This window comes from Desulfobacula sp. (genome assembly GCF_030611305.1).
Classification (GTDB): domain Bacteria; phylum Desulfobacterota; class Desulfobacteria; order Desulfobacterales; family Desulfobacteraceae; genus Desulfobacula.
Window position 1 is genome coordinate 1 of the sequence record NZ_JAUWQB010000008.1, and the last position, 57,021, is coordinate 57,021.

59 protein-coding genes and 1 riboswitch (1 of these 60 only partly in view) are annotated in these 57,021 nt (G+C 42.4%); of the genes, 26 read left to right on the forward strand and 33 right to left on the reverse strand.

All coding sequences use genetic code 11. The annotated features are described in order from the left end of the window. Positions 1–363 precede the first annotated feature (363 nt). The 3 genes from cysK to QAI40_RS02515 are packed head-to-tail and all read right to left on the reverse strand — an operon-like array spanning position 364 to position 2,661. On the reverse strand, positions 364–1,290 hold the full coding sequence (cysK, locus tag QAI40_RS02505; RefSeq protein ID WP_299976864.1) for a cysteine synthase A: 927 nt from the start codon (positions 1,288–1,290) through the stop codon (positions 364–366). After that, positions 1,274–2,260: a serine O-acetyltransferase gene (locus QAI40_RS02510; RefSeq protein WP_299976867.1), complete on the reverse strand. Its 987-nt coding sequence runs from the start codon at positions 2,258–2,260 to the stop codon at positions 1,274–1,276. Before QAI40_RS02510 ends, cysK begins: the two co-directional genes overlap by 17 nt. A 5-nt stretch (positions 2,261–2,265) precedes the next feature. Beyond that, positions 2,266–2,661, reverse strand: a complete 396-nt coding sequence (locus QAI40_RS02515) for a helix-turn-helix domain-containing protein (protein WP_299976870.1) — start codon at positions 2,659–2,661, stop codon at positions 2,266–2,268. A 203-nt stretch (positions 2,662–2,864) separates the two neighbouring features. On the opposite strand from QAI40_RS02515, the gene clpB reads away from it, so the two are divergent. After that, on the forward strand, positions 2,865–5,456 hold the full coding sequence (gene clpB / locus QAI40_RS02520) for an ATP-dependent chaperone ClpB (RefSeq protein WP_299976873.1): 2,592 nt from the start codon (positions 2,865–2,867) through the stop codon (positions 5,454–5,456). Here the strand turns inward: clpB and QAI40_RS02525 are convergent. The 5 genes from QAI40_RS02525 to QAI40_RS02545 all read right to left on the reverse strand — a co-directional run bounded on the left by QAI40_RS02525 (position 5,453) and on the right by QAI40_RS02545 (position 8,819). Then, positions 5,453–6,838, reverse strand: a complete 1,386-nt coding sequence (locus QAI40_RS02525; RefSeq protein WP_299976876.1) for a sigma-54 interaction domain-containing protein — start codon at positions 6,836–6,838, stop codon at positions 5,453–5,455. The genes clpB and QAI40_RS02525 overlap by 4 nt on opposite strands. A gap of 210 nt (positions 6,839–7,048) precedes the next feature. Continuing rightward, positions 7,049–7,234, reverse strand: coding sequence for a ferredoxin (locus QAI40_RS02530; protein WP_299976879.1), 186 nt, complete (start codon positions 7,232–7,234; stop codon positions 7,049–7,051). A gap of 35 nt (positions 7,235–7,269) precedes the next feature. Continuing rightward, the gene (locus QAI40_RS02535; RefSeq protein ID WP_299976882.1) at positions 7,270–7,812 is read right to left on the reverse strand and encodes a ferritin family protein; all 543 of its coding nucleotides are present in this window, start codon (positions 7,810–7,812) and stop codon (positions 7,270–7,272) included. Next, entirely contained in the window at positions 7,812–8,042 is a 231-nt protein-coding gene (locus tag QAI40_RS02540) for a hypothetical protein (RefSeq protein ID WP_299976885.1), read from the reverse strand. The genes QAI40_RS02535 and QAI40_RS02540 overlap by 1 nt, the downstream gene beginning before the upstream one ends. Positions 8,043–8,126: 84 nt before the next feature. Further along, positions 8,127–8,819, reverse strand: coding sequence for a DVU0298 family protein (locus QAI40_RS02545; RefSeq protein WP_299976888.1), 693 nt, complete (start codon positions 8,817–8,819; stop codon positions 8,127–8,129). A gap of 255 nt (positions 8,820–9,074) precedes the next feature. Between QAI40_RS02545 and QAI40_RS02550 the strand changes: the two genes are divergently transcribed. Next, a complete protein-coding gene (locus QAI40_RS02550; RefSeq protein ID WP_299976891.1) occupies positions 9,075–9,737 on the forward strand; it encodes a transglutaminase-like domain-containing protein in 663 nt (220 codons plus the stop codon). Positions 9,738–9,751: 14 nt separating this feature from the next. On the opposite strand, the gene QAI40_RS02555 is transcribed toward QAI40_RS02550, so the two are convergent. Next, on the reverse strand, positions 9,752–10,819 hold the full coding sequence (locus QAI40_RS02555) for a hypothetical protein (RefSeq protein WP_299976893.1): 1,068 nt from the start codon (positions 10,817–10,819) through the stop codon (positions 9,752–9,754). Between the two features lie 161 nt (positions 10,820–10,980). Continuing rightward, positions 10,981–12,795, reverse strand: a complete 1,815-nt coding sequence (locus QAI40_RS02560) for an acyl-CoA dehydrogenase (protein WP_299976896.1) — start codon at positions 12,793–12,795, stop codon at positions 10,981–10,983. 311 nt (positions 12,796–13,106) lie between these two features. Here QAI40_RS02560 and QAI40_RS02565 point away from each other — a divergent pair, with 311 nt between their 5' ends. The 9 genes from QAI40_RS02565 to QAI40_RS02605 all read left to right on the forward strand — a co-directional run bounded on the left by QAI40_RS02565 (position 13,107) and on the right by QAI40_RS02605 (position 23,519). Beyond that, entirely contained in the window at positions 13,107–13,586 is a 480-nt protein-coding gene (locus QAI40_RS02565; protein WP_299976898.1) for a DUF523 domain-containing protein, read from the forward strand. A gap of 270 nt (positions 13,587–13,856) precedes the next feature. Beyond that, entirely contained in the window at positions 13,857–14,603 is a 747-nt protein-coding gene (locus tag QAI40_RS02570; protein WP_299976901.1) for a YkgJ family cysteine cluster protein, read from the forward strand. A 54-nt stretch (positions 14,604–14,657) separates the two neighbouring features. After that, positions 14,658–15,413, forward strand: a complete 756-nt coding sequence (locus QAI40_RS02575; RefSeq protein ID WP_299976903.1) for a glycyl-radical enzyme activating protein — start codon at positions 14,658–14,660, stop codon at positions 15,411–15,413. A 2-nt stretch (positions 15,414–15,415) separates the two neighbouring features. Then, positions 15,416–17,776, forward strand: coding sequence for a trans-4-hydroxy-L-proline dehydratase (gene hypD, locus QAI40_RS02580; protein WP_299976906.1), 2,361 nt, complete (start codon positions 15,416–15,418; stop codon positions 17,774–17,776). Positions 17,777–17,953: 177 nt separating this feature from the next. Beyond that, a complete protein-coding gene (locus tag QAI40_RS02585) occupies positions 17,954–19,507 on the forward strand; it encodes an ABC transporter substrate-binding protein (protein WP_299976908.1) in 1,554 nt (517 codons plus the stop codon). An 89-nt stretch (positions 19,508–19,596) separates the two neighbouring features. Then, entirely contained in the window at positions 19,597–20,580 is a 984-nt protein-coding gene (locus tag QAI40_RS02590; RefSeq protein ID WP_299976910.1) for an ABC transporter permease, read from the forward strand. After that, complete coding sequence (locus QAI40_RS02595; RefSeq protein ID WP_299976913.1) at positions 20,577–21,497, forward strand: ABC transporter permease; 921 nt, start codon at positions 20,577–20,579, stop codon at positions 21,495–21,497. The genes QAI40_RS02590 and QAI40_RS02595 overlap by 4 nt, the downstream gene beginning before the upstream one ends. Positions 21,498–21,509: 12 nt before the next feature. Beyond that, positions 21,510–22,472, forward strand: a complete 963-nt coding sequence (locus QAI40_RS02600) for an ABC transporter ATP-binding protein (protein WP_299976916.1) — start codon at positions 21,510–21,512, stop codon at positions 22,470–22,472. 24 nt (positions 22,473–22,496) lie between these two features. After that, positions 22,497–23,519, forward strand: a complete 1,023-nt coding sequence (locus QAI40_RS02605) for an ABC transporter ATP-binding protein (RefSeq protein ID WP_299976919.1) — start codon at positions 22,497–22,499, stop codon at positions 23,517–23,519. Positions 23,520–23,536: 17 nt separating this feature from the next. Here QAI40_RS02605 and QAI40_RS02610 read toward each other — a convergent pair whose 3' ends face one another. The 5 genes from QAI40_RS02610 to QAI40_RS02630 form a co-directional block, all read right to left on the reverse strand. After that, entirely contained in the window at positions 23,537–24,511 is a 975-nt protein-coding gene (locus QAI40_RS02610; RefSeq protein WP_299976922.1) for an ABC transporter ATP-binding protein, read from the reverse strand. Beyond that, the gene (locus tag QAI40_RS02615; protein WP_299976925.1) at positions 24,504–25,481 is read right to left on the reverse strand and encodes an ABC transporter ATP-binding protein; all 978 of its coding nucleotides are present in this window, start codon (positions 25,479–25,481) and stop codon (positions 24,504–24,506) included. Before QAI40_RS02615 ends, QAI40_RS02610 begins: the two co-directional genes overlap by 8 nt. A gap of 1 nt (position 25,482) precedes the next feature. Further along, the gene (locus QAI40_RS02620) at positions 25,483–26,376 is read right to left on the reverse strand and encodes an ABC transporter permease (protein ID WP_299976928.1); all 894 of its coding nucleotides are present in this window, start codon (positions 26,374–26,376) and stop codon (positions 25,483–25,485) included. Between the two features lie 16 nt (positions 26,377–26,392). Further along, positions 26,393–27,397, reverse strand: a complete 1,005-nt coding sequence (locus QAI40_RS02625; protein WP_299976931.1) for an ABC transporter permease — start codon at positions 27,395–27,397, stop codon at positions 26,393–26,395. A gap of 66 nt (positions 27,398–27,463) precedes the next feature. Continuing rightward, a complete protein-coding gene (locus QAI40_RS02630; protein ID WP_299976934.1) occupies positions 27,464–29,068 on the reverse strand; it encodes an ABC transporter substrate-binding protein in 1,605 nt (534 codons plus the stop codon). Positions 29,069–29,398: 330 nt separating this feature from the next. Here QAI40_RS02630 and QAI40_RS02635 point away from each other — a divergent pair, with 330 nt between their 5' ends. The 3 genes from QAI40_RS02635 to QAI40_RS02645 are packed head-to-tail and all read left to right on the forward strand — an operon-like array spanning position 29,399 to position 31,035. Next, positions 29,399–30,097 (forward strand): AzlC family ABC transporter permease, encoded by a 699-nt coding sequence (locus QAI40_RS02635; RefSeq protein ID WP_299976938.1) that lies wholly within the window; start codon positions 29,399–29,401, stop codon positions 30,095–30,097. Then, entirely contained in the window at positions 30,090–30,398 is a 309-nt protein-coding gene (locus tag QAI40_RS02640) for an AzlD domain-containing protein (RefSeq protein WP_299976941.1), read from the forward strand. Before QAI40_RS02635 ends, QAI40_RS02640 begins: the two co-directional genes overlap by 8 nt. A 19-nt stretch (positions 30,399–30,417) precedes the next feature. Beyond that, on the forward strand, positions 30,418–31,035 hold the full coding sequence (locus QAI40_RS02645; RefSeq protein WP_304511445.1) for a LysE family translocator: 618 nt from the start codon (positions 30,418–30,420) through the stop codon (positions 31,033–31,035). Between the two features lie 72 nt (positions 31,036–31,107). Here QAI40_RS02645 and pspC read toward each other — a convergent pair whose 3' ends face one another. The 3 genes from pspC to QAI40_RS02660 are packed head-to-tail and all read right to left on the reverse strand — an operon-like array spanning position 31,108 to position 32,516. Further along, a complete protein-coding gene (gene pspC / locus QAI40_RS02650; protein ID WP_299976947.1) occupies positions 31,108–31,548 on the reverse strand; it encodes an envelope stress response membrane protein PspC in 441 nt (146 codons plus the stop codon). Beyond that, complete coding sequence (locus QAI40_RS02655; protein WP_299976949.1) at positions 31,545–31,796, reverse strand: phage-shock protein; 252 nt, start codon at positions 31,794–31,796, stop codon at positions 31,545–31,547. The genes pspC and QAI40_RS02655 overlap by 4 nt, the downstream gene beginning before the upstream one ends. 36 nt (positions 31,797–31,832) lie before the next feature. After that, a complete protein-coding gene (locus QAI40_RS02660; RefSeq protein WP_299976952.1) occupies positions 31,833–32,516 on the reverse strand; it encodes a PspA/IM30 family protein in 684 nt (227 codons plus the stop codon). 220 nt (positions 32,517–32,736) lie between these two features. Between QAI40_RS02660 and pspF the strand changes: the two genes are divergently transcribed. The 4 genes from pspF to QAI40_RS02680 all read left to right on the forward strand — a co-directional run bounded on the left by pspF (position 32,737) and on the right by QAI40_RS02680 (position 35,652). Beyond that, positions 32,737–33,801, forward strand: a complete 1,065-nt coding sequence (pspF, locus tag QAI40_RS02665; RefSeq protein WP_304511446.1) for a phage shock protein operon transcriptional activator — start codon at positions 32,737–32,739, stop codon at positions 33,799–33,801. Positions 33,802–34,054: 253 nt separating this feature from the next. After that, positions 34,055–34,534, forward strand: coding sequence for a 4Fe-4S dicluster domain-containing protein (locus QAI40_RS02670; RefSeq protein ID WP_299976955.1), 480 nt, complete (start codon positions 34,055–34,057; stop codon positions 34,532–34,534). A gap of 34 nt (positions 34,535–34,568) precedes the next feature. Further along, positions 34,569–34,958, forward strand: a complete 390-nt coding sequence (locus tag QAI40_RS02675; RefSeq protein ID WP_299976958.1) for an indolepyruvate ferredoxin oxidoreductase subunit alpha — start codon at positions 34,569–34,571, stop codon at positions 34,956–34,958. Between the two features lie 10 nt (positions 34,959–34,968). Beyond that, positions 34,969–35,652, forward strand: coding sequence for a methylenetetrahydrofolate reductase C-terminal domain-containing protein (locus QAI40_RS02680; protein ID WP_299976961.1), 684 nt, complete (start codon positions 34,969–34,971; stop codon positions 35,650–35,652). A gap of 11 nt (positions 35,653–35,663) precedes the next feature. On the opposite strand, the gene QAI40_RS02685 is transcribed toward QAI40_RS02680, so the two are convergent. The 3 genes from QAI40_RS02685 to QAI40_RS17140 all read right to left on the reverse strand — a co-directional run bounded on the left by QAI40_RS02685 (position 35,664) and on the right by QAI40_RS17140 (position 37,882). Then, positions 35,664–37,310: a lytic transglycosylase domain-containing protein gene (locus QAI40_RS02685; RefSeq protein ID WP_331520614.1), complete on the reverse strand. Its 1,647-nt coding sequence runs from the start codon at positions 37,308–37,310 to the stop codon at positions 35,664–35,666. After that, positions 37,198–37,644: a hypothetical protein gene (locus tag QAI40_RS02690; RefSeq protein ID WP_299976964.1), complete on the reverse strand. Its 447-nt coding sequence runs from the start codon at positions 37,642–37,644 to the stop codon at positions 37,198–37,200. The genes QAI40_RS02685 and QAI40_RS02690 overlap by 113 nt, the downstream gene beginning before the upstream one ends. A 124-nt stretch (positions 37,645–37,768) precedes the next feature. After that, positions 37,769–37,882, reverse strand: coding sequence for a dual CXXC motif small (seleno)protein (locus tag QAI40_RS17140; RefSeq protein WP_367278825.1), 114 nt, complete (start codon positions 37,880–37,882; stop codon positions 37,769–37,771). Between the two features lie 172 nt (positions 37,883–38,054). On the opposite strand from QAI40_RS17140, the gene gpt reads away from it, so the two are divergent. Continuing rightward, positions 38,055–38,537, forward strand: coding sequence for a xanthine phosphoribosyltransferase (gpt, locus tag QAI40_RS02695; RefSeq protein ID WP_299976967.1), 483 nt, complete (start codon positions 38,055–38,057; stop codon positions 38,535–38,537). A gap of 49 nt (positions 38,538–38,586) precedes the next feature. Here the strand turns inward: gpt and QAI40_RS02700 are convergent, their stop codons facing one another. The 3 genes from QAI40_RS02700 to QAI40_RS02710 all read right to left on the reverse strand — a co-directional run bounded on the left by QAI40_RS02700 (position 38,587) and on the right by QAI40_RS02710 (position 41,447). Beyond that, positions 38,587–39,816 (reverse strand): argininosuccinate synthase, encoded by a 1,230-nt coding sequence (locus QAI40_RS02700; RefSeq protein WP_299976970.1) that lies wholly within the window; start codon positions 39,814–39,816, stop codon positions 38,587–38,589. 121 nt (positions 39,817–39,937) lie between these two features. After that, entirely contained in the window at positions 39,938–40,381 is a 444-nt protein-coding gene (locus QAI40_RS02705; protein ID WP_299976973.1) for a hypothetical protein, read from the reverse strand. 121 nt (positions 40,382–40,502) lie between these two features. Beyond that, entirely contained in the window at positions 40,503–41,447 is a 945-nt protein-coding gene (locus QAI40_RS02710; protein WP_299976977.1) for a DMT family transporter, read from the reverse strand. 391 nt (positions 41,448–41,838) lie between these two features. Between QAI40_RS02710 and QAI40_RS02715 the strand changes: the two genes are divergently transcribed. From QAI40_RS02715 to QAI40_RS02725, 3 genes are read left to right on the forward strand one after another with little or no spacing between them, the layout of a single operon-like run. Then, positions 41,839–42,945: a mechanosensitive ion channel family protein gene (locus QAI40_RS02715; RefSeq protein WP_299976979.1), complete on the forward strand. Its 1,107-nt coding sequence runs from the start codon at positions 41,839–41,841 to the stop codon at positions 42,943–42,945. Next, positions 42,929–43,396, forward strand: coding sequence for a dihydropteroate synthase (locus QAI40_RS02720; protein WP_299976982.1), 468 nt, complete (start codon positions 42,929–42,931; stop codon positions 43,394–43,396). Before QAI40_RS02715 ends, QAI40_RS02720 begins: the two co-directional genes overlap by 17 nt. 21 nt (positions 43,397–43,417) lie before the next feature. Further along, a complete protein-coding gene (locus tag QAI40_RS02725) occupies positions 43,418–43,723 on the forward strand; it encodes a hypothetical protein (RefSeq protein WP_299976985.1) in 306 nt (101 codons plus the stop codon). A 5-nt stretch (positions 43,724–43,728) separates the two neighbouring features. Here the strand turns inward: QAI40_RS02725 and cobT are convergent, their stop codons facing one another. The 5 genes from cobT to QAI40_RS02750 all read right to left on the reverse strand — a co-directional run bounded on the left by cobT (position 43,729) and on the right by QAI40_RS02750 (position 49,323). Continuing rightward, on the reverse strand, positions 43,729–45,834 hold the full coding sequence (gene cobT, locus QAI40_RS02730) for a nicotinate-nucleotide--dimethylbenzimidazole phosphoribosyltransferase (protein WP_299976988.1): 2,106 nt from the start codon (positions 45,832–45,834) through the stop codon (positions 43,729–43,731). 2 nt (positions 45,835–45,836) lie between these two features. Then, complete coding sequence (locus QAI40_RS02735; protein WP_299976991.1) at positions 45,837–46,037, reverse strand: hypothetical protein; 201 nt, start codon at positions 46,035–46,037, stop codon at positions 45,837–45,839. A gap of 15 nt (positions 46,038–46,052) precedes the next feature. After that, positions 46,053–47,156 (reverse strand): anthranilate phosphoribosyltransferase, encoded by a 1,104-nt coding sequence (gene trpD, locus QAI40_RS02740; protein WP_299976994.1) that lies wholly within the window; start codon positions 47,154–47,156, stop codon positions 46,053–46,055. 62 nt (positions 47,157–47,218) lie between these two features. Then, positions 47,219–47,420: riboswitch (cobalamin riboswitch) on the reverse strand. Between the two features lie 68 nt (positions 47,421–47,488). After that, complete coding sequence (locus QAI40_RS02745) at positions 47,489–48,376, reverse strand: DMT family transporter (RefSeq protein ID WP_304511447.1); 888 nt, start codon at positions 48,374–48,376, stop codon at positions 47,489–47,491. 5 nt (positions 48,377–48,381) lie between these two features. Further along, positions 48,382–49,323: a MaoC/PaaZ C-terminal domain-containing protein gene (locus tag QAI40_RS02750; protein WP_299976999.1), complete on the reverse strand. Its 942-nt coding sequence runs from the start codon at positions 49,321–49,323 to the stop codon at positions 48,382–48,384. A gap of 239 nt (positions 49,324–49,562) precedes the next feature. Between QAI40_RS02750 and gdhA the strand changes: the two genes are divergently transcribed. Continuing rightward, a complete protein-coding gene (gene gdhA, locus QAI40_RS02755; protein ID WP_299977002.1) occupies positions 49,563–50,912 on the forward strand; it encodes an NADP-specific glutamate dehydrogenase in 1,350 nt (449 codons plus the stop codon). 64 nt (positions 50,913–50,976) lie between these two features. Here the strand turns inward: gdhA and QAI40_RS02760 are convergent, their stop codons facing one another. Genes QAI40_RS02760 through QAI40_RS02770 form a run of 3 tightly spaced genes read right to left on the reverse strand, consistent with a single transcriptional unit; the run spans position 50,977 to position 53,373 of the window. Continuing rightward, on the reverse strand, positions 50,977–51,384 hold the full coding sequence (locus QAI40_RS02760) for a hypothetical protein (protein ID WP_299977005.1): 408 nt from the start codon (positions 51,382–51,384) through the stop codon (positions 50,977–50,979). Positions 51,385–51,394: 10 nt separating this feature from the next. Further along, positions 51,395–53,023, reverse strand: coding sequence for a hypothetical protein (locus tag QAI40_RS02765; RefSeq protein WP_299977008.1), 1,629 nt, complete (start codon positions 53,021–53,023; stop codon positions 51,395–51,397). Then, positions 53,023–53,373: a cupin domain-containing protein gene (locus QAI40_RS02770; RefSeq protein WP_299977011.1), complete on the reverse strand. Its 351-nt coding sequence runs from the start codon at positions 53,371–53,373 to the stop codon at positions 53,023–53,025. The genes QAI40_RS02765 and QAI40_RS02770 overlap by 1 nt, the downstream gene beginning before the upstream one ends. 225 nt (positions 53,374–53,598) lie before the next feature. Between QAI40_RS02770 and QAI40_RS02775 the strand changes: the two genes are divergently transcribed. From QAI40_RS02775 to QAI40_RS02785, 3 genes are all read left to right on the forward strand, one after another. Further along, positions 53,599–53,859 carry a hypothetical protein gene (locus tag QAI40_RS02775; RefSeq protein ID WP_299977014.1) on the forward strand — a complete coding sequence of 87 codons (261 nt, stop codon included), beginning with the start codon at positions 53,599–53,601 and terminating at the stop codon, positions 53,857–53,859. Beyond that, the gene (locus QAI40_RS02780) at positions 53,853–54,206 is read left to right on the forward strand and encodes a type II toxin-antitoxin system PemK/MazF family toxin (protein WP_299977016.1); all 354 of its coding nucleotides are present in this window, start codon (positions 53,853–53,855) and stop codon (positions 54,204–54,206) included. The genes QAI40_RS02775 and QAI40_RS02780 overlap by 7 nt, the downstream gene beginning before the upstream one ends. Positions 54,207–54,786: 580 nt before the next feature. After that, positions 54,787–54,888, forward strand: a complete 102-nt coding sequence (locus tag QAI40_RS02785) for a toxin-antitoxin system HicB family antitoxin (protein ID WP_299977019.1) — start codon at positions 54,787–54,789, stop codon at positions 54,886–54,888. A gap of 1 nt (position 54,889) precedes the next feature. Here QAI40_RS02785 and QAI40_RS02790 read toward each other — a convergent pair whose 3' ends face one another. Continuing rightward, positions 54,890–57,021: the 3' portion of a helix-turn-helix domain-containing protein gene (locus QAI40_RS02790; RefSeq protein ID WP_299977022.1), read on the reverse strand. It continues 352 nt past the right edge of the window; 2,132 of the gene's 2,484 nt are visible here — the last part of the coding sequence; the start codon falls outside the window, past its right edge; the stop codon is at positions 54,890–54,892.

Below are 57,021 nucleotides of genomic sequence, written 5' to 3' on the forward strand. Positions count from 1 at the left end.
AAAAACAATACGAAGATGGTTATAATTAGCTTTGAAAAAAAATTCATAGCAGATAGTACCATATAAAATAAGGATACAAAAGGCATCAGTTAAAGGCAATCAAGAATAATTATCCTAATTGGAATTGTAAGGAGAGGTTCAAAATATCAACAATACAATGTCTAATCTTGATTTTGTTTTGTGACCTCCGGCAAGTCGAAAAGGAAAGCTTAAAAAAACCGGACTACTGGTTATAATCAAGGCTTTTCAGGATTCAAAAAGTACCCAGGACTATTCCCTGAATGGTTTGTCTTTTCTATAATTTTTAAAGCATAATATGTGGATGTTAAAATTTATTACGAAAAATCTGAATCATCCTTCTGTTCAGGATGTTTCAAACAGGTCTGTACTCAAATATCTTTCCCCTGTATCCGGGATAATAAATACAATGGTTTTGCCTTTATTCTCCGGCCTGGATGCAATGGTTTTAGCCGCATGAAAGGCAGCACCCGATGAAATACCACAAAGAATGCCTTCCTGCTGGGCAAGATCCCTTGCACCTTGAAGGGCCTCTTCATTTTCAACGGTTATGATTTCATCGAGGATATTCACATTCAGGTTTTTGGGGATAAAACCGGCACCAATGCCCTGAATTTTGTGGGGGCCGGGGGTTCCGCCGGAAATGACAGGTGAATCGGCAGGTTCTACAGCCACGGATTTGATATCAGGATTTTTCTCTTTTAAAACTTCTGAAACCCCTGTAATAGTTCCGCCGGTGCCCACTCCTGCGATAAAGATATCAATCTTTTCATTTGTATCATTCCAGATTTCCAATGCAGTGGTTTTCCGATGGATTTCAGGGTTGGCTGGATTGGAAAACTGGTCGGGCATAAAGGAATTGGGTGTTTCTTTAACAATTTTTTTTGCCTTTTCAATGGCACCTTTCATCCCCTTTGACCCTTCGGTCAGAACGAGGGTGGCACCCAGGTGTTTTAACAACTGCCGCCGTTCAAGGCTCATGGTTTCCGGCATGGTTAAAATCAGCTTCAATCCTTTGACCCGGGCTACAAATGCAAGGGCAATGCCGGTATTGCCACTGGTCGGTTCAACAATGGTGGATTCCAAATTGATTTTTCCTGTTTCAAGGGCATCCTCAATCATGGCAAGACCGATTCGATCTTTTACACTTGAGGCCGGGTTAAAAAATTCAGGTTTTCCATATAGCTTTGCCCCTGTTTCCCTGCTGGCGGTTTTTAGATAGACCAAAGGGGTGTTGCCGCAGGCTTTTGTTATATCAGACTTGGTATTCATGGTTTTGTTCTTCCTGGGTTTTCTGATATTTGTAAATAAGGTGCGGAGACTCAATAAACACTTTGGTGTCCGCCGGAATAGAACTGGTCAGCCAGACATTACCTCCCACAACGGACCGGGCACCAATGGTCGTTTCTCCTCCCAGGATGGTAGCTCCGGAATAAATGATGACATCGTCCTCAATGGTTGGATGGCGTTTGGCCCCCCGAAGTTTTTCTCCTGCGTCCGGGGGCAGAGACAGAGCACCAATGGTAACATTCTGATAAATTCTGACATTATTGCCGATGATACTGGTTTCACCCACAACAACACCTGTTCCGTGATCAATGACAAATTTTTCTCCTATTTTTGCACCCGGATGAATGTCGATCCCGGTCAGGCTGTGGGCATGTTCTGTCATAATCCTTGGCAGTTGGGGAACCCCCAGATTGGAAAGAATATGGGAGATTCTGTAAACCGTGATGGCATATAATCCGGGATAGGAAAAAATGACCTCATCATGACTTTTCGCAGCCGGATCACCATCGTAGGCCCCTTTTATATCTTCAGCCAGGGATATGCGAAGGTTGGGAATTTCCTGAATCACTTTTAAAGCAACGTCATTGCCGCTGTTCTTACATTCGGAGCATGTCTGACCGTACCGCAGGCAGTCATGCCTCAGTACATGAATGATCTGCTCTGACAGAATATCATAAAGCTGTGATATACCCTGGCCCAAATTGTAGACTATATTTGCCCCGTCGATTTTTTCACTTGAAAAATAGCCAGGGAAAAGAATTTCTCTGAATTTATCAATCATTTCTTTTACAGAAGTTGAAAAATGAATCGGTTCATCCCCGATATGAGCAAAACACCTGTCATCTTCCATGGACGCAAGAATAGTGTTAATAGCCTTTGGCAGTTCTTTGCGATACTCGGAAGCATTCTGTCTTCCGGTCTGGCATATATTATTAATAATAAAATCATCCATTGCTTTTAATTTCCTTGTTCAATTTCGAAAAATTTTTTAAACACCCTACAGGTTTCACACACTTTCATTTTGTCTTTCCATGAATCGTGGGCTTCACCACTGCATTTGGTTCCGTTGATAAACCAGCACAGATCACCGGCTTTAAATTCCCAGGCCGGGCATTTTTTAAGCCTTTTATCCGGACATTTCCGGATGTCCCAGCATTTATCCGAAGGTTTGCCATTGTCCAGAAGTACCCGGGAAAGCAGGAAAAGCAATTGCCGTTCAACATGATGGGGGATTTTGCGCCATTCCTGTTCATAGCTGTGAATTGCTTTGATAGAAATTCCAAGAAGCTGTGCCAGTTCTTTTTGTGTTTTATTCAGTTTTGCTCGGATGTCTTTGAATTTATTGCTTTTCATTATTACACTTTTTAAGTTAAAGGATTATTCATCGTCTTGACTTATTTTTATAAATATATACCACAGAGTGGGAGCTGTCAATGGAAAATCCGTACATCCCAAGGATAGACGGGTACAAAAATAATTGAGATGCGGTTGCTTGACGACATCTTTTTTTGCATTACTTTATGTAATAAATTATAAAAAATAATGAAAGGTGTTTTATGGAACTCGATAAATTAACGCTTAAATCGCAGAAGCTCTTGCAAACAGCCCATGATATGGCCCAAAAATATGGCAACCAGGCCATTGAACCGGTCCATTTTTTAAAGGCCATGATAGAGGATGACCAGGGAGTTGTTCTGTCCATATTTAAAAAAATTGGTGTTCAGGTTGATGTCTTGAAAAAAGATATTCAGACGGGTGTTGAAAAACTCGTCAAGGTATCTGGTGCCGCCAGTATTTATCTCTCGCGGGACAGTAAAAAGGTGTTGGATCATTCGTTTTCGGAAGCTGGGAAAATGAAGGATCAGTACGTGAGCCTTGAGCATATTATTTTGTCCCTTGCCACAATGAAAGGAGGGGCCTTTAATATACTGAAACAAAAGGGTATCACCCGGGAAGCAATTCTGACCGTGTTAAAGGATATCCGGGGAAACCAGAGCGTGACAGACCAGAATCCAGAAGAAAAATACCAGGCCCTTGAAAAATTCGGACGTGATTTAACGATGCTTGCCCGGGAAGGCAAGCTTGATCCGGTTATCGGCAGGGATGAAGAAATCCGGCGGATTGTACAGGTTCTGTCAAGAAGACGGAAAAACAATCCGGTACTCATAGGTGAACCCGGTGTTGGGAAAACTGCTATTGTAGAAGGCCTGGCTCAGAGAATTGTTGAAGGAGACGTATCAGATACCTTGAAAAACAGGCAGGTGATAGCCCTTGATATGGGGGCGTTGCTTGCCGGGGCCAAGTTCCGGGGTGAGTTTGAAGAACGGCTCAAGGCTGTATTAAAAGAGGTGGAAGCAGCCCAGGGTGAAGTAGTTCTTTTTATTGATGAGTTGCATACCGTGGTCGGTGCCGGGGCAGCAGAGGGGTCTGTGGATGCCTCTAACATGCTCAAGCCTGCCTTAGCCCGTGGAACCCTTAGATGTGTTGGTGCTACCACATTGAATGAATATCGAAAATATATTGAAAAGGATGCTGCCCTTGAAAGGCGGTTTCAGCCGGTTTTTGCAAAAGAACCCACTGTGGAAGATACCGTCTCTATTTTAAGGGGATTGAAAGAAAAATATGCGGTCCACCATGGGATACGGATAAAGGACTCTGCCCTTGTGGCCGCCGCCACTCTGTCCAACCGGTATATTGCAGACCGGTTTTTACCGGACAAGGCAGTGGATCTGATTGACGAATGCGCTTCCCGGCTGAGGATAGAGATTGACTCCATGCCGAGAGCCATTGATGAGATTTTAAGAAAAATTACCCAGGCCCAGATCGAACAACAGGCTCTGCTCAAGGAAAAAGACAAGGCTTCCAAAGAGCGGCTTGAAAAACTTGAAATGGAGATTACGGCCATGAAGGAGGAGGTTGGACCCTTAAAACTTCATTGGGACAGTGAAAAACAGTTTATCCAGGCGATCAGCGGTATCAGGGAAGATATTGACCGATTCCAGACCCAGGCTCATGTGGCAGAACGCAATGGAGATCTCGAGACGGTGGCCCAGATCAGATACGGCACCATCGAACAATTGAAAAAGAATCTTGAAGTCAAAAAACAGGCTTTAAATGATCTTCAGCAGGACAAAAGAATGCTTAAAGAGGATGTGGAAGCATCTGATGTGGCAGAGGTTGTTTCAGCCTGGACAGGGATTCCGGTGTCAAAAATGCTCAAGGGTGAGCAGGAAAAACTGGTCCGGATGGAAGATGTAATTAAAAAAAGAGTTATAGGCCAGCAAAAGGCAATTGATGCTGTATCCAATGCGGTAAGACGTGCCAGATCAGGACTTGCGCCGGAAGACCGTCCCATTGGCACCTTTATTTTCATGGGGCCGACAGGAGTTGGAAAGATCGAACTTGCTAAATCCCTTGCCCAATTTATTTTTGACAGTGATGAGAATATGGTCCGGGTGGACATGTCAGAATATATGGAAAGACATTCTGTGGCCCGGCTCATTGGCGCACCTCCGGGATATGTGGGGTATGATGAGGGAGGGTTTTTGACAGAGGCCGTCAGAAGACGTCCTTACTCGGTGATTCTGTTTGATGAGATTGAAAAAGCTCATCAGGATGTATTCAATGTTCTTCTACAGGTCCTGGATGACGGAAGAATGACAGACGGGCATGGCAGGACCGTGGATTTTAGAAACACCATTATCATCATGACATCCAATGTGGGCTCCCGGTTTTTGCAGGAGGCAGGGATAAACAACAGGATTGAGGATGCCGATATTCAGCAGGGCATTGCCCATGCATTAAAAGAAGCTTTCAGACCTGAATTTTTAAACAGGATTGATGAAATCATTACTTTTCATGCTTTAACAATGGAAAATATAAAACAGATTGCCGCCATCCAGATCGAAAAACTCAATCAACGCCTGAAATACCGCAACCTGAAGATCCATCTGGACGACTATGCAATGGAGCACCTGGCACAAAAGGGATATGATCCTGTCTTTGGCGCACGCCCTTTAAAACGGGTTATTCAGCAGGAGATCGAAAACCCCCTGGCTATGGTTATTCTTAAAGGGGAATTTAATCCGAATGAGATTATCGAGTTCAGTTTTGATGAAAATGATAAAATTCTGAAACTTCACAATTAAAACTGATCCGCATAGCTTTTCATTTCTTTATTCCGGGCAATAAACCTGTAAAGCGTTGCTCTTCCCACACCCAATACTCTTGCGGCTTTGGATTTGTTTCCGCCGGTTTGTTTGATGGCAGCCTTAACCGAATCAATGTCAAGTTTGCCCTTGGCAGGAATGATATCCTGTGGGTCAGGCCTGTCTGAGAACCGAAAGCTAACATCTTTGTCACGGATGATTTCCATGGGCAGATCTGATGGCAGTATCTGGCTTCCCCTTGAGCGTACCACGGAAAACTGGATTACGTTTTTTAATTCCCTGACATTTCCAGGCCAATGGTAATCGAGCATGATGTCAAGAGCCTCATCAGCAAGTTGCGGAACTGCATTTGGGCTTTCCTGTTCAGCTTGTTTTAAAAAAAGGGCGGCCAAAAGCGGGATATCACTTTTGCGCTGTCTTAAAGGGGGCAGATGGATGGGGATGACATTGAGCCTGTAAAAAAGGTCTTCTCTGAATCTGCCGGCCGTGACTTCATCTCTAAGATTTTTATTGGATGCACTGATGATCCTGACATCCACACAGACTCTTTTTTCACCGCCGACTTTTTCAAAAGCGCCTTCCTGTAAAAATCTTAAAAGCTTTACCTGGGTTTTTAAGGGCAGTTCAGCCACTTCATCCAGAAATAGTGTTCCCTTATGGGCCAGCTCAAATCTTCCTTTCCTCTCTTTGACGGCGCCTGAAAAGGCCCCTTTGACATGCCCGAATAATTCACTTTCCACAATCCCTTCAGGAATGGCTCCGCAATTTACAGGAACAAAGGCACCGGACCCATATGAGCTGATATCATGAATGGCACAGGCTACCCGCTCTTTCCCCGTGCCGGTGTCACCGGATACATGGACCGGGTAATTGTACAGGGCAACATCCCTGATCTGCCTGAAAATATCCTGCATGGATTTGTGCTTGCCGATGATGCCAGCAAAGTTTGAAAGATTTTCAGCTTTTAAAGAAAGGTTAAAGGATTCGGTCACATCCCTGAAAGATGCAAGCACTCCCTTAAATACATTATCATGACTGATGATGGCAGAGACAGTCATTTCAAGCTGACGGGCAGAACCGTCTTTTGTAACAATGCTCAACGGATATTCTTTTGCTCCAAAAGGAAAATCCGGTGTGCCATCGCAAAAAGAACATTTCCCCCCGCAAAAAGGTGCCTGGAAAACCGTATGGCAATCTTTTCCAATAACTTCTTCTTTTAGATATCCGGTAATTTTTTCTGCTTCTTTATTAAAAACTGTAATAATTCTTTCAGGGGTATGTGCAATTATTCCAAGTTTCAGGTTGTTGAGAACAAGATTAAGATTGTCCTGGTCAAGTATGGATTGGCTCAAATTGGTCATTGTGTCATTTTCCAAATGTAAAAAAATAATTATTTGTTATGGTTATAGACCAGGTAAATGACACATTTGTGTATCAGGTGCAATGTTTTTTTGGGGAAGGACGCAAAATATTATCAAATTTTAATAAAAGAGCGTAAATGGGGGGAGTGAGATTTGAGAGGAGATAGGAAAGCCAAACCCGAAGATTTTGAAAATCTTCGGGTTAAAAATTTATTCCCAGGTGATACAGTCTTTGGGACAATTTTTTATGGCTTCGTGGATATCTCCATCTGAGTAGTCGTCAAGGGGAAGTACTTCAACAAAGCCTGCATCATTGATGGCAAAAGCATGGGGAGCCAGTTCAACACAGATTTCACATAGAATACAGCTACTCAACTCAACAACAGGTGTTTTCATAGACAACAACATTTCCATGATTTAAAAAAATTGATTTATTTAAAAAATCGGTTTAACAGTCCTTGAAATGCTTTTCCGTGGCGGGCCTCATCCTTGCACATTTCATGCACGGTATCATGGATGGCATCATAGCCCAGCTCTTTTGCTTTTACCGCAATTTCTTTTTTTCCGGCACAGGCACCATATTCGGCAAGAACCCTGGCGGTCAGGTTTGCCTTTGTATCGGCTTCAAGCACTTCACCTAAAAGCTCTGCAAATTTTGATGCGTGGTCAGCTTCTTCAAATGCGATTCTTTTATAAGTTTCTGCAACTTCGGGGAATCCTTCACGGTCTGCCTGGCGGCTCATGGCAAGGTACATGCCCACTTCCGTGCATTCTCCCATAAAATTGTTCCTTAATCCCTGAAGGATTTCGGCATCAACATCTTTTGCCACACCGATTGAATGGCCATCAGCCCAGACCAGTTCTCCTTCCTGTATGGAAAATTTTTCTTTTGCTGCATTGCATTGGGGGCATTTTTCAGGGGCCTGGTCACCATTATAGGAATAACCGCATACTGAACAAACATAAGTCTTCATTAAATCGTCTCCTTTTTTATTGAATTGTCCCACCAGCCTTTTTGGACATGCGCATGCTTTTCTTTTTGTGCAAGATCGAGAAGCCGGTATCCGGAATCCAGAAGAATTCCATAAAGGATACCGCATCCCGGGTCTTCCCGCTGCTCGTAACCCGTTTGCGCAAGTTTGATCATTTTATGCGCAAGGTCAATGGTTTGAGCAATATTTATGTCACATTTTTTTTTAAGCATAAATCCATCATCATTATTTGTTTCACACATATCCGGCTAACTTCGTTTTTAAGGTTTACTTCAATAAGCATGCCACAAAATAATTTATGCAAATATTTCCTGGTTTTCACAGGAAAGGGCCATGTCTGAAATGCGTATCGCAGTAAAATTCCAATTGTTAAATACATCAATGTAATGATTATCTGTCATAATGTTTTCAGGCACAAGGCTGCAATCAAAACATCTGGCATTCATCAGGGCTCTTACGGCATATCCTCTTTTCACGGGATCAGAAGAATGTAAATATCCAAAAAGGAGCCCTTTCGTCTTTTCATTCAGATCGCGGGGATTTGATCCAAGGTATGTCCCGATCCCCCATAAGACACCCCTTTGAAGCGCTTTATGTTCGATATAATTGCCGTCCGGATCAAGGTATGAGAAAAGAATGGATTTAAATTCCAGGGCGAGTTCCGGGCTATGGTAGAGAATTTCTCCCATGGCCTCAGGTGATCCCCATCCAATCCCTCCGGATTCGTCATTCAGATTCCACATGATCCGCCGCAGAATAATCCTGGCTTTTTCCATATTCTTTTGCCCCACTCGTGATCCAAGGACTCCCATTGCTGCGATACTCCGGAATTTTATCAGTTCATCTTTATGATAAAAATGAGAAAAAAGATGCCCAACCAGCTGCTCATCAGGAATTTGCCTTAACATTTCCATGGCAGTTTCCCGATGGGGTTCCAGAAGAATTTTCCCCACCTTTTGTTTTGTTTTTCTTCCATAGGGTTTTTTCATGGGATACCTTCTTTTTTATTTAAAGTTTAACAACTTACTTAAAAACTTATTAAGAGTAAAAAGCATAAAGTATGCCAGATACTGGAATGCCGGTCGCCCCGAAGAAAAGGCAGTGCTGTAGAGCGCGATTGGCATGATTATGTCTCAAATTATGGGACATTTTTGTTTCGAGATACAATAAAACCTTCCTTTTTTTAATAAGGTGCTATACAAAAGACACTTGCTTATAATAAGAATTAGGATCAGGTCTAAATTATGGAAGAATATCTTAACCCCACATACTATATTGACAGTGATCATCCAAAAGTGGTTGAGTTTGCCAGGCAGAATAGTGAATCAGGTGTTAGTAAGACTGAAAAAGCGATTCAGCTTTATTATGCTGTCAGAGACAGCATCAGATACAACCCATACAGCATAGAGCCTTTAAAAGAATCCATGAAGGCAAGTTCAGTCCTGAATAAAGGATATGGATATTGCGTGGCCAAAGCGGTGCTACTGGCCGCCTGTGCCAGGAGTCAGCAAATTCCCGCAAGACTTGGATTTGCCGATGTTAAAAATCATCTGAACACTAAACGGTTAGAGGAATTGATGGGAACAGATGTTTTTGTTTATCATGGATACACAGAATTGTTTTTAAATAACAAATGGGTTAAGGCAACACCTGCGTTTAACCTTACGCTTTGTAATAATTTTAATGTAAGGCCTTTGGAGTTTGACGGGACAAAGGATTCCATATTTCATCCTTTTGATAAATCAGGGAACAAGCATATGGAATACGTTAAAGATCATGGAACATTTGCAGATCTGCCATGGGATAAAGCTCTTGCTGAAATGATAAAATGCTACCCTGTTTATTTTGAAGATCTCGAAAGGCGCTCCAAGGATTTTTCAACTGAAGCCCTAAAAGAGAATCAATAGTATTTTTGATGGCATTAGTCTCGTCTGAATGCCGCTGACACCTCTTTGGTCAGTCTTAATACCTTTTTGGCAGACTCAAGATCAAGAGAGCCTGTACCGCAACTGGGTGTAATAAAGGATTGTGATATGACAGTTTCTTTATCAATCTGGATTTTTTCCGACAATTCATCCATCTGGTCATGGAGCAGTTGAACAAGACCCTGGGTGGTTTGTGCCTCAATCACTTCTGCTTTGTGGGTTGGGACAATTCCCCAGGCAAGAATTTTTCCCTGCTTGAAATACGTTTTAATCATTTCAGGATAAAGGATAAATTTATCAAAAAAGGAAAATGTATCAAAGCTGATAATATCAATATTTGAGCCTAAAAGCATATCCCATTCTGTGTTGGCGCACACATGGACACCTGCCAGACCGTTTTCAGCATGGATTTCCTGAACGATTTCTTCAATGCTTTGAATGACATCCTCTTTGGTAATAGTAATATACGTGGAGGTTCCAAACCCGGCCAATGCCGGCTCATCAAGAAAAATTATGGGAATTGCTCCTCTTTTTGAAAACTCTTTGGCCTGCCACCTGGCATTCATGGCAAGTTTTTTTATAGCCGCATCTTTTAACTGGTCATTGTAAAAAATATCTTTATCATTTTCATCTTTTACCGCAGTCCCAAAAGTGATGGGACCTGTCACCTGACCTTTCAGGGCAGTAAATGGCGCGCCTCTTTTATCCACCTGTTTTAAAAATTCAAAAAAGCCTTTTCCTCTTGTGCCTGACAGGGCAAATCTTGAAGCCCCAACATCTGATCCAGATTCAGTTACGGATAGATATTCTTCAAAAAAGGCAATAAATTCTTCATTAAATTCAGGCTTTGATGTATCAATAAAGCTTTTTTCAATTTCCTCGGTAAATCCGGGGAGTCCGGGAAGAAACTGGTTGATCATGCCTTCTTCTTTATAAAGAGGCAGTTGTACCCAAAGCGGGATATCCGGTATATGAGCAAGAACAAGTTTTGTCGCTTCTTCATGGCTGTCCATGGGAAGGCTTCCGATTAACAGAGGCAGTCCGTTGGCCTTAAAATTTTTCATTTTTGTTTTCCATCCAAAGTTGTTTGCATCCCGGCATTAAATTACATGGGATGGATGATTATAGCATCTTTGAAAATGAATGAGAATAGCAAACGGATAGCAAACGGATTGCCTTAAAATCTAAAGCAACCCGTTTATGTAAGCGTATAATTTATATTTATCTATCTTGGGAACATGTTATCATCAATATCTACGGCAGCGCTGCTGGTGTTCATTAGTGCATTGAATCTGCCAAGTGTTACAGGAAGCTGAGTCTCCACGTAAAACTGTAAAGATTTGATTATTCCTTCATAAAAAGGTTTGTCTTTCTTTTTGGCTTTTTCAAGTTTTTGGACAGCAATGGTAGCTCTCCAGAGCAGCATCCATGCAATGGTAGCATCTCCTGTTGCATCCTGGAAAGGGTGGGCATTGGCAAATGCATGCAATACTTTTTCAGACATGGCGGTCTGACCCATGTGGATGGCAACTTCTGCGAGTTTATTTATAGCTTCTTCGACTTTGACAGCCTGTTTTTTAAGTCTGGGTAAGGCTTTGGCGGCAGCAATGGTTTTCTGTATTTCGCCAAACAGATCCATAATAGGCTTGCCCTTGTTTAAGCCCAGTTTTCTTCCAAGAAGATCCATGGCCTGGATACCGTTTGTACCTTCATAAATCAGTGTGATTCTGCAATCCCTGAGAAGCTGCGCCACGGGATATTCTTCAATAAAACCATATCCGCCGTAAACTTGCATGGCCTGACTGCAAATCTCAAAAGAGCGGTCGGTTACATATCCTTTGGCAATCGGGGTCAATACTTCAACAAATCCCTGGTATCTGTCTTTTTCTTCCTGAGTGGGTGCGTGGCGGGACATGTCAGAAGAATACATAACAAAATAAAGCAGGGATCGCATGCCTTCGACCATTACCTTCATCATCATTAACTGCCGTCTGACATCCGGGTGTTTCATGATGGAGACGGATTTGGCATCCGGATTCATGAATTCCAGCAGATCTTTGCCCTGTATTCTATTTTTTGCATAATCAAGGGCATACATATAAGCGGCTGTAGCACACGCAAATCCCTGGAATCCAACCAGACATCTTGCTTCGTTCATCATCAGGAACATGGCTTTCATGCCTTTGTTTTCTTCGCCAAGAAGGGTTCCGATACAATTATCCTTGGAGCCAAGGGAGAGAGAGCAGGTACTGTTTCCATGGATACCCATTTTATGTTCTATCCCTGTACAGATTACATCATTAAATTCACCCAGTGTCCCATCTTTGTTTACAAGATACTTGGGGACGAGAAAAAGAGAAATTCCTTTTGTGCCCTCAGGCGCACCTTCTATTCTTGCAAGAACCGGATGGATGATGTTTTCTGCCAAATCATGATCACCGCCTGAAATAAATATTTTTTCACCGGTAATTGAAAAAGTACCGTCATCATTTTTAACGGCTTTGGTTGTCAAAGCACCGACATCAGAGCCTGCGCCGGGTTCAGTCAGGAGCATGGTGCCGGTCCATTTTCCGGTAAACATATTTTTAAGATAGGTTTCTTTTTGTTCCTGGGTGCCGAATTTTTTTATCATGTGGCCAGCCCCCTGGGTTAATCCTGGATACATCATGAAGGGGTAATTTGCACCGTTGAAATACTCGACAACAGCAGAGGCAATTGTTCTTGGCATCCCCTGACCGCCCCATTCCGGATCTTCGGTTATGGCCAGCCACTCCCCTTCATTAAATATTTTATAGAGCCTTTTAAAAGAATCAGGGGTGGTTACTTTGCCATTTTCAAGTGTGCAGCCCTGCTCGTCCCCTTCCTTGTTGGTTGGAAGCATTTCTTTAACTGCAAAGTTTTTTGCTTCTGAAATGACAAGGTCGATGGTTTTTTTATTAAAATCAGTAAAATTTTTATTAAGTTGAGAAAGATTTTCAGCTTCAAGCTGTTCGTGGATTACAAATTCAATATCCCTGCGATCAGTAATTACTTGTGTCATTTTTATATACCTCCTGCTATTTTATATTGCAAAATTTAATTTGGTTATAAGTTTTTGTTTGTCCTATAATGAATTGATGCTCATTAAAATATCACAAATAATATTTCTTTCAGAATAAGTTTTACTGCCACGATTAATAATTATTTTGAACAACAAAAATAGAAAGTTATCAAAAATATTGTATGTCATAAGTTTAAACGCAGCCTACTATTATTTCGATCCCATAAAAATGAATGCTCATTCATTACATGAATTTTTTAATGTGTCAATGATTATTTTACAAAGTCAGAATAATTTTATATGCTTATAATATGAAAAAAATATTAATAAGTGCCTGCCTTGCAGGAGACCTTGTCAGATACGATGGTAAACGAGTGCCTTTAAAGGATGTCTTGTTGAGCCAATGGAGCCGGAAAGGGAGGTTGGTAAAGGTCTGCCCTGAAGTTTCAGGTGGATTGAAAATCCCGAGGCATCAGATCCAACTTGTGGAAGGGAATGGCCGTGATGTCTTAGAAGGAAAGGCAAGGGCGGTGGATATTGTGGGGAATGATGTGACGCTTCCATTTATCAAAGGAGCTGAATATGCGCTCAGTCTTGCAGAAAAATATGATATTAAGATTGCAATATTAAAGGAGAAAAGCCCTTCCTGCGGCGTGCATCGTATTTATGACGGTCATTTTGTTTCCAATCTTATCCCGGGTTTTGGCGTGACCGCTGCTATTTTGATGCAGGATGGAATCACTGTTTTTTCAGAAAATGAGCTGGATCAGATACCCCGAGATTATAGATAAGTCTACGCTATTTAGGGGGAATACCAATTCTGCTATTTCCGATAGATGGTTGGATAAAGTCCTTCGGGGAATACCAAGCTGGTTCAAACGAAAAGTTTTATGATCAAGCCCAAAAGGGTCGCGGCCCTTACCGTCACCGATCCTTTTCTTTTTTGACATTGGAATTTTGATAAGGACGTGGTAATTTCATATATTGCATGAAATAAATTTTTAAGGGATCAGACGTGTGTTAATTGGAATCCATTCCGGTCAATAAGAAACATGGAAAATATGGGGAAAAATAATTGGATTTTTTTGACAAGAGAAGAAGTCCTGGATGCCATTGCAATTGATTTCCAGCAATATGGCCCCCAGCCCCTGATTTTCAAGGATATTGCCCCTTTGATCCTGAAAAGCCGGTGCCGGATTATACAACAAGGAGAAGAGACCAGCATATGGATTCAACACGGCCGGGGTTATCCGCTGCAAAAGATTGATGACAAAGACCTGGGTTTTTATTTTTCTCATATATTGGAGACAACAAAATACCCGTTGAAAGTTATAGCCCGCATCTGCGCCATTGTCTTTCAGACCCGGGCCTGCCCCGGAATGGGGATAGAAAAGGACAACTATGGTATCTTGATTGAAAACCATATGAATGGGTTTACCTGCTGTCGGTGTGGGCACTGCTGCAAAAGTCTCGGGTATAGCAGTGACTGCACAAAAGAAGATTACCTCAGGTGGCAGGCCCTTGGCCGCCGGGATATTATGGAACGGGTCATGATTATTCAAGAAAGTGGTAAAGAAACTCAGTACAGGATCTGGCTGGAGCAGGATACCGGTGTCCTTGCCCGGACATGCCCCTGGCTGAAGCCAGAGCCGCAAGGATACAGCTTCAGTTGTTTGATTCAGGATATAAAACCAGAGGTCTGCCAACAATATCCATTTACCCGTAAACATGCTGTCATGACAGGCTGTAAGGGCGATTTCCTGCCTTCCCTTCAGGAAAAAAGCCCTGGCCGGTCTTTAGACCACTGAACAATCGATCCAGATCGCGTTGCGTTAACGCTGATTTGATGGAGAAAAATCTGAATGCTTGAAAATCCATATGTTTTTAAAATTCAGAGATATTCCATCCATGATGGCCCTGGAATAAGAACCACCCTCTTTTTTCAAGGCTGTCCTTTGTCCTGTCACTGGTGCCATAACCCTGAAAGCCAGGCAAAGCCCTTGAAAACAGACGCGGAAGATATGGACAGGGTTGCTGCCGATTTAATGGAAGAAATTCAAAAAGATCTTATTTTTTATGATGATTCAGGCGGTGGCGTTACTTTTTCAGGCGGAGAGCCCTTGTGCCAGCCTCAATTATTATTCAGACTTCTGGATCAGTGCCGGGAAAAAGAAATTCATACCTGTGTGGATACCTCAGGATATGGTGATACTAAGGCCCTTTTAAAAGCCGCTAAAAAAGCAGAATTGATTCTTTATGATATTAAATTGGTAGATGAAAAAGCACACAAAAAATATACTGGGAAAAGCATTGCCCTTGTACTGGATAATTTAAAACAATTATCAAGACAAAAGGCTGCTGTCAGATTGCGGTTTCCCCTTATCCCCCAGGTGACGGATACGGATGAAAACATTGGCAGGGTTATTGCTTTTTTAAAAGAAAACACAATTTACCGGGATATTCATATCCTTCCGTTTCATAGGGCAGGTGAAGGAAAGTATCAATCATTGAATATAAAAAATTACATGGAAGACATACAACCGCCTTCTGAAGAGAGGGTGTTAAAAGTAAAAAAACAATTTGGGTCCAGGGGATTCAGTGTAACCATCGGGGGATAAAAATGAATTCAAGAATAAAAAGCTTAAGAAAAAAAACAAGACAAAAAGAGGTGACCGTCTCCCATGAAAGGGCTGATCTTGTTACCTCTTTTTATAAGGCATATATCAGCATGGATAAATCCATCCCGGTTCAAAGAGCATTGTGCCTGAAACATGTGCTGGGAAATAAAAAAATATTTATTGATGATAACGAGCTGATTGTCGGAGAACGCGGACCCGAGCCCAAAGCGGTTCCGACATATCCTGAAATCTGTCTGCATTCTTTGGAAGATCTTGAGATTTTAAACTCAAGACCCAAGGTGCCCTATAAAGTTTCAGAGGCAACAAAGTCAATTTATAAGGAAAAGATTATCCCGTTCTGGAAGGGCAAAACCATAAGGGAAAAGATATTTGCGGCCATGGAGGATCTATGGATTGATTCTTTTAATGCCGGGATTTTTACCGAGTTTCAGGAGCAGCGGTCCCCGGGGCATACTGCCGGAGGGGAGTTGATTTACAAGAAAGGATTCAATGACCTGAAGGAAGATATCAGGCAATGTCTTGGGGACATTGATTTTTTTGAAGATAAAGATGGCCTTGAAAAACAGGAGGTCTTAACCTCCCTTGATATAGCAGCGGATGCCCTGATTATTTTTGCCAACCGACATGCAGATGAACTGGAACACATGGCAAAAGGCGAAAAGGATTCAAAACAGAAATCAGAATTTGAGAGCATGGCCCGTGTCTGCCGGAGAGTACCTGCCAATAAACCTGAAACTTTTCACGAGGCATTGCAGTACTACTGGTTCCTCCATGTCGGGATTATCACGGAACTAAACCCCTGGGATGCCTATAATCCGGGCAGGTTTGATCAGAACCTTTATCCTTTTTATAAAAGAGATATTGAAACCGGAACATTAACCCGGGAAGCGGCAAAGGAATTGCTTTGTTGTTTCTGGATAAAATTCCATAACCATCCGGCCCCTCCAAAGGTGGGCGTAACTGCAAAGGAAAGCAATACCTACGTTGATTTTTGCCTGATCAATCTTGGGGGTGTCACAAAGGATAACCAGGATGGCGTTAATGAATTGTCCTACCTCACCCTTGATGTGATTGAAGAGATGAGACTCCTGCAGCCAAGTTCCATGATCCAGGTGTCACGGAAAAATCCAGACCGGTTTATCAAGCGGGCATTGAAAATTATTGCCACGGGTTTTGGTCAACCGTCAGTGTTTAATACCGATGCCATTATTCAGGAGATGATCCTTCATGGCAAATCTGTGGAAGATGCAAGAAAAGCCGGTGCTTCGGGCTGTGTGGAAGCAGGGGCCTTTGGAAAGGAATGCTATATTCTGACAGGCTATTTTAATCTTCCCAAAATTTTGGAAATTACCCTTCACAATGGCTTTGATCCAAGAACAAAAAAGCAGATCGGTCTTAAAACAGGAGACCCGAAAATCTTTGATACCTTTGAGCAGCTCTTTGATGCCTATAAAAAGCAGTTGGAGCATTTTATCAATATTAAGATCAAAGGCAGCAATATTATTGAACAGATTAACGCAAAGTACATGCCCGTTCCGTTACTCTCCCTTGTCACCGAGGACTGTATTAAAAATGCAAAAGATTATAACCAGGGCGGCGCAAGATACAATACCTCCTATATCCAGGGCGTTGGCATGGGAACCATTACAGATTGCTTTTCATCACTGAAGTATAATGTATATGATAACAGCCGTGTTTCCATGGAAAAGCTGTTGGATGCTCTGAAAAAAAACTTCGAAGAAAATGATCTTCTTCTTTACCGGCTGGACCAGGCGCCCAAGTATGGTAATGATGATGACTATGCCGATGCTATATTAAAAAGGGTTTTTAATGCATTCCATGGTTTAGTGACAAACAGGCCCAATGCAAAAGGGGGCGTTCACAGGATTAATCTTTTATCCACTACCTGTCATGTTTACTTTGGCGAAATCACCGGTGCGTTGCCCGATGGGAGAAAAAAGGGTGTGCCGTTTTCCGAAGGAATATCTCCGGTACAGGGGGCTGACCGGTGCGGTCCAACAGCCGTGTTGAAATCTGTAGCCAAAATCGATCATTTAAAGACAGGTGGTACACTCTTAAATCAAAAATTTCTGCCTGATCTTTTTAAAGAGAAAAAGGAACTTCAGGCCCTGGTACATTTAATCCGGTCCTATTTTAAAATGGATGGCCACCATGTACAGTTTAACGTGGTGGCCGAAAAGACGTTAAGGGATGCCCAGAAGCATCCGGAAAACTATCAGGATCTGATTGTCAGGGTCGCGGGATATTCCGATTATTTTGTGGATCTTACAAAGGCTCTACAGGAAGAGATTATACTTAGAACAGCTCATACCAATTTTTAAGGTATCGGTGTTCTGCAAAATTTTGATATCGAGAATTGCTGTAAATTCCTTGACCCTTTGGTTATTTTTTGATAGATGCAATTTATTCGATATGTCTATTTTTTTTTATCATCAAAATGTGCCGGGAAAACATATTTTGGTATGTATTTTAATTTAATTAAAGTTAGGAGAACTAAGATGAAAAAATTAATTTTGTTAGGGTTAAGTTTATTTATGGTTTTATCTTTTACCTGCTCAGCAGGTGCGAAGACCTTAAAAGTTGGTCTTGATGCTGATCCAGTATCCCTTGATCCTCAAGTACAGCTATCAGGTGGGATGCTTCAACTTTCACACTGGGTGTTTGACCCTCTTGTACGTTGGAATAAGGATCATCAGATTGTACCACGCCTTGCTGAAAAATGGGAAAGACTTGATGAACTTACAATGCGGTTTTACCTTCATAAAGGTGTTAAATTCCACAGTGGTAACACACTTACAACAAAAGATGTAAAATGGTCTTTTGAACGTCTGCAAAAAAGTATTGACTTTAAAGGCCTTTTTGAGCCTTTTGAAAGCGTTACAATCGTTGATGATTACACAGTAGATATAAAAACAAAAAAAGCATATCCCCTTCTTCTGAATATGGCAACTTATATTTTCCCAATGGATAGTGAGTTTTACACAGGAACTGATGCAACCGGACAACCCAAAGATGCCTGCGTAAAGTTCACACACACCTTTGCAAATGGTAATGAATCAGGAACCGGTCCTTTTGTTGTCAAAAAATTTGAACAAGGTATTGTGCTTGAAATGACACGTTTCAAAGATTACTGGGACACAAAATCTCCTGGTAATGTAAGCAAAGTCATACTTACTCCTATTAAAGAAAATGCAACACGTGTTGCAGCTCTTCTCTCAGGAGATGTTGATTTTATTTCTCCTGTGCCACCAACAGATTTTAAAAGAATTCGATCTGATTCTAAAGTTGATTTGGTTACACTAAATGGTGGACGTATAATCACTTTTCAGATGAATCAGGATAGAGTTGAAGCTTTTAAAAATGTCAAAGTACGTCAAGCAATCTGTTATGCTGTGAACAATGCAGGTATTGTTGAAAAAATTATGAAGGGTACTGCATCTGTTGCAGCACAACAAAGTCCTGTAGGTTATCAAGGACACAAAACAGGTCTTAAACCAAGATTTGATCTTGATAAAGCAAAAGCTCTTATGAAAGAAGCAGGTTATGCTAAAGGCCTTGAAATTACAATGATGGCTCCAAACGATCGTTATGTTAATGATGCAAAAATTGCTGAAGCAACAGCTCAGATGCTTGGAAAAATTGGTATTAAAGTTAACCTTAAAACAATGCCAAAAGCTCAATACTGGGATGAGTATGATAAAAGAGCTGCTGATATGATGATGATTGGATGGCACTCAGACACAGAAGATTCTGGTAATTTCTCAGAATTTTTAACAATGTGCACAAATGCTGATACAGGATATGGTCAGTATAATAGTGGTGCTTATTGCAACAAAAAAATTGATGAGCTTGTAATTGGCGCTCAGTCTGAAACTGATGTTGCAAAAAGAACTGAAATGCTTCAAAAAGTTGAACAAATTCTTCATGATGAGGCCGCCTTTTTACCATTCCATTGGCAAAATCATTCTTATGCCGCAAAGAAAAACTTCAAAATCGAACCTATTGTCAATGCACTAAACTTCCCTTATTTTGGTGACCTTGTAATAGAATAAGAAAAGCTTGATACAAGTATTTTAATGCGAATCAGGGGTCTGTAAACTGACCCCTGATTATCAAAATCAACACAATATAAGAAAAATTTATGTTTGCATTCATTATAAGACGAGCTCTCCAGACCATCATGGTTATGCTGGTCATCAGTTTGATAGGTTTTTCAATAAAAAGCAATATCGGTGATCCTGTCAGAGATCTTGTCGGTGAAAGGGTTACACCGGCAGAAAGGGCTGAGATAGCCGATAAACTGGGCCTAAACGATCCTTTTTTCGCACAGTATACAAGATTTGTAAAAAATGTTCTTTATGGTGACTTTGGAACATCTTTAATATATCGAAAACCATGCCTTGAAGTTATTCTAAAACATGCTCCTGCAACTATTGAACTTGTTTTAGGTGCAGCGTTAATAATAATTTTGATTTCTTTGCCATTAGGCGTGTTCTCAGCCTTAAAACCTAAACATTTGTTTTCCAGATTTATCATGGGTTTTTCTACATTAGGCGTTTCAATACCTGTCTTTTTAACCGCTATTATGTTGATTTATCTCTTTTCTGTGACCCTGGGCTGGCTACCATCCTATGGCAGAGGTGAAACTGTCGATATTTTTAATAATGGTTACTGGAATTCGGGTTTATTAACCATAGATGGGTTACAACACCTTGTTCTTCCTTGTATATCCCTTGCATCAATAATGCTGCCTTTATATATTCGCCTCATCAGATCTGAAATGATGGAGGTCCTTGAAACAGAATATATTAAGTATGCCTGGGCAAAAGGACTTGCTCCCACACGTATCTGGCTTGTTCATGCGTTCAAAAACACCTTGCTTCCGGTTGTTACGGTTTTTGGTTTGCAAATTGGTATTATGTTTGCTTTTACAATTCTTACCGAAACTGTTTTTCAATGGCAGGGCATGGGCTTTATGTTTTTAGAAGCAATACAGCGAGCTGATATTTCCCTTTTAATTGCATATCTTGTTATTGTGGCAAGTGTATTTGTTTTAGTAAATACTGTGGTTGATATATTTTATGGATTTATTAATCCCACAGTCAGAATATCAGGAACAAAATGAAAAGTTCACTACAAAAATTTAAAGAGTCATATTTTCTATATAGCTTCCGACACGATAGGGTTGCCATGGCAAGCTTTATTGCAATTATCATATTTATAATCCTTGCAATAACAGCACCATGGATTGCTCCCATGGATCCATATGATGCCAACAATATAGATATTATGAACTCTGAAATTCCACCAAGCTGGAATGAAGGAGGAGAAAAAAGTTTTCCACTCGGGACGGATAACATGGGAAGAGATATGCTTTCCACGATGTTATATGGCCTTAGGACGTCTATAATGATAGGCATAGGCGCTGTGTCCCTTCAGGCATTCATCGGTATTTTTATGGGATTGTCAGCAGGATATTTTGGAGGAAAAACCGATGCAATACTTATGAGGATAGCTGACATCCAATTTTCATTTCCTTATCTTATGCTTGCAATATTAGTTGGCGCTATTTTCCAAATTATTTTTGGAATAGGCAGATATGAACAGTTGGCTGTCCCCCTCTTAATATTGATCATTGGTTTTGCTGAATGGCCAATGTATGCAAGAACCATTCGCGCTTCTGTAATGAGAGAAAAAAACAAAGAATATGTTGAAGCTGCAAAAGTCATCGGGTTATCAAATCCTGTAATAATGGTTAGACATGTCTTGCCAAACTCTCTTACATCCCTGATGGTTATTTCAACAATACAGATTGCAAATGCAGTTATGAGCGAAGCTGCCCTGTCTTTCCTGGGTTTAGGCATGCCCGTTACAATGCCTTCTCTTGGTTCTCTTATCAGGTCTGGATTTGATTATATTTTTTCAGGATCATGGTGGATTACTATTTTTCCGGGAATTTTACTTATTCTATTTGTCCTTGCGATTAACCTGCTGGGTGACTGGTTAAGAGATGTGCTCAACCCGAAACTTTATAAAGGATAGGATTCTTTACTAATGTCTCACTTATTGGATATTCGAGATCTCGAAGTTAATTTTGCACTAAGAACAGGTAATATTACTGCTATTGACGGCGTAAGTTTTTCTCTGGACAGGGGGGAAAGACTTGGTCTTGTCGGAGAGAGTGGCGCCGGTAAATCAGTCACTGGTTTTTCAATTATTAATTTGATCAGTAAACCAGGATATATTTCCAAGGGCAATATACGCTTTGAAGGAAAAGAAATAAGTTCATATTCTGATGAGCAGATGCGCAAAATTCGCGGGAATAGAATCAGTATGATTTTTCAGGATCCCATGATGACATTAAATCCCGTTTTTACCATTGGATTCCAGATGATTGAAACCCTACAGGCCCATCGGAAAATTTCAAAAGCAGATGCGCAGGATATTGCATTGGAAAAATTAAAAAAAGTCCATATTCCATCCCCTGAGCAAAGGCTATCGCAATATCCCCATGAGTTATCAGGCGGGATGCGCCAGAGAATTATTATCGCTATTTCTTTGCTGACAGATCCTGCCATTATTATTGCTGATGAACCCACCACTGCTTTGGATGTGACAATTCAAGCTGAAATCATGGATTTGTTACAGGAATTGTGCGAATCAGATAACATGGCGTTGATACTCATCACCCATGATCTAGGGGTTGTATCCCAGGTCACTGAAAAAATTGCGGTGATGTATGCCGGTAAAATTATTGAATATGGATCAACGGATCAAGTGGTGAAATACCCGGTTCATCCCTATACCGAAGGGTTGATAAAATCCATACCGGGGACTGTTATAAAGCCGGGTTGCGACCTTGTTCAGATTCCCGGGATGATGCCGACGCTGACAAATATACCACCGGGATGCGCTTTTAATCCGAGATGTTATTTAAAGGAAGCAATGTGTACGATTAAGACACCTGAACTAAAGGATGTCGGTAATGGTGTTTTGGCAGCCTGCCATATGAAATAAACAGGGAATGAACGATAGAAAACAATGAATGAAGATAATACAATACTTTCAATAAAAAACGTGGTGAAGCACTTTGACATTTCAGGCGGTTTTTTGGATCAGGTCAGGTTTAAGAATGGCAGATTTGGTTTGGAAAAGATCACCGTTAAAGCTGTAAATGACGTCTCGCTCTTTATTAAAAAAGGTGAAACCTTAAGTGTGGTAGGGGAAAGCGGGTGTGGAAAATCAACTCTGGCAAGAGTCGTTTTGGGTCTTTATCCGCCGAACTCAGGTGAAGTATATTATGGCGGCCAAAGAATTGATAACCTTAGCCATCAGCAGATGCTGCCCTTTAGAAAAAAAATGCAGATGATTTTTCAAGACCCCTATGCATCTTTAAATCCAAGGAAAACCGTGCAGCAGACCTTGGAAGAGCCATTGAGATTTCATCATCCTGAAATGTCCAACAATGAGATCAATGATAAAATTGACCAGGTCATGGGGCAGGTGGGTGTTGACCAGGCCTGGATAAAACGCTATCCCCATGAATTTTCCGGCGGTCAGCGCCAGCGAATCAGTATTGCCAGGGGATTAATCCTTGATCCGGAATTTATTGTGGCAGATGAACCCGTGTCCGCTTTAGATGTTTCCATCCAGGCGCAGATTCTTAACCTTATGATGAAAGCCGGCAGAGAAAGGGATTTAACCTATCTGTTTATCACCCATGATTTGTCGGTTGTCCGTCATATCAGTACACGGGTTGCTGTGATGTATCTTGGAACATTATGTGAACTGGCAAAATCTGAAGACTTGTTTGCCTTTCCACGTCATCCATATACGAAAGCCCTTTTAAGCGCCATCCCTGTGGTCGGTGAGAAACGGGCCAAACAGATTAAACTTAAAGGGGAGGTGCCAACGCCGGTGAAATTGCCAACAGGATGTGTGTTTCATGCACGGTGCGTGTATGCAGATGAAAGATGTGTCAATGAGATTCCTGCATTATTAACACAGGATAACGGCACCTGTGTCGCCTGCCATGCAGTGGAAGAAAATAGAGTAATATCCTGATAACAGGGATTGTTTTATTAAATAAAAAAGCAGGCTGCAAAGTGGCCCTTGTCATATTCGATAAATTCAGGTTCCTCCTGGGAACAGATATCCTGGCGTTTGGGGCACCGGGTATGAAACCTGCATCCCGGTGGCGGGTTGATGGGGCTTGGCACATCCCCTATCAATGGCTGTATTTTTCTCTGAAAATTGGGATCTGGAATGGGTGAAGCCGCCAAAAGGGCATTGGTGTAAGGGTGTAAAGGATTTTTATACAATTCCTCAGATTTGGCAAATTCAACTATTTTACCAAGATACATGACAGCGACTCTGTCAGAGATATATTCCACAACAGGCAGATCATGGGAAATGAACAGATATGTCAGATTAAATTGTTCCTGAAGGTCTTTTAACAAATTGATCACCTGGGCCTGGATGGAGACATCAAGGGCTGAGACGGCTTCATCACATACAATGAATTCAGGTTTCAGGGCAATGGCTCTGGCAATACCTATTCTCTGCCGCTGTCCACCGGAAAACTGGTGGGGATACCTTCGCATGTGTTCCCTTCCAAGTCCTACAGTTTCCAGTATTTCAGCCACGGAATTTTCCCTTTGTGACCTGCTTTTCATCCCATGGACCAAGAGGGGTTCGCCAATGATCTGTGAAATTGATTTTCGTGGGTTAAGGGAGGAAAAAGGATCCTGAAAAATGATCTGCATTTTTTTTCTCAGTAGGCGCATGGCCTCAGGTTCCAGATCATGGATTCCCTGATCCTGAAAAAATACTTTGCCTGATGTAGGTTCTTCCAGTCTTAAAATCGTTTTTCCAAGTGTTGACTTGCCACACCCGGATTCTCCCACAAGTCCCAGGGTCTCGCCTTGTTGAATGGTCAGGCTGACCTTGTCTACTGCTTTTACCGAGGCAACTTCCTTCATGAAGACACCGCCCCTGATGGGATAATACTTAACCAGATTTTCTACTCTGAGTAATGTTTTGGAATGATTAAGCATATTTTAAACACCGCACTATATGATTTTTACTTATATTACAGATCTGAGGACTTGTGGTCATGCAGTCCTTGAACACATCCGGACAACGATTTGAAAAATAGCATCCTTCAGGAAGATCGAATAATGACGGGACCGAACCTTTTATGGTCTGCAGCCTGTCCATGTCCATATTTTTGCCCAGAACAGGTATGGACTCCATTAAGCCTATGGTATAGGGATGCCTGGGATTGTCAAATAAGGTTTTTACGTCGGCGTATTCAACGATTTTCCCTGCATACATGACGGCCACCATCTGGGCCATTTCCGCAATCACCCCAAGGTCATGGGTGATAAATAAAATTGCGGCCCCTGTTTCAGATTTCAAGCGGTTCATCAGATCAAGGATCTGGGCTTGAATGGTTACATCCAAAGCTGTGGTGGGTTCATCGGCAATCATCAGTCTGGGGTTGCATGCCAGTGCCATGGCAATCATGACTCTCTGGCGCATACCCCCGCTCATTTGATGGGGATATTCGTCAATCCTTGTCTGCTGGTCCGGAATTCCAACCAGTTTGAACATTTCAATCACCCGGTTTTTCAATTCTTTTTTGGATAGATTCTTATGAAGTTCAATGACTTCCGAAACCTGGTCTCCCACAGTGAAAACCGGGTTCAAAGAAGTCATGGGTTCCTGAAAGATCATACTGATCTTGTTGCCCCTGACTTTTCTCATCTGCTTCTCGGTGGCTTTTACCAGATCCTTTCCGTCAAATAGGATTTTTCCGCCCACAATTTTTCCGGGAGGCTGTGGGATCAGCCTCATGATGGAATGGGCAGTCACACTTTTTCCGCATCCGGATTCTCCCACTAGCCCTAAGGTCTGGCCAGGTGCGATGGTGATGCTGACATTATCAACAGCCTTGGCAATCCAGTCCCTGACAAAAAAATGTGTTCTAAGTTCTATTATATCAAGTAGATTGTCGTTATCCATTTTAATCCCTCATTCGCGGATCAAGAGCATCCCTTAATCCATCACCCAGCAGGTTGAATCCTAAAACAGCAAATAAAATAGCAAGTCCCGGCAGGGTCATAACCCATGAAGCCCTTAAAATCAATGATCTGCTCTGGGCAATCATTGCACCCCATTCAGGTGTTGGTGGCTGGGCACCCAGACCAAGAAAGCTTAAGGCGGCCGCATCAAGAATGGCACTGGCAAAATTTAATGTTGTCTGGACAATGAGGGGGCCCAGGCAATTGGGAAGAATGGCAATAAAAATAATTCTGAATTCATTTGCCCCGATGGCCCTGGCAGCTGTCACATAGTCTTTCTCACATTCTTCAAGAACACTTCCCCGGACAATTCTTGCAAATCTGGGAATATAGGTTATTCCGATGGCAATCATGGCATTTTTCAGATTTGGTCCAAGATAGGCAACAATCACGATGGCCAGAAGAATATAGGGAAAAGAAAGAATAATATCCATGATACGCATGACAATGTTATCTATCCATCCTTTCTTGTATCCTGAAATAGCACCGATCAGGGTGCCGAAAAAGAATGCAAGACTCACGCTGATGACAGATACCAACAGTGAGATTCTGGCTCCGTATATCAATCTGGAAAGTATGTCCCGCCCCAGGTCATCCGTACCGAGCAGATTCTTGGTAGTGCCGCCTTCGTACCAGACAGGGGGCTTGAGTTGGTCGTATAGGGCGGTCTCGATCGGATCATGGGGACTGATATAGGGGGCAAATATAGCAACCAGGATGAAAATGACAATAATAATCAGTCCTGCAACTGCTGTTTTATTCCGCCACAACTGACTGAGCTGTTCCAGCATGGGATGCCGGTCCAGGTTTTGTTTGTTTGTATTTTTCTTGCTCATAAACTTTACTTTTGGGTTATTTGATACTGATTTTAGGATTTATTACGGCATAGAGAAGATCGACAAACAGGTTAATTATGATAAAGATAGTGGCAATAATCAATGTGCCGCCCTGAATAACCATATAGTCCCTCTGCATGACTGCATCATACATCCATTTACCCACTCCGGGCCAGGCAAAAATAGTTTCCGTGAGGATAGCACCGCACAAAAGTACGCCGAACTGAAGGCCTATGGTCGTGACAACGGGAATCAATGCATTCCTCAATGCATGTTTGTAAACAACCTTGAATTTGGAAAGCCCTTTGGCCATTGCCGTTTTAATGTAGTCCTGTTTTAAGACCTCAAGCATGCTGGACCGGGTCATTCTGGCAATAATCGCCGTGGGAATCGTACTTAAGGTAACAGCCGGCATGATCAAATGCCAGATGGAATCCTTGAGTGCCACCCAGTTTTTAGTGATTATGGAATCAAGCACATAGAAATTTGTCACGACTTCAAGGTCGATCAAAACACTCAAACGGCCGGAAATGGGAAGCCACCCGAGATTGACGGAAAATATCAACATGAGCACCAGGCCCAGCCAGAATATCGGCATACTGACCCCTGTCAAGGCGCCGAGCATGCTCAGGTAGTCAAATATCGAATACTGCTTTGTGGCTGAAATAATCCCCAATATGATCCCCACAACAATGGAAATAAACAAGGCGCACACAGACAATTCAAGGGTTGCAGGAAATCTATGTTTGATTTCAGTCCAGACCTTTTGCCTTGTAAATATGGTTTCGCCAAGATCTCCTTTCATCAGCCGTTTCATGAACATGCCGTACTGGACATGAAGCGGTTCATTCAAGCCTAAGTGTTCCCTGATTTGATGCAGGGATTCTTCTGTTGCCCTCTCCCCCAGCATAAGTTCGGCTGGATCTCCCGGGGTTAAACGAAGCATAAAAAAGACGATCAATGACACGCCTAAAAGTGTTGGAACAAGAATAAAAATACGTCTGATAATATAAGCTAACATAATGTTATGATATAGTTTTTGAAAAGAAAAAGAGCTCTTGCAAGCTCTTTTTCTTTTTTTAGGTGTTTATTTAAATGACACGTTTTTCAATCTCACACTTCCCGTTGGATGGAGTTTGAAATTCACGACATTTTTGGTGGTAGGCCAGATAACTGTTGAATGGGCAATGGGAATGGTTCCCACGTCATCAAAAATCACCTGGAGGGCTCTTTCATAGATTTTAGTACGTTCTGCCTGATCAATTGTGATTTTACCCTTGATCATTAAATCATGGTATTCAGCGTTATGCCACTGGGTCCTGATGGAAGGAGAGGCAAGGCCATCAAAAAGAACAGCAAGGAAATTATCCGGATCACCATTGTCACCCGTCCATCCAAGCTGGAACAGATCCATGTCATCGGGCTGCTCACGTTGTTTTTTAAGGTATGTACCCCAGTCATAGCTGACAATCCTTGCCTGGATACCGATCTTTGCAAGGTTTGAAATCATGGCTACACCAACCTTAAGACCTTCAGGGTTGTAGGGACGGGGAACAGGCATTGACCAGAGGGTAATTTCGCCCAGACCTTTTCCATCTTTAAAACCGGCTTTTTCAAGTTCCTGTTTGGCAAGCTCAACATCAAAGGCATATCCCGGGATGCTTTCATTATATCCCCACATGGTTGGTGGAATCGGGTTCTTTGCAACCTGGCCCATACCCTGATAGATATTATCAACAATGGCTTTCCTGTTAAGGGCGTGGGCAACGGCTTTTCTTAAATGCAGATTACTCTTCCATGGTTCCTTTGTATGGTTGAAAGACAGGTAACCTACGTTCATGCCAGGCTGAGCAATAAGCTGGAGATTTTTATCTTTTTTGGCAAGTGGAATATCTGCCGGATTCGGGAACTGGCAGACATTGATGGAACCGGTTTTAAGTTCAAGGAATCTTACGGAGTTTTCAGGGATAGCCCTGAAAATGACCTTGTCAAAATAAGGGCCACCGGTTTTATCCCAGTAGTCGGCAAATTTTTCCAGGACAATTTTGTCATCTTTTACCCAGGAGGAAAATTTAAAAGGCCCTGTACCAACAGGCTTTCTTAAGAATTCTTTTGGATTGGAAAGAAAGGCTGTGGGGCTGATAATATCGGCGAAATCCATTCCCATGTTGGCAAGGAAAGGTGCCTCTACTCTTTTCAGCTTGAATACGACTGTGTATTCGTCAATTGCTTCAATGGAACCGATGGTGCCGTCCATTTCCATGGATGCCCAATACTCAGGCGTTCTATCCTGTTTAGGAATATCAAAACCTTTTCCAACGAATTTGACATTTTTCTCCTTCATCATCCTGCCGATGGAGAAAACAACTGCATTTGCATTAAAAGGTGTGCCATCATGAAATTTGACACCTTTTCTCAAATTGAATTTATAAGTCAGCCCATCTGCGGCAATATCCCATGATTCAGCCAGGCCGGGTTCCAGGGCGGTTGACTCGTCCTTGTATGCAACCAGGGCTTCAAAGATATTGTCACAGACCATAAACGAATTGCCGTCGGTTTCATAGGCAGGATCAAGCCCTACACTATCGCCGCCACGGCCAAAAACAAAGGTTCCGCCTGCTTTTGGCGCAGCAAGAACCGAACCGGAAAATAAAAACATAAATAATGTTAAAAAAATCCCTATTTTTTTCATTTCTCCCCCTTTGAAAATTATGTTAAATAAAGAACAACAATGATCACTTCAACGAATCATTTTTGTCTAATAACAATGTTTACTATTGAAGTCAAAGTAATTTGACTTGTTCCGGAAGTTTTCGATGGAATCTAATTTTTTAAAGATCGACATCCTTTCATTCGGCAAATCAAAGGGGTTTCTTAATATCTCATGAAAACAGCCGGAGGTTAACCTGAAAAATCATAGTTGATATCTTGACGGAATTTTAATAGTTACTGCAATAGCCATTATATGGGACAAAGATAATTTTTAAAATTAAAGGTCTAATGTTTGAGGATGATATAAAACATGACAAGGCAAGTACAGGATGCATTTAAAGCCGGAATTCCGATTTTTATCGGCTATGTGCCGGCAGCCATTGCTTTCGGGATATTGTCAAAAGGCTGCGGTATCAGTCTTTTGGAGTGTTTTTTGTTTTCAGCTGTTGTGTTTGCCGGTGCCAGCCAGTTTATTGCATTAAATTTGTTAATGACAGGGATGGGTCCGGGCGGTATAATTTTAACCACATTGCTGGTCAATTTCAGGCATTTTTTGATGAGTGCCTATTTGTCCACAAGAATTGGCAAGATCGCCAAAAGATATATATTTATGATTGCATTTGGTGTGACCGATGAAGTTTTTTCCGTCTTATCATTTAAAAAAGGTCAGCTTTCAAAGACCTTTGTTTTTATCCTGCAATTGTCCGCCTATTCAGCCTGGGTCAGCGGAACAGTGACAGGCTATATTCTGGGTGGTTTCCTTCCGGAAATTTTGAGCCAAAGTATGGGGGTTGCGCTCTATGCCCTGCTTTTGGCTATCGTGCTGCCTGAAATTAAAACATCAATCAAGGCGTTGGTTCTTACCATTTCGTCAGGGCTTTTAAATACCATTCTAATTAAATTCGACATCCTTCCAAATGGCTGGACCATTATTGTGTGTATTCTTATCATAGCCTTGGCAGGCTCATTTTTTATTGCCACGGAAGTTCAGGAGGAAAACTGTGAATGATCTTATTCCTCTAATACTGGGTATGGCGGCAGTCACATATGGGCCAAGATTGATACCATTCCTTTTGATGAGCAACAGGGAAATTCCAAAAAGGGTGGATGTCTTTTTAAAATGTATACCCGCGGCAGCAATCGGTGCCTTGATTATCCCCGGGGTATTTTCTGCAACGCCGGACATGCCCATGGCGGCAATTACAGGTATGGCCTTCACAATAATCTTTGGGTTGTGGAAAGGGGGTATCATCATACCCGTGTTAGGTTCAGTGGCAGTAACATATCTTGTCTTGCTTAGTGCAGCGTAAAGGTGCTTTTATAGATGAAATGATACATTATTTTACCATTGGAATAGTTTTGGGATTGTCTGCCGGTCTGGCACCGGGGCCTTTGTTGACACTTGTGATTTCAGAAACCATTACGCATGATATCAGGGCGGGAATTAAAGTCGCCCTGGCTCCCCTGGTTACAGATTTGCCCATTATTGTGTTGACGGTATTTATCCTGTCAAGGTTGTCGGGCTTTCATGACATATTGGGAGTGATTTCCCTGGTCGGCGGTCTATTGGTGCTGGTGATGGGGATTCAGGGTATAAAAGCCAAAGGCGTAGAGGTGGATATTCAAAAGACAAGGTCAAGATCTTTGGCAAAAGGAATACTGGTCAATATATTAAGCCCTTATCCCTATCTTTTCTGGCTGAGTGTGGGGGCGCCGACAATGACCAGGGCAAAGGATCTGCATATCTTTGCAGGTGCGGCGTTTGTGATAAGCTTTTATTTTTTGCTGGTCGGATCAAAAGTTTTGCTGGCTGTTCTGGTAGGAAAATCCAAAATGTTTTTAAAGGGCCGTGTCTATATCTATACCATGAAATTTCTAGGATTTGCCTTGTGCGCCCTTGCTGCTTTTCTTTTTAAGGATGGGCTTAGTCTTTTAGGGATTTTATAACCGCAAAAGCCACAAGGGCGGCAATAATAATTGGTGCAGCCATTGCGGCTATCAGTAAAGAAGGGTTAAGATTTATTCCCAGTTAAATTCCTTTGAAGTGACGGTATGTTCCATTCTTTGAATGCGGCGTTCAACGTTTTCAAATTTTCTTTTGATTCTTTGGATGGCCGATTGCCTTGAATGAGTATAAGTATCATAAAATTCCTGATCTTTTTCATCGTGCAGAGGAGAAACAGGTTCCATCTTCAGTAGCAGGCCTGCAACGATATACATGACTCCGACCGGCCAGAAACCGGTAAAAAGAAATAAGACCAGGGTAATTATCCTCAGCCAGAAAACACTGAAGTTGAAATAGTCGGCAAGTCCCCGGCAGACTCCCATGAAGATACCTTTTCGGGATCGGTAGATCCCTTGGCTTGAGGTCAGGGCGTTAAGCCTGTCTCTAAGCCCATTATAATGCCTTTTGTATTGTTTAAACTTATGGTTTCGTCGATGTCCATAGTGTCGTCTCATTTGTGAAAATCCTTTTTTTGGCCTTCAATCAGTATGGTTTCAAGCGCTTCAACCCGTTCTTCCATTCTTGACAGTCCATGATAAATATCCTGAATCATTTTAGTCTCTTCTGTATGGACCTGTTTTTCTTTTTTGGACAGCCCCCCTGTTTTGGAGGCCCTGATGATGCCGATAATAAGCAATCCAAGGGTGGCGATTAAGAGTATTGTACCGCCAATGCAGAGTCCTATGATAAGTGCGCCAGTCATAATGCTATTACTCCGGTTTGGTTAGTGTTTGAAGATTTATGCATTAGTTGTATCATCATTTTTTGAAGATTGGGAGGACTTTAATTTATCAAGTTCCGCCTCAATTTCATCATCTGCCTCCAGGGCATCGAACTCCTCTTCAAGTGTTGCATGCCTGCCATAGTTGACAAGGTCTGCCTCGGCCTCCATTCTTTCGATGTGATTTTCAAGTTCTTCAAATTTCTGCATCACCTCGACACTGTCCGCACGCCGGATTTCTTCCCCGGCTCTTTTTTTGTGGCTGGCCCGGATATGCCTTTGAACCAGCATACGCTGTTTTTCTCTGGCAGACTTGAGTTTGCTCTCAAGTTCCTGGATGTCGTCACGGTATTGCTCAATAATTACATGCAGTTCTGTTAATTCTATCTCAACTGCTTCAACTCTCTGTGTATGCCGTCTTTTTTCCTGGAGTGCCTGTCTGGCCAGTACGTCCTTCCCTTTTTTTACCGCAAGTTCAGCCTTCTGAGCCCAGAAATTTTCTTTTTCCTGAATGTTGTCCAGAAATCTTTGAACTTTTTTTTGATTTGCAATGGCATTTGCACAGGAAGACTTGATTTCAATTAATGTGTCTTCCATTTCCCTGATCATCAGCTTGATTAATTTTTCCGGATCTTCTGCTTTATCCAGCATGGCACTCATGTTTGATGCGACAATGTCTTTAAAGCGTGTAAAAATTCCCATTTTGTTTTCTCCTTGTCTTTATTATTTTTTCTAAATTTATAGATACAAATAGCATTTTGCGTGCCAGGCAAGGTTTTTATTTTAAATACGCTTTGATTTTAGTGGGTTATGGCTATTGACTATTATGTATTGCTGTGGTAATTATTACTAATAATTGGTAATATAGACTAATAACAGAATTATTTTACCATACTTACCGATTGTTTCAGGAGGGAGGGGGATGGTTTTATCCGGTCAGGGTCAAGAGAGTAGCAAACATTTTTCAATGCCAGAAGCGCAGGGTCAGTCAGAGGCTTTTTTTGAGTTCCAGGAGCAGATATCAAAGGTGGCGCCTATTGAGCGCCCGGTTCTTATTCTCGGGGAACGCGGCACGGGTAAAGAGCTTGCAGCGTCAAGGATTCATTTTTTATCAAAACGGTGGCAAAAGCCTTTGGTGACATTGAATTGTTCAGCATTGACACCGACCCTGATAGGGTCTGAGTTGTTCGGGTATGAAAAAGGAGCGTTCACTGGTGCCGGTTCACGTCATGCAGGCCGATTTGAGAAAGCATCAGGGGGTACACTTTTTCTGGATGAAGTTGGAACAATCCCCACGGAGGTTCAGGAAAAAATTTTAAGGGTAGTGGAATATGGAAATTTTGAACGGGTTGGCTCCTCCGACTCCATTCATGTTGATGTGCGGATTGTGGCGGCAACAAATGTAGATCTTTCTTTGATGGCACAATCCGGTGAGTTTAAGCAGGATCTTCTTGACCGGCTTTCGTTCGAAGTGATTTATGTGCCGCCGTTAAGAGAGAGAAAAGGGGATATCCTGGTTCTGGCAAATCATTTTGCAGGAAGGATAGCGTTTGAGCTTGGCTGGGATGAAATACCCAGGATTTCTTCTCAGGCATTAAAGTCGCTTGAGGCGTATCTCTGGCCTGGAAATATCAGGGAATTAAAAAATGTCATTGAACGTGCGGTATATAAATCTTCGTCCGGTAAAATTAAAGAGGTTTCCTTTAATCCGTTTAATAATCCCTATGGAAATATTCTTGAAAACAGGACGGCTGAAGTCCATGCGAGTTCGCTGATTCCAGATGAATCAAAAGACGGTGAGTCCATTGATATCATGAGTGAGATTTTGAAAAAACCGTTCAAGGAGGCTATTGGTGAGGTGGAGTGGTATCTGTTATCAAGAGCTTTAAAGGAGTGTCAATTTAATCAGAAAAAAGCGGCCAAAAGGCTTGGGCTTTCCTATGATCAATTTCGGGGGATTAAGAAAAAGTATGCCGGCAGGATTTGATGGGAAAAAGGATTTGGTTCATCATAATGAACGGGCTGGATCTACTGAGAGCTATTTTTTAAATTATGGGAAATCATCGATAAGCATGATTCAGATATAATTAAACAACCTTTAAAAACAAGTTGACCGGCTTCATTGCATCCTGTATCATGGTTGCCACTATGTTCATGATGATGAACGATTGTATGTTGAATGCAAATTGATTCAATAGTTTTTGAAAAGGTGAAGATGATAAGAATGGAGATTTTTAGCAATGGATGTTAAAACGCTCATAATCCATCCGGAGAAATGCAATAATTGTGGGGACTGCGAAATAGCATGCATTAAAACCCGTACAAGTTTAACCAGCCCCGGCCTGTCCTGTATTCGAATCCTGAAAGACAATGAAGATGAAGAATTCTTTTTCCCCATCGCCTGCAAACAGTGCGAAAATCCGCCTTGCATGGCAACCTGTCCCAAAGAGGCTATTTATCGGGATGCTGAACTGGACCGAGTTTTGATTGACCGTCAAAAATGTGTGGGATGTGGAATGTGTGTATCTGCCTGCCCTTTTGGAGCAATGAAACTGGATAAACAAAAGGCCAAATCCTATAAATGCGATCTGTGCGAAGGTAGCCCTGAATGTGTGAAAGTTTGTGAACCAATGGCCATTGAATACCTGGATATTGAAATGCTTACAAGGCCCAATATGGTCCGTGGGGCTGGTAAGTTGGCCCGGTTGGCAAAGCCTTAAAGAGATTTAAGAAGGAATCCTAGGAGATAATGACATGCCCTTTTTTAAAGTAAATGAGAACTGTAATGGCTGCCTGGCCTGTGTGCAGAATTGTCCGGCAGGCGCATTGAATTATTTTGATCAGGAAGACAGCCGGAAGATAATGCATAATATGTCTCTTTGCGCCCGGTGCGGTCACTGCTGGAGAATCTGCCCTCAGGATGCCATTGAATTTAAAGTTTTGCTGACCGGAAGATTTGATCTGGTAAAAACATTGGATCTGGTTCATTGCAAGGTATGTGGAGAACCCATTTATACGCCAAGCTTTGGTGAGACGGTTTCAAATGATACCCAAAGGAGCGTTGAGCCGCTGTGCCCGGATCATAAAGGTTCAGAACCTGTAAATGTATGGAAAAAACTTGCCTCCAAAAGAGCTTCCCAATAGGAGATAATGTATGATAGTCGGCGAACATAAACCAATAGAAGAGATTGTAGAATCAATAAAAGACTTTTCGAATGTTCTGGTAGTAGGGTGTCAAACCTGTGTGGCCGTTAGCCTGACCGGTGGTGACAGGGCTGCAAGATCAATGACTGAAGCACTCGCCCATGCTTTTAAAGACAGTAAAACCCTTCATATTTTTGAAAACAGCATGCTGGAAAGGCAATGCGAAAAAGACTGGATCAAACCATTTTTTGATCTTCCCGAAGGCGTGGATGCCATCCTGTCCCTTGCATGTGGTGCAGGCGTTCAAACCATGGCAGATATATTTAAAGGCATTCCTGTTTTACCTGGCTTAAATACAACCTTTCTCGGGGCACAGGATGCGCCTGGCATCTTCAACGAAAAATGCGCAGGATGCGGTGATTGCCTCCTGGGGTTAACCGGCGGCATATGCCCAATTGCCAGGTGTGCCAAACATCTTCTTAATGGTCCATGCGGTGGATCATCAAAGGGGAAATGCGAGATCAGTATTTCTTTGGGCCGGGATGTCGAGTGTGCCTGGCACCTGATTGTAGAACGGCTCAAAGAGCTTGGCAAGCTTGATAATTATGAAAAGATAAGTGAAGCGAAAAACTGGACTCCCGGAGGTGCCGGAGGTCCAAGACAGCTGATTCATCCAGGCGAAACGCCGTTTTAAAAATATTTGATTCAAATGGGGATCTTAAGTTTGGCCACAATAGGATATTTAATTTTCTGCATGGGCTGAAGGGAATTAAAATTCATTTCAGGGTTATATTTTCTTAAGAGCCAGAAAGGGATTTCAAGCTCATTCAAACAGAGATTCCAGATATTATCTCCATTTTTTACTACATAAATATCAGTTCCTTGAATCAAAAAAGATTCAAAAAAATCTTCCTCGATTTCTTTGTGAAATTCATACCGCTGTTCTTCAAATTCCAGGATTGTCTTTTTCTTCATGGGGATTTTAACCTTTTGATCAATGGAAATGGGAGTCCCATATTTAAACCCGTTCAAGGCCCGGATTGCCTGGGTCGGAATCTGGAGCCAGTCTGCATAATGCCCCAAAGTTTCTTCTGTTTCAACTTTAATCATCCCGATTATAAGATTACCTTTTGAATAGGTTTGAAAAACCTTAAGGTTGCTTGTCACAATGTTCGGGTTTATGTAATCTCTATCTTTTACCTCTTGTGCAAGAGGTTCAGAAATAGATTTGGGAATTTTTTTTTCGACTGCCCCCTTTTTGGCCATTATTTTTTTTCGAATATTCTTTTGAGATATGGCAGTCTTAGGTTCATTTCTGGCTATAATGATCTCATTTTTAACGGGAATCCTTAAATTTTGTCCTATATAAATGGTTGCCCTTTGATTCAGGCCATTTGCAAAAGTAAGATCCTGTAGCTTGACAGAATGGAGCCTGGCAATGGACCCTGCTGTATCTCCTTTTTGAACCCTGTGGAACCGGCTGGGTTTTTGCCTGTCCTGATACAATGCTGCCAGCCTTTTATTGATATTCGGTATGGTCAAGGTTTTTGGAAGCTTGAGGCTGAAACCTTTGGGTATATATTTCTGCGCGTTAAAAACCGGTTTTCGTAAGGACGGGTTCAGGGTTTGGATATCCCGGATACTGATGTTCAATGTATTGGACAGTTCTTTTACCGGCAGATACCCTTTTGTTTTGAGCACTTGAAATGTGACGGGCTTTTTTAAAACGATGTTGCCAAAATATTTTTTAGGATTTTTAGCAACGATTCTGGCTGCCATAAATTCAGGATAAAAGTTTCTTGATGCAAATTTAAATGAACGGCTGCTATAGGATTTGAAGATTTTTTCATAGGAACCTTTTGATTTTTTGGCTCTCATCATGCCTGCCCTGCCGTGGTTGTAAGCTGTGATTGCCAATGGCCATTCTTTAAGTTCTGCGTAATTTTTTTTCAACAGACGGGCCGCCGCATCTGTGGAAATATAAGGGTCCCGTCTTTCATCCACCACATAACCGATCTTCATGTATTGCCTGCCTGTGGAATGTGTAAACTGCCAGATACCGGCAGCACCGAATTTGGAATAGGCACTGAAATTATAAGAAGACTCAACACAGGGCAGATAAATAAGATCAACAGGGAGACCATAAGATCTGAAAATACGCTTAAACTCATCAATGACTGTACCTGAACGGATCAGGCCGGCCTTAAATTGTTCTTTTATTCCGGTTTGGCATCTTATGTTAAATGCTGCATTTTTGAAATCTGACGGGTTTGTATGGGGACCGAAAAGTGCTGCAACCCGTTTCTCTTCTTGCGATAAAGGCTTTTTCCCCTGTGAAAGATTTAAGAGAATATTTTTGTATTTTTTTATTTTTCCTGACGGCTCTTATTGTATTGGATGCATCAAGACTGACAACGTCATAAATAATTCCAAGGTTCCGGGTGTCATGGATAACGCCCCGGGATTTTGAAAATTTTGTAAATATATCTATCCAGAATTCAACATTGGGTTTAATGGATGGATAGGTGGGGAAATCAGAGGCCGAAACATTGTTATCCCGGGTGGTGGCAGACAACAGCGGGAGTGGTGTTGTTAAAAAAAACCAGATGCACAGGAAAATAATGGCAATGATTGTTTTTAAGGGTCGATTATTCCGGTTCAATACACGCCAGCAAGAGGCAGCCATAAAATCTCCCTGTTCAGATGGTTTTGGATCATTTGAATTTGCGATTAAAAGCTACCACATAATAAATGGTTTTTAAACCATTTATATGATCTTCTAATTAGTTTCTGCGTTTTTTTGCAGAGCATCACAACCTGTTTACAGGAACATTGCCCAGTTTTTCCTCAAGGTACTCGTCCATAAGGTCTTTATACTTGTCTTCAGGATAATTTATTGTGCAGGACCTGCAGCAAAAATAGATCTTTGTTCAGGTTCGTTTAATATATAGCCTTCCGCCGCAGGCCAGGCACCTTTCTTTTATATCTCTCAAGATTTTTATCCTTTATTTTTTAAAGTCTTGTGGATAAAATAAAGCCAAATATGATAAAAGTCAAAAACAATACGACAATTTATAACAGGAGTCTTGAAAATAGATGGGGGAAAACCAGGATAAATACAATCGAAGCTATCCTATTTCCTGGGATCAGCTTCACAGGGATTCAAAAGCCCTGTCATGGAGGCTTCATGACATAGAAAAACCGTGGAAAGGGATTGTTGCGATCACACGGGGCGGCCTGGTTCCTGCGGCAATAATTGCCCGGGAGCTTGGGATACACTATATTGATACTGTCTGCATCACAAGCTATGAATGGAAGAGCCAGGGAGAGGCAAAGGTTCTAAAAAATATTGATGATTCGGGTGAAGGACTTTTGATTATTGATGATCTTGTGGACACGGGCTCAACAGCCAAGGTTGTCAGGAAAATGCTTCCGGATGCCTATTTCGCAACGTTATATGCCAAACCCGCCGGCAAACCTCTGGTGGATGCCTATGTGACGGAAGTCAGCCAGGATACCTGGATTCTCTTCCCATGGGATTCAGAGTCTCAATTTGTTGAGCCTATTGCCGGGAAGTAAATGGAATCTGCCCGGGAGTCTAAACCAACCTTCCGGGCAGATGATTTGATCATTTTTTTTTATCGATGATATTTCTGTGGGCCATCAGCCGGATGGCATTGATTTTAATAAACCCTTCAGCATCTTCCTGATTGTATCCGCCTTCAATATCCATGGAAGACAGATCCTGGTCATAAAGGGAAGAAGGACTTGTCCGGGCAACTGGGTATGCAGTGCCTTTATAGAGTTTCAAGGTGACGGAGCCGTCAATGACCTCCTGGCTTTTATCAATGGCCACCATGAGAAATTCCATTTCAGGGCTGAACCAGAATCCATTGTAAACCAGTTCTGCAAATTTGGCAGACAGCATGTCTCGAAGCCGCATCACTTCCCGGTCCATGGCCACACCTTCAATGTCTTTGTGGGCTTCGTGGAGAATGGTGCCGCCCGGGGTTTCATAAACGCCTCGTGATTTAATTCCCACAAACCGGTTCTCGACCATGTCAAGTCGGCCAATCCCATTTTCTCTCCCCAGCTCATTGAGGTATTCAAACAGTTCAAGCGGGTCAGTTTTAATTATATTATTTTCAAGATTGGTGACTTTAACCGGAATGCCGTCCTTGAATTCAATTTCAATTTTTGTGGGTTTGTCCGGTGCATTTTCCGGGGATACAGTATGGGAATAAATACTTTCTTCGCACTCATGGGCAGGGTCTTCAAGGATGCCGGCTTCATGGGAAATATGCAGCAGGTTATCATCTTCACTATAGGGTTTGGATGCAGACTGTTTTGTTGGGATGCCGTGTTTTTCAGCATACTCGAGAAGATCGGTTCTCCCCTTGAAGGTGCTTAAAAAATCAGCGTTTTTCCAGGGTGCAATGACCTTGATTTTTGGATTCAGGGCATAGTATGACAATTCAAACCTGACCTGATCGTTGCCTTTGCCTGTTGCGCCATGGGATACATACTCGGCGCCGACCTGCTTTGCAATCTCTATCTGTTTTTTTGCAATGATGGGGCGGGCAATGGCCGTTCCTAAAAGGTATCGTCCTTCATATATTGTGTTGGCTTTATACACGGGAAAGATATAATCGGTGACAAATTCTTTTCTCATGTCTTCGATAAATACTTTGGATGCACCGATTTTTAATGCCTTTTGTTCTGCAGCCTCGAAATCTTCTTTCTGGCCGATGTCGGCCATATAGGCAAATACTTCATAGCCTTGTTCCAACAGCCATTTTAATATAACAGAGGTGTCAAGCCCGCCTGAATAGGCTAGAACAACTTTTTCTTTTGACATTGGATCTCCTTTATTTTTTTAAATTCCAATTAGTTTTAAATATCATGGCCTATTAATGAAGAAAAACATTGAAATAGTCAACAAAAAATGGTTTTGCCAAGTTTTTCTGGAAATCTGTGATTTATGATATTATCAGTGAATTTAGGGCGTTACTCAAGTCTTTTGGACCAAAAGCAACGAAATTGTTGTGCAATGATCGCAACACCTCACGAATTATTTTTTTCTTGGGACTGGGAGAAAGCATTTGGATTTCAACGGTTTCTTTCCCCTGGCCTTCCAGAACCGGTCCTGTGCCAAGGTGCAGGGATTCAGGATTGGATTCAGGAACGGGCTTTACCTGTAGCAAGTCTAACCCCTGACGGGTGATGCCGATACCACCGGAAAGGGTTTTCAGTTCAGCATAGCCCTGGATAAAAAGGGTTTCTGCCATTGCTCCGGCATCTGTTTTTTCAAGGCCTAAACCAGTACCCACATCATACATGGACACCTGTGCTTTAGGATCGCCTTTGGTCAGGGTATAGAGTTCAAATAAATAGGCATTTGCTTCGGGGCTATCAAGGTCCATTCAGTTATTCCTTTGTTCAATGTAATTTCAATATTTGATCATCATAACATGGCTAAGCAGGCAAAGGAATTGCCAAATTTTTTTTAAGAATGGGCTTTGTGAATATCTTTGATATTGCTTATTAGCTTTTATAATCCCTTTCTTGGAAGCGTATAAACAGGGCCAATCCAATAAACACAAGGCACATGCCTGCAATGGCAAGGCTGTTTGGCAACGGTGCATTCAGAATCAATATTTCTCCGATAAGTGCGAAGATTACCTCACTGGATTGGGTCGCATCAACTGCGGCCAACTCGCTTGGCTTGCTGGATTTATTACGCGCCATTAAAAAAAGACTGGTGGCGATAACGCCGGAAAATATGGCAACCAGAAAAGTGTTAAAAATTTGCCCGGCTGATGGAAGTTGCGGCCTTACAATTGCGACAAGTATCAACCAGAAAGGCACAGAGCCCCATGATAATAACAGTACTTTATGAAATGGGTTTTCCACCAAAGGATCATCAATTTTGGGAAGGGAAGGGTTCCCATTATTGGCTTCCCAAACCAGTTGGTTCCCGATGGGATAACAAAATGCTGCAATCAAAACAGGAAATCCCCCCATAAATAACTCTTTAAATGATGACATTTGCGCATGACTCAGATTGATCATTAACACCCCTGAGAAGACGATGACGGAAAAAAGCCATACCTTTTTTGGAAAGGATCGCCCAAAACCGACCAACACCACGAGCGTTGCTATAATCGTCAATTGCCAGGTAGCAGCAATGATCCAGCCGGGTGAATGGTCTGCACTAAAGCATATTAATGCATAAAACCCACCGAAACCAATAGTTCCTGTCAGGGTCCAGAATTCCCAGTTATTCAAAAAAAGTCGAACCAACCCTTTTATCGTATTAAATCCTCTAAACAAAGAAATAAACCCGGTTAAAACAAGGATCATAAAGGCATATCTAAGACTTGCCGACCATAACCAGTGACCACCTTCCAGACTCATCATCCGGTTCAGGATAAAGGTTGTACTGAAAAACAGGCCCGACAAAAGGCCAATTGAAATTAATGAAATCATATTTACCTATACCAAATGAAATTACGATTTTTTTCACCGTATCGACCAGACTACAGTGCCGGATATAATACTATCAGGAAAAGAGCAAGAAATTTGAGGTAATAATTTATTCTTTGGGAAAAATAGGTTGTTAACTTGCTTTCCCTCTGATATCGAGAAGGAGAACAACGTTGCGTTGTTTTCCTGTTAACAATTTGAGGATAGTTTGCTGATAAGAAAAGATCACAGGTATGGTCATCATCAACTGGTTTTTCCTTGAATCCCCTTAAACTTGAAAGGATTTTACCCCTTGCAAAAGAATATAATGTGGATATTGTGGGGTTCCTGTTGTATCCTGACAGCCGGGTGCCAAAGGATTAAAATCAAAAAAAAATAACGATAAGGAAAAATGATGAATTTCACGAAAGAACAATTATTGGAAATGCTGGCGCAAATCGCGCCCAACCGTTATGTTCAAGCGGTGTTGATTGTCCTTTTGTTTTTTGCCCTGGCAAAGGTCATGGATGTGATCACCACCAGGGGAATCAAAAGATGGATAGAAAAGACTAGACTCAAAATAGACGATCAGGTACTTGACATTTTTCACAAGCCCGTCTTTCTCAGTATCATACTCTTTGGCCTTGCCCTGGCCACTGAAAGATTGGAGTTTAAAGAGATCATAAACTTCATAACCCTGGGTGGCCTGAAAACCGTGGCCATATTTTTGTGGGCAGCTGTTGCAGCACGATTCCTTAAGCTTCTAATCAAACTGGTGAGTCACGACAAAAGTCGGTTCAGGTTAATACAGGACCAGACGCTGCCGTTGTTCAACAATCTGTTGATTATTCTGGTAACAGGCCTGTCAATTTATATTATTTTTCTGGTCTGGAACATTGATCTGACAGCCTGGGTAGCCTCTGCTGGCATAATAGGCCTTGCAATCTCCTTTGCCGCAAAAGACACGTTGGCCAATTTGTTTTCAGGTGTATTTATCATGGCGGACGCACCCTATAAACTCGGGGATTTCATTGTTCTTGATTCAGGCGAGCGGGGAGCAGTGACGAACATCGGTATTCGCAGCACACGTCTTTTAACCCGTGATGATGTGGAAATTACTGTGCCCAATTCAATTATGGGAAATACCAAGATTACCAATGAAGCCGGCGGGAGACATGAAAAATTTCGCATCCGTGTCCAGGTGGGAGTCGCTTATGGGTCGGACATTGATAAGGTTCATAAAGTTTTGATTGATGTGGTAGCAAACTTCCCGGATGTCTGCAAAATTCCTGAGCCGCGCGTGCGGTTCCGCGCCTTTGGAGAATCAAGCCTTGATCATGAATTATTATGCTGGGTAAACAAACCGGTGTTGCGAGGCAAGGTACTGCACCTGCTTAATACTGCTGTTTATAAAAGGTTTTTAAAAGAAGATATTGAAATACCATTTCCTCAACGGGATGTGCATGTTCGGTCGGCATCGGTGGGAAATGCAAGCATTGACTCTTATGAAACTGATCGCTGATAATCTTCGTATTACAAAAAAAAGTATTCAGGATGCGCTGACGGGCCGGAACCCCAAACCCATACAGGAACTTGTGAAGCAGTGTGTGGAAAAAGGGGCGTGGGCCATTGATGTGAACACCGGGCCTTTGGGCAAATCCTCTGAAAAGGGTATGGCATTTTTCATTGAGGCAGTACAGAGTGTGACAGATCTGCCATTGCTCATTGACACCTCCAATCCTGCTGCCATGAAGGCAGGACTTGAAGCTGCAAACAACAAAGCTATTATAAACGGGTTTTCCCTTGAACCCCATAAGCTTGAGAAAATTTTACCCCTTGCAAAAGAGTATGATGCCGATATTGTTGGTTTCCTATTGTATTCTGACTGCAGGGTGCCAAAGGATGAGGCCCAAAGATTTGAGATTGTCCTTGAGCTGTTTGAGCGGGCTGAAGCGGCGGGAGTTCCAAAATAGCGGATTATTATTGATCCGATTGTGCCGCCTTTGGCATGGGAGGACGGTATTGTCCAGGCAAGGGCAGTTCTGAATGTCATCCGGATGTTACCGGATTTATTGGGTTTCCCCGTGAGGACCATTGCAGGACTTTCCAATCTGACCACAGGGGCAGGGGATAAAAAGAAAAAGAGGCTTATGGAGCAAAGCTATATTGCCATGCTGGCAGCGGCAGGTCTGGATTATGTTTTGATGGATATTTTGAGTCGGAAAACTGTGAATACAGCCAGGGCTTCCGGCATTCTTGCCAAAGAAGAACTCTTTTCCTGGGGAATGGTTCCCGGGTAATGGGCTTACTTTATGGATGATCTGGCGACCTTGGCCTCGTCAAAGGATGCCATCTGGCACATGATCTTACAGGCCGCATCGGCCATGTCAATAGCAAGTGCGGCGCCTGTGCCTTCACCCAGCCGCATGTCAAAATCAATCAGGGGCACAAGATCCATGTGAGAAAGTGCTGCCATCTGGGCCTGTTCCACTGATTTGTGACCGGAGATGAGATATTCCTGGATTGCCGGGTTTATGATATAAGCCACAAGTCCCGCTGCCGTTGAGATGACCCCGTCAAGAACAACGGCCGTTTTTTTCGAGGCTGCTGCAAGAACTGCCCCTGCAATGCCTGCGATTTCAAACCCGCCGATTTTCTGAAGGATCTCAAACCCGTTGGCAGGATCAATGGTATGGAATGCTAGCGCTCTTTCAATGACCTCGGTTTTGTGGGCCAGCCCCTTGTCATCCACTCCGGTTCCCCTTCCCGTGGCCTGGGCAGGTGGTATCCCGGTGATGACGCAAGTAATGGCAGAGGCAGAAGTGGTATTGCCGATGCCCATTTCTCCGAGCCCCAATATATCAATAGGATTTTGGTCATAAGCGTCAAGAAAGGTGGTCATCCCGTTTTCAAGGGCCAGGATCATCTGCTTTTTTGTCATGGCATCTTCAATGGCAAAGTTGCGGGTTCCTTTGGCTACTTTTTTGATGATCAGTCCGGGATGGGAGTTGAATTCACGACTTACGCCTATGTCCACGACTTTCATGTCTATATCGTGATGGCGGCACAGAACATTGATGGCAGCTCCGCCGTTTAAAAAATTATCCACCATTTGGGCTGTTACCTCGGAGGGATAGGCTGAGACACCTTCCTCGGTAATCCCGTGGTCACCTGCAAATACAAACAGGTTCTTGTGTTGGATTTCGGGATTGAGATTGTTCTGGATCAGGCTCATCTGGACGGCAAGGTCTTCAATGCGGCCTAGGGCACCCAAGGGCTTTGTCTTGTTATCAATTTTTGCTGTGGCATCAGCCAGCAGGCTGTCTGACAGGGGGGTGATATTTTCAATCACTTTTCTGCAAAGGCTTTGAGGGGTAAGGTCATCCAGGCTGATACCAGGGGGTTGGCTCTTTTGTCTTACTTCAGTTAGTGATGTATCAGGCCTAAGGCCAAAATCAAGGATATATTTCAGGTGCTTCCCGGAAAGCACCTTTGCCATCAATTCCGGGGTTTTTTCAGGTGCAACAATTTCTTCGATCAAAAGTTTAAGCCGGCTTTCATGGGCCTGCATGAAGGGGAGGGCCTTTTCCATGTGATCTCTTGTCATGCCATAAACGCCGGATACAACGGCTTCCTTGTAGTGTATAAGGTTCAATAGGTTGGTTTCAATGTGTTCGTTTTTTGAAATCCCGCTGAAAAAGGAAATCTGACCACCCTTACCAACTTTTGCAATGCCCTGACAAAAAGCAATGAAATCTGCACAGGCATTGATCACCAAATCAAATTCACTCCCATGGGTGTCTTTTAGGCAGGTAATACCGGTTGCCGAAAGAAAGGGTGCAACATGCTTTATTTTTGTTTCATTCTTTTCAATGATTAGGGGGACAAGACCCAGGTGCCGGGCATATAGGGCCGTGATCAGCCCCATGGTGCCGGAGCCTAAGATCAGTATCCGGTTATTCTTTTTAAAGAATAATTTTTCAAAGGCATTGATGACACATCCAATCGGCTCTGCAAAACAGGCCACATGGGTAGATAGATCATCCGGGATGGGGATCAGGCTTTCTTCGGGCAGGACGGCCTTGTCTGCAAATCCGCCGTCCGTATGGAACCCGGTAATTTTCATGTCTTTACAGAGGTTTTCCCGGCCATTTTCGCAAAACTTGCAGACACCGCAGCTTTTCCCGGGCCAGACAATATAATTTTGGCCGGTTTGATCTTTGACCACCATTTCATGGCCCAGAACTCTTGGAAATACAAGATCCTTGTGGCCCTGTTCCCACATCTTGGCGTCAGTTCTACAGATGGCGCAGCAAAGGACGTCTGTTTTTACAAATCCCGGTTCAATTTTGTCTGTTTTTAGATCTGGTCTTATTTCAAGTTTTCTAAGGCCTGTTAATACCATTTTCATTTTTATAGATCCTCTTCCGTAATAACGAGTTTTTTAATGCTGATATTGCAAAATTCTTTTTCTTTTAGGCGGGATTCATGCTGTTGCACCACATCCATCTGGTCAAAGGGGAATACGCTGGCTTTTTCAAGCCTGACAAGCAGATAATTGTCATCCTTGAACCGGATATACTCCCGGTCAGACTTTAAAATAAGAAGTTCCATTTTATGCCACCTGTTTTATTGTACTAAACTGTGAAGTTTTTTTAAGCCCATTTCCGGGTCTGTGTTCTGTGCTTCTACCCATTTTTCAAGGGTTTGAAAGGCTGTACCTTTTTCCAGGAGTTTTGCGGCCTGCTCAATCCCGTCTTCAAGGTTTGTCGCCCGATCTGCTGCCAGGAAAATCAATCCTGCATTGAGCAGCGCGGCATCTTTTCTGGCGCTGTTTTCTCTGTTGTTTAAAAGGGCGGCAAACCGTTTTGATTCTGTCTCGATATCTTTTTCAGGCGACAGATCCTTACCATTCTTCACTGAAAGGCCAAGTTTTTTCGGGTCAATGGTAAATTCATTGATCCCATCCTTTTCAGAGATTCGCGCACAATGGGTGATTCCGCAGACCGAGGCTTCATCCATGCCCTTGTTTGATTCATCAATAGAACCGTGCAAGACAATGGCACTTTTGTAGCCGATTTCTTCCATGACATTTGCCACGGGCAGGATTACCTTTTTTGAATAAACGCCTCTAACTCCGATGGAAGGAAGGGCAGGGTTGGCTAAAGATGCCGCAATATTAAGGGTTGACCCGAAATAAATCTGGGACAGGATGCGGCCTAAGGCCATGGGGTGAATATGGGGGCTCATACCGTTGAAAAGGCCAAGACCGGCGGTTTCAATGCTTTTGACAACAAGGTCTGCAGTACATTCCACATCAACGCCCAGGGCCTCTGCCATATCCACGGTTCCGCAAACAGAGGTAATGGCCCGGGCACCGTGCCTTGCCATGGGGATACCGCCTGCAGCGGCAATAATGGAGGCTGCCGTACTGATGTTGAATGTTTTAAAGGTGTCCATACCAGTGCCGCTGTTATCAACGGTTTTGATTTCACTTTTTAAGTTCACCTTTGTGGTGTCAAGATCATAGATAGCTTCCCATGAGCCTGCAACTTCTTTTTTTGTTTCTCCCTTGGCTGTCAGGGCTGCCAAAAAAGCGCCTTGCTGCATGTCTGTGATGTCATTGTTTAAAACAGATGCAAAGCTTTTTTTTGCTTCATTTCTGGTGAGATTTTCTTTCTGGATGAGGCGGGTGATAATTGCGCCAAATTCCCTGTTTGATGTCTGGGACATAATATAATACCTCTTGAATAAAAATATTCCTATTCAACAGGATCTTGTTCCAGCAGAGAATCCTAAAATTTTGCATTAAGGCAGGCTTTCCGACTTACGGATCATCCTAATCACTGCGTCTTCCCCTTTTTAAAAGAGTGACCTAGTGCAGTTTTCGTCCCCGATCACGGCAATGGCTGGCATGTGACGGACTTGCACCGTCTTTCCTTTTACCTTGGGGTTTGAACCATGAAAAACCCCAGCACCTTTATACCTGGCAAAAGGTTATACCTCGGCGCCCCTTTTTTTGTCAACCAATAAAAAACCATCATTTTTCAGCAGGTCGAAAGCAATTAACTGAAAATGGTCAGGCAGGCGCCGGTTAGTGCCAGAAGTATGGCAATGGTTTTGTTCACGGTGATTTTTTCCTTCAGGAAAACAGCGGCCAGGATGAAGATGAAAATCGTGGACATCTGGTTCAGAATAGCTGCCCGGGATGCGGTTGTATATTTCATTCCTGCCACCCAGCAGAGCAGTGCCAGATAATTTCCCGTAATAGAGGCGGGAAGGGCAATGAACCAGGCCTTTGAAAATTTGAGTTCCCTGAAGTATTGTTTCCGTTTGGGGTGGAATAAGATAAGGACCAACAGGGATACCGTTGCTGCCGTTACCCGGACAAGGGTTGCCCAGAAGACATCGGTCCGTTCCAACAGCTCTTTTATCATCACAATGCCGGCAGCCAGAAAGAACATGGAAAGACAGCCAATAATAATGCCGGATAACGGGCTTTTGTTTCCCGGGGTTTCACCGGGCGCCTTTTTTCTTTTCATTGAGCCCACAAGAACGGCTGTAAGTACCAGGAGGCCGCCGATAATGGCACCGGCACTTAACTTTTCTCCCAGCAGGATAAAAGAAAAAAAGATCACGCTGGGAAGATAGAGGCATTCCACAATGGCAACAAGGCCGGCACCAAGACGGTTTAAGGCGATGAAAAAGAAAAGATCTGCCAGGGTAATCCCTAGAAAGCCTGATACTGCCAGCAGCAGCCAGTCATTGATGGGCTTGTCCGGGAAAAACGGGATATCCAGGATTACCATGGTCAGGGAGACCAGGATCAATGCTACAAAACTTTTATAGATATTCAGAGAAATAGGGGAAAATACTTCACCACTTTTTTTGAACATGATCACAGCACTGGCCCAAAAAAAGGCCGATAAAAGTGATAATATGGAACCCAGCATAGCGATTAGCCTTGATATTTGTTAAAAAGCCTTCCCTTTAGATGGGGAATGCCTTTTTGTTCATCCCGAAGTTCAAAAATAATAATGGCCGGGTTGTTTTCTGTATCGTTTTGACGTTCATACCCTAAAGCAGCTGTTGCCGGCATGAAAATCGGCAGCTTGAATGCTGCTTCAATGGTGGCAGAATCGCGAATACCAAATTCCCTGTCAAGGCTTGCAATAACCCGTGCAAGACTCCACATGCCGTGGGCAATGGCTTTTTTGAATCCAAAAAGTTTTGCCAGAAGAGTGTAGAGATGATGGGGATTGTAATCCCCTGAGACTACTGCATATTTTCTGCCGGTATCAGCCGGCACAAAGAAGGTCTCTTTTTTTGTTAAAATGGTTTCGTCTTTTTTTTGTACCCCTTTTTTTTTTACATGACTTTTGGTAAAAAAGGTTGAGGTGCCCTGCCAGACAACCTGACCGCCGGATATGACTTCCAGAGTAAAACCGGTTTCAAGCCCTTTCTCGGTTTTTTTAATACTTTCAAGTGTGCAGGCAAGATCAAGGGTTTCATGGGTTGCCACAGATCTTTTCTGCTCAAAAGATTGAAATATCTGGATCAGCCCCAATGGATTAATGGGAAAAAAAGAAGATGTAATAAATTTGCCCAGAAGGCCAATAAAGAGTGTTTGCAAATAGGATATGGGGATGATATCGGGTCTGTCTTCTGAAAAGCCGCAGACGGTTCTGTAATTCGTAATCAGCTCTTTATCCGGCAAATAATTTTTTAAAATAATTCGGGTTTTTTTAACAATAACGTTATCTTTAATCGTATTGGAGCGAAAAGGAGAAATCAAAAATGCTTTGAGAAAAACAAATCCCATGGAGGGGCACTTTTTTAGTTCCACGACAGTTTCAGGAACTGCCAGTGCTATCTGCTTGATAGATTGATCATTTTTCATTTTTATCTGCTCTAAAAATTTCTGTCATAAAGGAGCATACTTTATCTTTGTTTAAACTTGAAGTCAATAAAGGGTTCGGAGAAAGAATATGAATAAAAATAGAAGCTTAAGTGTACTCAACTATTGGAAAACAATGTTTTTTTTTAAAAAAATAGATTCTGGTTGACGATAGATATAGCAGAGTATAGCTTATAAAATTGTGAAATATACTAGAATTGATTTTAAACAGGAGAAAGAAAATGAAGACAATAATGGATATTGTTATTGCAAGAGATCCCTTTGAAAAAGAATTCCACCAGGCAGTAAGAGAAGTTGCCGAATCGGTAAAACCCGTTCTGGATCAGAATCCGGAATACCGGCATGCAAGGATTATGGAGAGAATCGTAGAGCCGGAACGCATGATCCAGTTCAGGGTTCCCTGGGTGGATGATCAGGGTATGGTTCGAGTCAATAGAGGCTTCAGAGTCGAGATGAATTCTGCCATTGGGCCTTACAAAGGCGGTCTTCGTTTCCATCATTCCGTCAACCTTTCCATCATGAAATTTCTTGCCTTTGAACAGACATTTAAAAATGCATTGACAACTCTCCCCCTTGGCGGTGGAAAAGGTGGATCAGACTTTGATCCCATGGGCAGATCAGATAATGAAGTCATGAGATTCTGCCAGAGTTTCATGTCCGAACTTTTCCGTCATTTAGGCCCTGATACAGATATTCCTGCAGGGGACATTGGTGTCGGCGGAAGAGAGATCGGATACCTTTTCGGTATGTGTAAAAAATTGAGAAATGAATTTACGAGCACGATGACGGGAAAAGGTCTTAACTGGGGCGGAAGTCTGATAAGGCCGGAGGCAACCGGATATGGTGCAGTCTTTTTTGCCGAGGAAATGCTGGCAACCCGGAAAGAAAGCATTACGGGCAAAGTCTGCCTGGTATCAGGTTCCGGTAATGTTGCCCAGTATACTGTTGAAAAATTAAATCAGATGGGAGCAAAGGTTGTCGCACTTTCTGATACTTCCGGGTATATTTATGATGAAAAAGGGATTGATGAAGCCAAGCTCCAGTATGTCATGTACCTGAAAACTGTAAAACGCGGCAGAATTAAAGAGTATGCGGAAAAATATCCGGAATCCGTGTATACAGCCCGGGATGCCGGATCTGATCACAATCCGCTTTGGGACAATAAAGCAGACTGCGCTTTCCCAAGTGCCACCCAGAATGAAATTAATGCCAAAGATGCCCAGAACCTGATAAATAACGGCGTGTATGTGGTCAGCGAGGGAGCGAACATGCCGACCACGCCGGAAGGTGTTGATATCTTTCTTGACAATAAAATTCTCTATGCACCGGGCAAGGCTGCCAATGCCGGCGGTGTTGCCGTATCAGGGCTTGAAATGTCCCAGAATGCAATGAAAATCAAATGGCCCCGTAAAGAAGTAGAAGCCAAGCTCATGGGCATCATGAAAAACATTCATGCGGCATGTCTTTCTGCTTCACAAGAATATGGAACGCCTGGCAACTATGTCAATGGTGCCAATATTGCCGGATTTATTAAAGTGGCGGATTCAATGATGGATCAAGGTGTGGTTTAGTTTCCCTTGATTTTTTAGCAGGATAAAACCAAAAGGCCGGTTCAATTTTTCAACCGGCCTTTTTTTACATATCAGTAATATAGGGTTTGATCATTGCAAGCTCGTTGGGCCTGATGGGCCGCCAGGATATGGAATAAAGCGTTGCGGAAAGCAGCTTTGTATCCGGGTGCAGCCGGGTCACCCGGATTGTGTCATCCAGTTCAATCCACAAAGTGTTCTCAATATCAATATCATATTCTTTTGATATTTTTTGTGCAAAAGTATGGATATAGTGTCTTAAGGACGTATTCATGGTCGCTCGGGCCCCGGCATTTTTAAGAATGACGGCTATGGGAATGAGATAGCTGATATTTTTTTTGTCTGTTGCAAGCTTTACAATTTTCACGTGGTATGATCCCGGCCACCATGAGATGGGTTTTTCCCCTGAAGTGCTTTTCCCATCCCATGCATAAATAAAATCATGCAGAATCATTTTGTATTCCTTAGTTTATAAGGGTTTTTATTGCCATACGACACGCATGGGCAAAATCCTCGGGATAACATCCGCTGATCCATCTTAACTGGGCTTCGGAAAAAGTGTCCGGTGCATAGGGAAGCCTTGGGATGAATGAATATAACAGGTGCTGATCTGTCTCGGTTGAATCAAACCGCTTTGAGAATTCAATAGAGGTCACAAGTTGGGCACCAAGGGATTCAAGGGTTTTTACAGCGGTTAGAATACCCCTGTCCAGGGATTGCCGCATTTTTATATCTGCTTCTATAATATTGCCGCAGCCGGTTTTGGGCATGAGCTGTAGTTCCCACTCTGAGATTTGCGCCTTTGGTACAAATAAAATGATATGATCATCTTCCATCAGGATCAAGGATGATTCCCCGACTTTGTTTTCATCAATTCTTGTATTGTTTTTGATGGCAGTCAAATAGTTATCAAAAAAGTTTTCCCCTGTAGCTTCCCTGTATTGCCTGGTAAAATCACCGATCAGGTCACCACAGGAAAATGAAAGTATCTTTTGGCCTGAACAGGTTTGAACATGCTTCGGGGTCATGGCGTTCTGCTGGTGGACCATTTGATGGGAAGCATGCAGCCTGTGGCCGGACTGGGCATATCCATATCCAAAGTTCCACCCCCACAGGGTATTATCAAATTCCAGGGAAGGCCCGGTATTTTGTTTAAGTTTTATCTGTATTCTATCCCTGAGATTTTCAAGCCCGCTTTGAGTAAGGCACTCTCTTTTGTCAGGCAGGGAAATGCCAAGTCCTGACGCAAGTCTTATAAATGTACGCTGGTAGTATAAATGACGGATTCCTTTCATATCTTCAAGACAAAGATCCTGAGTGCTGTACCGGATGGTATCGTTTGCCATATTGGATGCAAAATGTCCCCAGGGGATATAAGAATTTCGTCTTAAATATTCAAAGACATGGGTGTTTCCATCTTCAGAAAGATATTCCCCGGTGATTTCATTGTTCCCCTGAACACCCGGTTTCAATACCAGGGTATTTTTGTAGTCATCCGGAAGATGCCGGTTGTTCACAAGCACTTCAAAGAGTTCATGGTCATAAATGTCCGGGATGATCGCATTGTGACGGTTCTTTTTATATCCGATTCCCACGAGGATCTGGTCCTTGGGATCAAAAAGAATTTTGCATGATTTTTTAGCCAGAATCATCAGTTCTTCGGGATCTGTAGAGGCTTGAGCAAGTGCAATGAGCAATGGGTGGGGCAGGATGTCCAGAAGAGCTGTTTTATCTTTTATCCCCGTGCTTTTATCCCCGCGGGATCGTTCAAAATTTTGAAGCAGAGAGCAGGGTTCAGGCGATGAAATACGGATTTTTTCAGGATGGGCAGCTTTTATGTCAGCCCATGCAGAGTTAATATAAGTGGTGCCCCGGAAAGGAAACGGGTTGGCAATTTCATAGATGGTGTCTGCATTGGGTTCATAAAGATCGCCTTTGGGAAAATTAACGTTGTTGTCAATCATTGTGCCGTCTTCAAGCTGCCCAAGAGATGCAAAATAGTCATGGTCTCTTAAGTTTTTTATTTCAAAACGGGGCTTGTGAACTCCCACAATAAATTGACCATTTTTTCCTACACAGGATCGTAAGTCCATTATAATTCAGGCGCTCCTGACGGAATCAGACAGACAAATGTAAACGTCTTGTCAGATGTATTCCTGAACTGGTGCTCGATATTTGGCGGAACAAATATGGCGGAACCTTCTGAAACCGGATACCATTTATTCTCGATCAATACTTCTCCATTGCCTGAATGGACGAAAATTTCATGCTCCCAGTCGTGGGTGTGCTTTGGAGTATGACCGTCCTTACCCATTTCAAATAATCTCATGCAAAATTTTTTTGCTCCGTCTTCTTTTCCGATCATCACTCTGCCAGCCACGTTTTTAACCATCTCATTGTCCATGATAACCGGCAGTACATCTTTATAATTGGTAACTTTCATTTGTGACGCTCCCTTTATTTGGTGTGGTCATTCAAGTGTTTTTAAAATTGAGTATGTATAAACAAAAATATGCTATTAATTATAGAATTGTCAATGAAATTGGACTTTGTTTTAACATAGCCCGGTAGCGGTCAAACGATAGTATTGATAAAAAATAGTATTGACATCGGTATAACAAAAGACCATACTGATAGCATAACAACATACGTACCAGGGAGGCTTGTCATGGTAACCAGCGTAAAAACAGCTATATCAATGCAAGAAGAATTATTTAAAGAAGTAAATAGGTTAGCCGGGGAAATGAATATCTCAAGGAGCAAATTGTTTGTGATGGCAGTTCAAGAGTATATTAAAAAAAATGAGACCCAAAATTTACTTTCTCAAATTAACAAGGCATTTAGTGATTTTTCGGATTCTGATGAAATTAAAGTCCATAGCAAGATGCGTCAGAAACAAGCTAAAAATCTTGAGAGCGAGTCATGGTAATTGAACAAGGTGAAATATATTGGGTAGCCCTTGGTGAACCAGGCGGCTCAGAACCAGGATATAGACATCCACATATTGTTGTCCAAAACAATCTCTTTAATTCGAGCAAAATCGATACTGTTGTGATGTGTTCACTGAATTCCAATTTAAAACGAGGCTTATTTCCGGGCAATGTCGTTTTAGACAAAGGTGAAGCAGGTCTTCCCAAAAAGAGTATTGTGAATATTACTCAAATTTATACCGTAGATAAAAACGACCTTTGTGAAAAAATAGGGAAAGTAACCAACGAAATAATCAAGGAAATACTGAGAGGGATTCAACTGCTTACAGAGCCCAGAGAGCTTTAACTACAGGGGCTACACCGGGTATTATAACGTTAAGCCAACACCAAATCAAACCAAAGGAACAGAGATCTGAATGGCAGAAAATGAAGCAACAGCCAGAATAAAAATCAACAAATTGCTTGAAGAAGCTGGCTGGAGGCTTGTTTGGTTGTAGATTTTGAGGCTAATCTACTGCAAAGTCTGTGAACATTATTTTGGTAAAGAGCGGCAGTCAGGGAGCAGCCATAGAATTTACAAAACTCCTTGGCAAGGTGACCCACGAGTTAATATCCAAAACAACAAAGGTAAAGCTAAAGCATACCAGGTTAAACAGGTGCTTAACGCCGTAGAAAGACTGGAGGTGGAAAATGCCATCAAAAAATGATCATTATACATACAGAGTTACCTGGTCAGAAGAAGACAATGAGTATGTTGGTCTATGTACAGAATTTCCTAGCCTGAGCTGGGTTTCCAAAGCTCAGGAATCAGCTTTAAAAGGTATACGTAATATCGTAGCTGCGTAGCTGAAATAATTAAAGATATGAAAGAAAATAGTGAAAAAATTCCACAGCCAATTGCGCACAAAAATTATAGTGGTAAATTTATGGTTCGCATACCTCCGGAAGTTCACCGCAGCCTGGCAATCCAAGCGGCTGAGTCGGGTGTAAGTATTAACCGGTTAGTCAGTTCACGGCTAAGCCATTAAGCTATTTTGAGGCCAGATATTTTTGAAGGGCTATCATCATTCGGATTTCACCATAGGTATAGTCACCTCCCAGAGTACTTTTTACTTCGGTGAGAGAATTATTGTGATCAATAGCCAGTTCCTTTTCAATGGCCTCTTGTTTTTCAGGAGAAAGCAATTTGTTTATATCTAAGGTGCCTTTTTCCACAAAAAAACTCAGATGCGTTTCAATGGTAGAAGTTGCCAGCCCTCTTTCTTTTGCAATCTGAGCAATCGTTAATCCCTTATTGAACATATCAAAACTTGTCTGTTTTGTGTCGGAAGGTGACGTCTTTTTTTTTGCCGGGGTACTTTTTTTTGAAAGTTTTTTAGGCACTGGCAGTACAATTTTGTTTATCCCGTGTTTTTTGCGATAGGCTAAAACCAGTTCCACAAGTTCTTCTCCATAGTTTTCAATGGTTTTTTTGCCCACGCCACTTATTTTCTTTAAAACAGCCGTATTTTCCGGCAGGCATACCACAATCTGAATCAATACCCGTTGGTGTAAAATCTGAAAATGGGCAAGCCCTTTCTCTTTGGCCGTGCTGGATCGCCAGTCTTTCAGGGCCTGGAATAACTCTGGATGCTCAATATCTGATTCACCATAATCCGGGAGCGGTCTCTTTTTTCTTTTTTCAGGGATAAAGTCAATCTGGGCATTTGCAACGGCACGCAGATAACCCGAGGGTGAAAATACTTTTTCGCAGCTTTGTACGCCAGCTACTTTCACTGCAATTTCATTTTTAAGATTATTCAGGGCATTGTTAATCTTTTTACGAAGTTCGGTGTTGTCTGTTTCTATATGTAATTTTTGAATAGATTCTCCAAAAATCACGGCAAATTTTTCCTGAAACCATAGAGACGCTTTGCTGATCCGTTCCAAAATAACCGCATCTGATTCGGGCAGGTTGCCATCTGCAAAAATTGTGTTTAATTGTCGCTTAAAATTTTCACTGACAACAAAGATATCTTTTGTGACTATTTTTTCCAGCTGAGAAATATCTGCAATGCCTGAAACCTGCAATAGTCTGGCGTTACCCAGCAAAAGACGGACAAGATAGCCCAAACGGTTGTGCAATGGTTGAAAATCAAAACAATCAAGCAATAGCTGCTGCTGATATTTTATTCTATCAGCGTTAAGGCGGTTTTCAGACGGCTGGTTTTGACTGGTGGCGTTGCTGAAATTATTTATTGCCTGGTCTGTTTCTATTCCATTGGATGAGAGGGGAGAGCTGAGTACGATACCTTCTAAGGTTTTACAGCGGCTTAAGGCCACGTAAACCTGACCATGGGCAAATGCTGCCCTGGCATCGATAATGGCTTTATCAAAGGTCAGCCCCTGGCTTTTGTGTATGGTTATGGCCCATGCAAGTTTTAAAGGGTATTGCGTAAATTTACCGAGGATGTCCTCTTCAATTTCCTTGTTTTCATCGTTAAATGTATATTTGATATTTTCCCAAATCACCGGTTCCACCACGATTTCCTTGGGATCTCCGGGGCAGATAACATAGATATACTTATCTGAAATTTTGATTACCCTGCCTATTTTACCATTGAAATAGAGTTTTTCAGAAGATTGGTCATTGCGCACAAACATCACCTGTGACCCCTCTTTAAGCTTTAGAAAGGCCTGGGTGGGAAAGATATGCTCTGGGAAATCTCCGGAAATTTGAGCTTTAAAATGGTGCTCTTTTTTGCTTAAAGCATCAAGCCTGGACTGATTCATGGAATTTGCGTTGCGATTGTGGGTGGTCAGGGTAATATAGCCCTGGTTTCTGCCTGGCGTAAAATCCGGAATGTAACGCTGATTAAGATTCTTCAGGGTGGATTCATCAAGCCGGTTATCGCGCACCCGGTTAAGCAGCTTGATAAAACCCGCATCTGACTGACGATAAATATGTTTCAACTCAATTGTAACCAATTCACTAAGATCAAGCGCATTACTGCTGAAAAAATAAACGGATTCATAATATTGCTTTATAAGTTGCCAGTCATCGCGCTTTGCCACTGGAGAAAGCTGATGCAGGTCACCTATCATGAGCAGCTGCACTCCGCCAAAGGGCTGATTATTGCGGCGATGGCGGCGCAGTGCTGCATCCACTGCATCGAGCAAAT

Coding starts and splice junctions, on each gene's coding strand:
- cysK (WP_299976864.1), bottom strand. CDS start 1,290: ATGAATACCAAGTCTGATATAACAAAAGCCTGCGGCAACACCCCTTTG.
- QAI40_RS02510 (WP_299976867.1), bottom strand. CDS start 2,260: ATGGATGATTTTATTATTAATAATATATGCCAGACCGGAAGACAGAAT.
- QAI40_RS02515 (WP_299976870.1), bottom strand. CDS start 2,661: ATGAAAAGCAATAAATTCAAAGACATCCGAGCAAAACTGAATAAAACA.
- clpB (WP_299976873.1), top strand. CDS start 2,865: ATGGAACTCGATAAATTAACGCTTAAATCGCAGAAGCTCTTGCAAACA.
- QAI40_RS02525 (WP_299976876.1), bottom strand. CDS start 6,838: ATGACCAATTTGAGCCAATCCATACTTGACCAGGACAATCTTAATCTT.
- QAI40_RS02530 (WP_299976879.1), bottom strand. CDS start 7,234: ATGAAAACACCTGTTGTTGAGTTGAGTAGCTGTATTCTATGTGAAATC.
- QAI40_RS02535 (WP_299976882.1), bottom strand. CDS start 7,812: ATGAAGACTTATGTTTGTTCAGTATGCGGTTATTCCTATAATGGTGAC.
- QAI40_RS02540 (WP_299976885.1), bottom strand. CDS start 8,042: ATGCTTAAAAAAAAATGTGACATAAATATTGCTCAAACCATTGACCTT.
- QAI40_RS02545 (WP_299976888.1), bottom strand. CDS start 8,819: ATGAAAAAACCCTATGGAAGAAAAACAAAACAAAAGGTGGGGAAAATT.
- QAI40_RS02550 (WP_299976891.1), top strand. CDS start 9,075: ATGGAAGAATATCTTAACCCCACATACTATATTGACAGTGATCATCCA.
- QAI40_RS02555 (WP_299976893.1), bottom strand. CDS start 10,819: ATGAAAAATTTTAAGGCCAACGGACTGCCTCTGTTAATCGGAAGCCTT.
- QAI40_RS02560 (WP_299976896.1), bottom strand. CDS start 12,795: ATGACACAAGTAATTACTGATCGCAGGGATATTGAATTTGTAATCCAC.
- QAI40_RS02565 (WP_299976898.1), top strand. CDS start 13,107: ATGAAAAAAATATTAATAAGTGCCTGCCTTGCAGGAGACCTTGTCAGA.
- QAI40_RS02570 (WP_299976901.1), top strand. CDS start 13,857: ATGGGGAAAAATAATTGGATTTTTTTGACAAGAGAAGAAGTCCTGGAT.
- QAI40_RS02575 (WP_299976903.1), top strand. CDS start 14,658: ATGCTTGAAAATCCATATGTTTTTAAAATTCAGAGATATTCCATCCAT.
- hypD (WP_299976906.1), top strand. CDS start 15,416: ATGAATTCAAGAATAAAAAGCTTAAGAAAAAAAACAAGACAAAAAGAG.
- QAI40_RS02585 (WP_299976908.1), top strand. CDS start 17,954: ATGAAAAAATTAATTTTGTTAGGGTTAAGTTTATTTATGGTTTTATCT.
- QAI40_RS02590 (WP_299976910.1), top strand. CDS start 19,597: ATGTTTGCATTCATTATAAGACGAGCTCTCCAGACCATCATGGTTATG.
- QAI40_RS02595 (WP_299976913.1), top strand. CDS start 20,577: ATGAAAAGTTCACTACAAAAATTTAAAGAGTCATATTTTCTATATAGC.
- QAI40_RS02600 (WP_299976916.1), top strand. CDS start 21,510: ATGTCTCACTTATTGGATATTCGAGATCTCGAAGTTAATTTTGCACTA.
- QAI40_RS02605 (WP_299976919.1), top strand. CDS start 22,497: ATGAATGAAGATAATACAATACTTTCAATAAAAAACGTGGTGAAGCAC.
- QAI40_RS02610 (WP_299976922.1), bottom strand. CDS start 24,511: ATGCTTAATCATTCCAAAACATTACTCAGAGTAGAAAATCTGGTTAAG.
- QAI40_RS02615 (WP_299976925.1), bottom strand. CDS start 25,481: ATGGATAACGACAATCTACTTGATATAATAGAACTTAGAACACATTTT.
- QAI40_RS02620 (WP_299976928.1), bottom strand. CDS start 26,376: ATGAGCAAGAAAAATACAAACAAACAAAACCTGGACCGGCATCCCATG.
- QAI40_RS02625 (WP_299976931.1), bottom strand. CDS start 27,397: ATGTTAGCTTATATTATCAGACGTATTTTTATTCTTGTTCCAACACTT.
- QAI40_RS02630 (WP_299976934.1), bottom strand. CDS start 29,068: ATGAAAAAAATAGGGATTTTTTTAACATTATTTATGTTTTTATTTTCC.
- QAI40_RS02635 (WP_299976938.1), top strand. CDS start 29,399: ATGACAAGGCAAGTACAGGATGCATTTAAAGCCGGAATTCCGATTTTT.
- QAI40_RS02645 (WP_304511445.1), top strand. CDS start 30,418: ATGATACATTATTTTACCATTGGAATAGTTTTGGGATTGTCTGCCGGT.
- pspC (WP_299976947.1), bottom strand. CDS start 31,548: ATGAGACGACACTATGGACATCGACGAAACCATAAGTTTAAACAATAC.
- QAI40_RS02655 (WP_299976949.1), bottom strand. CDS start 31,796: ATGACTGGCGCACTTATCATAGGACTCTGCATTGGCGGTACAATACTC.
- QAI40_RS02660 (WP_299976952.1), bottom strand. CDS start 32,516: ATGGGAATTTTTACACGCTTTAAAGACATTGTCGCATCAAACATGAGT.
- pspF (WP_304511446.1), top strand. CDS start 32,737: ATGGTTTTATCCGGTCAGGGTCAAGAGAGTAGCAAACATTTTTCAATG.
- QAI40_RS02670 (WP_299976955.1), top strand. CDS start 34,055: ATGGATGTTAAAACGCTCATAATCCATCCGGAGAAATGCAATAATTGT.
- QAI40_RS02675 (WP_299976958.1), top strand. CDS start 34,569: ATGCCCTTTTTTAAAGTAAATGAGAACTGTAATGGCTGCCTGGCCTGT.
- QAI40_RS02680 (WP_299976961.1), top strand. CDS start 34,969: ATGATAGTCGGCGAACATAAACCAATAGAAGAGATTGTAGAATCAATA.
- QAI40_RS02690 (WP_299976964.1), bottom strand. CDS start 37,644: ATGGCTGCCTCTTGCTGGCGTGTATTGAACCGGAATAATCGACCCTTA.
- gpt (WP_299976967.1), top strand. CDS start 38,055: ATGGGGGAAAACCAGGATAAATACAATCGAAGCTATCCTATTTCCTGG.
- QAI40_RS02700 (WP_299976970.1), bottom strand. CDS start 39,816: ATGTCAAAAGAAAAAGTTGTTCTAGCCTATTCAGGCGGGCTTGACACC.
- QAI40_RS02705 (WP_299976973.1), bottom strand. CDS start 40,381: ATGGACCTTGATAGCCCCGAAGCAAATGCCTATTTATTTGAACTCTAT.
- QAI40_RS02710 (WP_299976977.1), bottom strand. CDS start 41,447: ATGATTTCATTAATTTCAATTGGCCTTTTGTCGGGCCTGTTTTTCAGT.
- QAI40_RS02715 (WP_299976979.1), top strand. CDS start 41,839: ATGAATTTCACGAAAGAACAATTATTGGAAATGCTGGCGCAAATCGCG.
- QAI40_RS02720 (WP_299976982.1), top strand. CDS start 42,929: ATGAAACTGATCGCTGATAATCTTCGTATTACAAAAAAAAGTATTCAG.
- cobT (WP_299976988.1), bottom strand. CDS start 45,834: ATGAAAATGGTATTAACAGGCCTTAGAAAACTTGAAATAAGACCAGAT.
- QAI40_RS02735 (WP_299976991.1), bottom strand. CDS start 46,037: ATGGAACTTCTTATTTTAAAGTCTGACCGGGAGTATATCCGGTTCAAG.
- trpD (WP_299976994.1), bottom strand. CDS start 47,156: ATGTCCCAGACATCAAACAGGGAATTTGGCGCAATTATCACCCGCCTC.
- QAI40_RS02745 (WP_304511447.1), bottom strand. CDS start 48,376: ATGCTGGGTTCCATATTATCACTTTTATCGGCCTTTTTTTGGGCCAGT.
- QAI40_RS02750 (WP_299976999.1), bottom strand. CDS start 49,323: ATGAAAAATGATCAATCTATCAAGCAGATAGCACTGGCAGTTCCTGAA.
- gdhA (WP_299977002.1), top strand. CDS start 49,563: ATGAAGACAATAATGGATATTGTTATTGCAAGAGATCCCTTTGAAAAA.
- QAI40_RS02760 (WP_299977005.1), bottom strand. CDS start 51,384: ATGATTCTGCATGATTTTATTTATGCATGGGATGGGAAAAGCACTTCA.
- QAI40_RS02765 (WP_299977008.1), bottom strand. CDS start 53,023: ATGGACTTACGATCCTGTGTAGGAAAAAATGGTCAATTTATTGTGGGA.
- QAI40_RS02770 (WP_299977011.1), bottom strand. CDS start 53,373: ATGAAAGTTACCAATTATAAAGATGTACTGCCGGTTATCATGGACAAT.
- QAI40_RS02775 (WP_299977014.1), top strand. CDS start 53,599: ATGGTAACCAGCGTAAAAACAGCTATATCAATGCAAGAAGAATTATTT.
- QAI40_RS02780 (WP_299977016.1), top strand. CDS start 53,853: ATGGTAATTGAACAAGGTGAAATATATTGGGTAGCCCTTGGTGAACCA.
- QAI40_RS02785 (WP_299977019.1), top strand. CDS start 54,787: ATGGTTCGCATACCTCCGGAAGTTCACCGCAGCCTGGCAATCCAAGCG.